Source organism: Neobacillus niacini (genome assembly GCF_031457145.1).
GTDB lineage: Bacteria > Bacillota > Bacilli > Bacillales > Cytobacillaceae > Neobacillus > Neobacillus niacini_J.
Genome location: NZ_JAVDVZ010000002.1, coordinates 403,700 through 461,132, shown reverse-complemented (window position 1 = coordinate 461,132; position 57,433 = coordinate 403,700). Strand labels below are relative to the sequence as shown.

General features: G+C 37.0%; 66 protein-coding genes and 1 other annotated feature (2 of these 67 cut by a window edge). Of the genes, 59 read left to right on the top strand and 7 right to left on the bottom strand.

All coding sequences use genetic code 11. From position 1 onward, the window contains the following. The 5 genes from J2Y03_RS07045 to J2Y03_RS07025 all read left to right on the top strand — a co-directional run. On the top strand, positions 1-555 hold the 3' portion of the coding sequence (locus J2Y03_RS07045; protein ID WP_310192275.1) for a cytochrome (ubi)quinol oxidase subunit III. The gene continues 75 nt to the left of window position 1, outside the view; 555 of the gene's 630 nt are visible here — the last part of the coding sequence; its start codon lies off the left edge, out of view; it ends in the stop codon at positions 553-555. A gap of 4 nt (positions 556-559) precedes the next feature. Next, positions 560-892, top strand: coding sequence for a cytochrome c oxidase subunit IVB (gene ctaF, locus J2Y03_RS07040; protein ID WP_310192272.1), 333 nt, complete (start codon positions 560-562; stop codon positions 890-892). Between the two features lie 123 nt (positions 893-1,015). Further along, positions 1,016-1,921, top strand: coding sequence for a cytochrome c oxidase assembly factor CtaG (ctaG, locus tag J2Y03_RS07035; protein ID WP_310192270.1), 906 nt, complete (start codon positions 1,016-1,018; stop codon positions 1,919-1,921). Between the two features lie 94 nt (positions 1,922-2,015). Next, positions 2,016-2,480, top strand: a complete 465-nt coding sequence (locus J2Y03_RS07030; RefSeq protein WP_310192268.1) for a DUF420 domain-containing protein — start codon at positions 2,016-2,018, stop codon at positions 2,478-2,480. A gap of 82 nt (positions 2,481-2,562) precedes the next feature. Next, entirely contained in the window at positions 2,563-3,735 is a 1,173-nt protein-coding gene (locus J2Y03_RS07025; RefSeq protein WP_310192265.1) for a GNAT family N-acetyltransferase, read from the top strand. Positions 3,736-3,777: 42 nt separating this feature from the next. Here J2Y03_RS07025 and J2Y03_RS07020 read toward each other — a convergent pair whose 3' ends face one another. After that, the gene (locus J2Y03_RS07020) at positions 3,778-4,137 is read right to left on the bottom strand and encodes a YugN family protein (protein WP_132085861.1); all 360 of its coding nucleotides are present in this window, start codon (positions 4,135-4,137) and stop codon (positions 3,778-3,780) included. A gap of 189 nt (positions 4,138-4,326) precedes the next feature. Here J2Y03_RS07020 and J2Y03_RS07015 point away from each other — a divergent pair, with 189 nt between their 5' ends. Beyond that, the gene (locus J2Y03_RS07015) at positions 4,327-4,761 is read left to right on the top strand and encodes a CBS domain-containing protein (protein ID WP_310192262.1); all 435 of its coding nucleotides are present in this window, start codon (positions 4,327-4,329) and stop codon (positions 4,759-4,761) included. A 471-nt stretch (positions 4,762-5,232) separates the two neighbouring features. Beyond that, complete coding sequence (locus J2Y03_RS07010) at positions 5,233-6,186, top strand: CAP domain-containing protein (protein WP_310192260.1); 954 nt, start codon at positions 5,233-5,235, stop codon at positions 6,184-6,186. Between the two features lie 13 nt (positions 6,187-6,199). Here J2Y03_RS07010 and J2Y03_RS07005 read toward each other — a convergent pair whose 3' ends face one another. Beyond that, positions 6,200-6,592 (bottom strand): hypothetical protein, encoded by a 393-nt coding sequence (locus J2Y03_RS07005; protein ID WP_310192258.1) that lies wholly within the window; start codon positions 6,590-6,592, stop codon positions 6,200-6,202. A gap of 12 nt (positions 6,593-6,604) precedes the next feature. Further along, positions 6,605-7,093 carry a PaaI family thioesterase gene (locus J2Y03_RS07000; RefSeq protein ID WP_132085869.1) on the bottom strand — a complete coding sequence of 163 codons (489 nt, stop codon included), beginning with the start codon at positions 7,091-7,093 and terminating at the stop codon, positions 6,605-6,607. Positions 7,094-7,231: 138 nt separating this feature from the next. On the opposite strand from J2Y03_RS07000, the gene J2Y03_RS06995 reads away from it, so the two are divergent. The 5 genes from J2Y03_RS06995 to J2Y03_RS06975 all read left to right on the top strand — a co-directional run bounded on the left by J2Y03_RS06995 (position 7,232) and on the right by J2Y03_RS06975 (position 9,310). Next, entirely contained in the window at positions 7,232-7,633 is a 402-nt protein-coding gene (locus tag J2Y03_RS06995; protein WP_132085871.1) for a YlbD family protein, read from the top strand. A 17-nt stretch (positions 7,634-7,650) separates the two neighbouring features. Beyond that, the gene (locus J2Y03_RS06990; RefSeq protein ID WP_310192254.1) at positions 7,651-7,890 is read left to right on the top strand and encodes a YlbE-like family protein; all 240 of its coding nucleotides are present in this window, start codon (positions 7,651-7,653) and stop codon (positions 7,888-7,890) included. Between the two features lie 120 nt (positions 7,891-8,010). After that, on the top strand, positions 8,011-8,370 hold the full coding sequence (locus J2Y03_RS06985) for a hypothetical protein (RefSeq protein ID WP_310192253.1): 360 nt from the start codon (positions 8,011-8,013) through the stop codon (positions 8,368-8,370). Between the two features lie 55 nt (positions 8,371-8,425). Then, positions 8,426-8,869: a YlbF/YmcA family competence regulator gene (locus J2Y03_RS06980; RefSeq protein ID WP_310192251.1), complete on the top strand. Its 444-nt coding sequence runs from the start codon at positions 8,426-8,428 to the stop codon at positions 8,867-8,869. A 165-nt stretch (positions 8,870-9,034) separates the two neighbouring features. Beyond that, positions 9,035-9,310 carry a YlbG family protein gene (locus J2Y03_RS06975; RefSeq protein WP_132085879.1) on the top strand — a complete coding sequence of 92 codons (276 nt, stop codon included), beginning with the start codon at positions 9,035-9,037 and terminating at the stop codon, positions 9,308-9,310. Between the two features lie 33 nt (positions 9,311-9,343). On the opposite strand, the gene J2Y03_RS06970 is transcribed toward J2Y03_RS06975, so the two are convergent. Then, on the bottom strand, positions 9,344-9,733 hold the full coding sequence (locus J2Y03_RS06970) for a DUF7147 family protein (protein ID WP_310192249.1): 390 nt from the start codon (positions 9,731-9,733) through the stop codon (positions 9,344-9,346). A gap of 366 nt (positions 9,734-10,099) precedes the next feature. On the opposite strand from J2Y03_RS06970, the gene rsmD reads away from it, so the two are divergent. Together rsmD and coaD are read left to right on the top strand one after the other, a co-directional pair. Next, positions 10,100-10,660 carry a 16S rRNA (guanine(966)-N(2))-methyltransferase RsmD gene (gene rsmD, locus J2Y03_RS06965; protein ID WP_310192246.1) on the top strand — a complete coding sequence of 187 codons (561 nt, stop codon included), beginning with the start codon at positions 10,100-10,102 and terminating at the stop codon, positions 10,658-10,660. A gap of 13 nt (positions 10,661-10,673) precedes the next feature. Then, complete coding sequence (gene coaD / locus J2Y03_RS06960; RefSeq protein WP_132085886.1) at positions 10,674-11,156, top strand: pantetheine-phosphate adenylyltransferase; 483 nt, start codon at positions 10,674-10,676, stop codon at positions 11,154-11,156. Between the two features lie 39 nt (positions 11,157-11,195). On the opposite strand, the gene ylbJ is transcribed toward coaD, so the two are convergent. Further along, on the bottom strand, positions 11,196-12,413 hold the full coding sequence (gene ylbJ, locus J2Y03_RS06955; protein WP_310192243.1) for a sporulation integral membrane protein YlbJ: 1,218 nt from the start codon (positions 12,411-12,413) through the stop codon (positions 11,196-11,198). A 214-nt stretch (positions 12,414-12,627) separates the two neighbouring features. Between ylbJ and J2Y03_RS06950 the strand changes: the two genes are divergently transcribed. Both J2Y03_RS06950 and J2Y03_RS06945 read left to right on the top strand, forming a co-directional pair. Then, a complete protein-coding gene (locus J2Y03_RS06950; protein WP_310192240.1) occupies positions 12,628-13,407 on the top strand; it encodes a patatin-like phospholipase family protein in 780 nt (259 codons plus the stop codon). A gap of 7 nt (positions 13,408-13,414) precedes the next feature. Continuing rightward, complete coding sequence (locus tag J2Y03_RS06945) at positions 13,415-14,434, top strand: SepM family pheromone-processing serine protease (protein ID WP_132085892.1); 1,020 nt, start codon at positions 13,415-13,417, stop codon at positions 14,432-14,434. 29 nt (positions 14,435-14,463) lie between these two features. Here the strand turns inward: J2Y03_RS06945 and J2Y03_RS06940 are convergent, their stop codons facing one another. Next, positions 14,464-15,678 carry a nucleotidyltransferase gene (locus J2Y03_RS06940; RefSeq protein ID WP_310192236.1) on the bottom strand — a complete coding sequence of 405 codons (1,215 nt, stop codon included), beginning with the start codon at positions 15,676-15,678 and terminating at the stop codon, positions 14,464-14,466. 260 nt (positions 15,679-15,938) lie between these two features. Here J2Y03_RS06940 and J2Y03_RS06935 point away from each other — a divergent pair, with 260 nt between their 5' ends. From J2Y03_RS06935 to J2Y03_RS06920, 4 genes are all read left to right on the top strand, one after another. Next, on the top strand, positions 15,939-16,466 hold the full coding sequence (locus tag J2Y03_RS06935) for a YceD family protein (protein ID WP_310192235.1): 528 nt from the start codon (positions 15,939-15,941) through the stop codon (positions 16,464-16,466). Positions 16,467-16,548: 82 nt separating this feature from the next. Next, the gene (gene rpmF / locus J2Y03_RS06930) at positions 16,549-16,722 is read left to right on the top strand and encodes a 50S ribosomal protein L32 (protein ID WP_132085898.1); all 174 of its coding nucleotides are present in this window, start codon (positions 16,549-16,551) and stop codon (positions 16,720-16,722) included. Positions 16,723-16,827: 105 nt separating this feature from the next. Beyond that, the gene (locus J2Y03_RS06925) at positions 16,828-17,592 is read left to right on the top strand and encodes an enoyl-CoA hydratase/isomerase family protein (protein WP_310192232.1); all 765 of its coding nucleotides are present in this window, start codon (positions 16,828-16,830) and stop codon (positions 17,590-17,592) included. A gap of 81 nt (positions 17,593-17,673) precedes the next feature. After that, positions 17,674-18,297 (top strand): RsfA family transcriptional regulator, encoded by a 624-nt coding sequence (locus J2Y03_RS06920; protein WP_132085900.1) that lies wholly within the window; start codon positions 17,674-17,676, stop codon positions 18,295-18,297. A 34-nt stretch (positions 18,298-18,331) separates the two neighbouring features. On the opposite strand, the gene J2Y03_RS06915 is transcribed toward J2Y03_RS06920, so the two are convergent. After that, complete coding sequence (locus J2Y03_RS06915) at positions 18,332-18,805, bottom strand: N-acetyltransferase (RefSeq protein WP_310192228.1); 474 nt, start codon at positions 18,803-18,805, stop codon at positions 18,332-18,334. Positions 18,806-19,126: 321 nt separating this feature from the next. Here J2Y03_RS06915 and J2Y03_RS06910 point away from each other — a divergent pair, with 321 nt between their 5' ends. The 39 genes from J2Y03_RS06910 to J2Y03_RS06720 all read left to right on the top strand — a co-directional run. Further along, complete coding sequence (locus J2Y03_RS06910; RefSeq protein WP_310192226.1) at positions 19,127-20,029, top strand: 2-dehydropantoate 2-reductase; 903 nt, start codon at positions 19,127-19,129, stop codon at positions 20,027-20,029. After that, the gene (locus J2Y03_RS06905) at positions 20,030-20,422 is read left to right on the top strand and encodes a DUF3397 domain-containing protein (RefSeq protein WP_310192225.1); all 393 of its coding nucleotides are present in this window, start codon (positions 20,030-20,032) and stop codon (positions 20,420-20,422) included. A gap of 79 nt (positions 20,423-20,501) precedes the next feature. Beyond that, positions 20,502-22,136 carry a bacillithiol biosynthesis cysteine-adding enzyme BshC gene (gene bshC, locus J2Y03_RS06900; protein ID WP_310192222.1) on the top strand — a complete coding sequence of 545 codons (1,635 nt, stop codon included), beginning with the start codon at positions 20,502-20,504 and terminating at the stop codon, positions 22,134-22,136. 152 nt (positions 22,137-22,288) lie between these two features. Continuing rightward, positions 22,289-22,720: a division/cell wall cluster transcriptional repressor MraZ gene (gene mraZ, locus J2Y03_RS06895; protein WP_132085910.1), complete on the top strand. Its 432-nt coding sequence runs from the start codon at positions 22,289-22,291 to the stop codon at positions 22,718-22,720. Positions 22,721-22,780: 60 nt separating this feature from the next. After that, positions 22,781-23,713: a 16S rRNA (cytosine(1402)-N(4))-methyltransferase RsmH gene (gene rsmH / locus J2Y03_RS06890; RefSeq protein ID WP_132085912.1), complete on the top strand. Its 933-nt coding sequence runs from the start codon at positions 22,781-22,783 to the stop codon at positions 23,711-23,713. Positions 23,714-23,751: 38 nt separating this feature from the next. Then, the gene (gene ftsL / locus J2Y03_RS06885; protein WP_310192219.1) at positions 23,752-24,111 is read left to right on the top strand and encodes a cell division protein FtsL; all 360 of its coding nucleotides are present in this window, start codon (positions 23,752-23,754) and stop codon (positions 24,109-24,111) included. Continuing rightward, positions 24,108-26,345 carry a penicillin-binding protein gene (locus J2Y03_RS06880; protein ID WP_310192216.1) on the top strand — a complete coding sequence of 746 codons (2,238 nt, stop codon included), beginning with the start codon at positions 24,108-24,110 and terminating at the stop codon, positions 26,343-26,345. The genes ftsL and J2Y03_RS06880 overlap by 4 nt, the downstream gene beginning before the upstream one ends. A 94-nt stretch (positions 26,346-26,439) precedes the next feature. After that, a complete protein-coding gene (locus J2Y03_RS06875) occupies positions 26,440-28,359 on the top strand; it encodes a stage V sporulation protein D (RefSeq protein ID WP_132085918.1) in 1,920 nt (639 codons plus the stop codon). Between the two features lie 192 nt (positions 28,360-28,551). After that, positions 28,552-30,012, top strand: a complete 1,461-nt coding sequence (locus J2Y03_RS06870) for a UDP-N-acetylmuramoyl-L-alanyl-D-glutamate--2,6-diaminopimelate ligase (protein ID WP_132085920.1) — start codon at positions 28,552-28,554, stop codon at positions 30,010-30,012. A gap of 2 nt (positions 30,013-30,014) precedes the next feature. After that, entirely contained in the window at positions 30,015-30,470 is a 456-nt protein-coding gene (locus J2Y03_RS06865; RefSeq protein ID WP_310192212.1) for a hypothetical protein, read from the top strand. A 1-nt stretch (position 30,471) separates the two neighbouring features. After that, positions 30,472-31,446 (top strand): phospho-N-acetylmuramoyl-pentapeptide-transferase, encoded by a 975-nt coding sequence (gene mraY, locus J2Y03_RS06860; protein WP_132085925.1) that lies wholly within the window; start codon positions 30,472-30,474, stop codon positions 31,444-31,446. Then, positions 31,447-32,799: a UDP-N-acetylmuramoyl-L-alanine--D-glutamate ligase gene (gene murD / locus J2Y03_RS06855; protein ID WP_132085927.1), complete on the top strand. Its 1,353-nt coding sequence runs from the start codon at positions 31,447-31,449 to the stop codon at positions 32,797-32,799. It begins immediately after the preceding gene. Positions 32,800-32,852: 53 nt separating this feature from the next. After that, positions 32,853-33,953, top strand: a complete 1,101-nt coding sequence (gene spoVE / locus J2Y03_RS06850; protein WP_310193018.1) for a stage V sporulation protein E — start codon at positions 32,853-32,855, stop codon at positions 33,951-33,953. A 155-nt stretch (positions 33,954-34,108) separates the two neighbouring features. Beyond that, positions 34,109-35,212, top strand: a complete 1,104-nt coding sequence (murG, locus tag J2Y03_RS06845) for an undecaprenyldiphospho-muramoylpentapeptide beta-N-acetylglucosaminyltransferase (protein WP_310192210.1) — start codon at positions 34,109-34,111, stop codon at positions 35,210-35,212. Positions 35,213-35,275: 63 nt separating this feature from the next. Then, positions 35,276-36,184 carry a UDP-N-acetylmuramate dehydrogenase gene (murB, locus tag J2Y03_RS06840; protein ID WP_132085931.1) on the top strand — a complete coding sequence of 303 codons (909 nt, stop codon included), beginning with the start codon at positions 35,276-35,278 and terminating at the stop codon, positions 36,182-36,184. Between the two features lie 190 nt (positions 36,185-36,374). Next, entirely contained in the window at positions 36,375-37,166 is a 792-nt protein-coding gene (locus tag J2Y03_RS06835) for a cell division protein FtsQ/DivIB (RefSeq protein WP_310192206.1), read from the top strand. After that, positions 37,147-37,854, top strand: a complete 708-nt coding sequence (locus J2Y03_RS06830) for a DUF881 domain-containing protein (protein WP_310193016.1) — start codon at positions 37,147-37,149, stop codon at positions 37,852-37,854. Before J2Y03_RS06835 ends, J2Y03_RS06830 begins: the two co-directional genes overlap by 20 nt. A 51-nt stretch (positions 37,855-37,905) precedes the next feature. Next, a complete protein-coding gene (locus tag J2Y03_RS06825) occupies positions 37,906-38,643 on the top strand; it encodes a DUF881 domain-containing protein (RefSeq protein ID WP_132085937.1) in 738 nt (245 codons plus the stop codon). After that, positions 38,643-39,005 carry a small basic family protein gene (locus J2Y03_RS06820; protein WP_132085939.1) on the top strand — a complete coding sequence of 121 codons (363 nt, stop codon included), beginning with the start codon at positions 38,643-38,645 and terminating at the stop codon, positions 39,003-39,005. The genes J2Y03_RS06825 and J2Y03_RS06820 overlap by 1 nt, the downstream gene beginning before the upstream one ends. Before the next feature lie 129 nt (positions 39,006-39,134). Then, positions 39,135-40,430, top strand: coding sequence for a cell division protein FtsA (gene ftsA, locus J2Y03_RS06815; protein WP_310192202.1), 1,296 nt, complete (start codon positions 39,135-39,137; stop codon positions 40,428-40,430). A gap of 42 nt (positions 40,431-40,472) precedes the next feature. Then, on the top strand, positions 40,473-41,609 hold the full coding sequence (ftsZ, locus tag J2Y03_RS06810; RefSeq protein WP_310192199.1) for a cell division protein FtsZ: 1,137 nt from the start codon (positions 40,473-40,475) through the stop codon (positions 41,607-41,609). A 235-nt stretch (positions 41,610-41,844) separates the two neighbouring features. Then, a complete protein-coding gene (gene spoIIGA, locus J2Y03_RS06805; RefSeq protein WP_132085945.1) occupies positions 41,845-42,783 on the top strand; it encodes a sigma-E processing peptidase SpoIIGA in 939 nt (312 codons plus the stop codon). 45 nt (positions 42,784-42,828) lie between these two features. Then, on the top strand, positions 42,829-43,548 hold the full coding sequence (gene sigE / locus J2Y03_RS06800; protein WP_045515369.1) for an RNA polymerase sporulation sigma factor SigE: 720 nt from the start codon (positions 42,829-42,831) through the stop codon (positions 43,546-43,548). A 172-nt stretch (positions 43,549-43,720) separates the two neighbouring features. Continuing rightward, positions 43,721-44,500 carry an RNA polymerase sporulation sigma factor SigG gene (sigG, locus tag J2Y03_RS06795; protein WP_132085947.1) on the top strand — a complete coding sequence of 260 codons (780 nt, stop codon included), beginning with the start codon at positions 43,721-43,723 and terminating at the stop codon, positions 44,498-44,500. 99 nt (positions 44,501-44,599) lie between these two features. Then, on the top strand, positions 44,600-44,869 hold the full coding sequence (locus tag J2Y03_RS06790; RefSeq protein ID WP_132085949.1) for a YlmC/YmxH family sporulation protein: 270 nt from the start codon (positions 44,600-44,602) through the stop codon (positions 44,867-44,869). 70 nt (positions 44,870-44,939) lie between these two features. Further along, entirely contained in the window at positions 44,940-45,764 is an 825-nt protein-coding gene (gene pgeF / locus J2Y03_RS06785; RefSeq protein ID WP_310192194.1) for a peptidoglycan editing factor PgeF, read from the top strand. Continuing rightward, positions 45,761-46,453 carry a YggS family pyridoxal phosphate-dependent enzyme gene (locus J2Y03_RS06780; protein WP_132085953.1) on the top strand — a complete coding sequence of 231 codons (693 nt, stop codon included), beginning with the start codon at positions 45,761-45,763 and terminating at the stop codon, positions 46,451-46,453. Before pgeF ends, J2Y03_RS06780 begins: the two co-directional genes overlap by 4 nt. Beyond that, positions 46,450-46,884 carry a cell division protein SepF gene (locus J2Y03_RS06775; protein WP_310192190.1) on the top strand — a complete coding sequence of 145 codons (435 nt, stop codon included), beginning with the start codon at positions 46,450-46,452 and terminating at the stop codon, positions 46,882-46,884. Before J2Y03_RS06780 ends, J2Y03_RS06775 begins: the two co-directional genes overlap by 4 nt. 6 nt (positions 46,885-46,890) lie before the next feature. Further along, positions 46,891-47,154 (top strand): YggT family protein, encoded by a 264-nt coding sequence (locus tag J2Y03_RS06770; RefSeq protein ID WP_132085957.1) that lies wholly within the window; start codon positions 46,891-46,893, stop codon positions 47,152-47,154. A 29-nt stretch (positions 47,155-47,183) separates the two neighbouring features. Beyond that, positions 47,184-47,957 carry a YlmH family RNA-binding protein gene (locus J2Y03_RS06765; RefSeq protein WP_310192186.1) on the top strand — a complete coding sequence of 258 codons (774 nt, stop codon included), beginning with the start codon at positions 47,184-47,186 and terminating at the stop codon, positions 47,955-47,957. A 274-nt stretch (positions 47,958-48,231) separates the two neighbouring features. Continuing rightward, entirely contained in the window at positions 48,232-48,747 is a 516-nt protein-coding gene (locus J2Y03_RS06760; protein ID WP_132085961.1) for a DivIVA domain-containing protein, read from the top strand. A 50-nt stretch (positions 48,748-48,797) separates the two neighbouring features. After that, positions 48,798-49,038, top strand: a binding site (T-box leader). 71 nt (positions 49,039-49,109) lie between these two features. Continuing rightward, positions 49,110-51,881 carry an isoleucine--tRNA ligase gene (ileS, locus tag J2Y03_RS06755; protein ID WP_310192180.1) on the top strand — a complete coding sequence of 924 codons (2,772 nt, stop codon included), beginning with the start codon at positions 49,110-49,112 and terminating at the stop codon, positions 51,879-51,881. Positions 51,882-52,026: 145 nt separating this feature from the next. After that, complete coding sequence (locus J2Y03_RS06750) at positions 52,027-52,323, top strand: hypothetical protein (protein ID WP_132085965.1); 297 nt, start codon at positions 52,027-52,029, stop codon at positions 52,321-52,323. Positions 52,324-52,401: 78 nt separating this feature from the next. Further along, entirely contained in the window at positions 52,402-52,893 is a 492-nt protein-coding gene (gene lspA, locus J2Y03_RS06745; protein WP_310192176.1) for a signal peptidase II, read from the top strand. Next, positions 52,865-53,776 (top strand): RluA family pseudouridine synthase, encoded by a 912-nt coding sequence (locus J2Y03_RS06740; RefSeq protein WP_310192173.1) that lies wholly within the window; start codon positions 52,865-52,867, stop codon positions 53,774-53,776. The genes lspA and J2Y03_RS06740 overlap by 29 nt, the downstream gene beginning before the upstream one ends. Before the next feature lie 179 nt (positions 53,777-53,955). Next, positions 53,956-54,498: a bifunctional pyr operon transcriptional regulator/uracil phosphoribosyltransferase PyrR gene (pyrR, locus tag J2Y03_RS06735; RefSeq protein ID WP_132085971.1), complete on the top strand. Its 543-nt coding sequence runs from the start codon at positions 53,956-53,958 to the stop codon at positions 54,496-54,498. A 170-nt stretch (positions 54,499-54,668) separates the two neighbouring features. Next, positions 54,669-55,979 carry a solute carrier family 23 protein gene (locus J2Y03_RS06730; RefSeq protein ID WP_396954177.1) on the top strand — a complete coding sequence of 437 codons (1,311 nt, stop codon included), beginning with the start codon at positions 54,669-54,671 and terminating at the stop codon, positions 55,977-55,979. Between the two features lie 158 nt (positions 55,980-56,137). Next, entirely contained in the window at positions 56,138-57,082 is a 945-nt protein-coding gene (locus tag J2Y03_RS06725; protein ID WP_310192167.1) for an aspartate carbamoyltransferase catalytic subunit, read from the top strand. After that, a protein-coding gene (locus J2Y03_RS06720; protein WP_310192164.1) for a dihydroorotase crosses the window boundary here: on the top strand, positions 57,042-57,433 show its 5' portion. The gene runs 895 nt beyond the window's last position; 392 of the gene's 1,287 nt are visible here — the first part of the coding sequence; its start codon is at positions 57,042-57,044; its stop codon lies off the right edge, out of view. Before J2Y03_RS06725 ends, J2Y03_RS06720 begins: the two co-directional genes overlap by 41 nt.

Here is a 57,433-nt window from a genome sequence, read left to right as displayed (position 1 = left end):
AAATTTTTAGGCTTCTGGTTCTTCTTAGGTGGAGAGACTGTCCTTTTTGCCTCTCTTTTTGCTACTTATCTTGCTTTAAAGGATAAAGTACCAGATTCAACACATACATTGGCAAAGGATCTATACGATTTGCCGCTTACATTTGTTGCAACCATGTTGTTATTAACAAGTTCTTTAACAAGTGTTTATGCGATTTATCACATGAAGAACTTTAATGCAAAAAAAATGAACCTTTGGTTAATCATAACTGTATTATTAGGTGCTGCATTCCTTGCATTAGAGGTTTATGAGTTTTCACATTATGTTCATGAGTACAATCATACTTTTACAAGCAGTGCTTTTGGATCTGCATTTTACACTTTGACTGGGTTCCATGGAGCGCACGTTGCTTTTGGTTTAATGTGGTTTCTTACATTAATCATTCGCAATTCAAAACGCGGATTAGACCTTTACAATGCGCCTAAATTCTACATTGCAAGTTTATATTGGCATTTTATTGATGTAGTTTGGGTATTCATCTTTACAGTAGTATATTTAATGGGGATGGTGGGATAAACTGATGGCAAATTCACAAGTAAATTCAGGTAACCCAAGAGTGGACATTGAATATCGTAGGAAAAAAAGCGCTGAAGAAATGAAACAGCAAGTGGTTTCATTTGCCTTGATGATTTTCTTAACGCTAATTGCTTTTGCTGCTGTAGCTATGAAAGCTTCTGCATGGTTTATCATTCCGTTTATAATCTTATTAGCTGTTGTTCAAGTTATTTTCCAGCTGTACTATTTTATGCATATGAAGCATAAGGGACATGAAGCTCCTTCAATGTTTCTATATTCAGGATTACTTATTGCCTTAATTACAGTATTAGCTTTTACAACTATTATTTGGTGGTAACTTTTAAAGAAATCGGCGTTATGCCGATTTTCTTTTTATAAGGAAGAGTCATTGCTTTGCTCATTATTTTGTAAGGTATATAATAAAACTATGATTTAAGAATTTATTAAGAGGTGATATGCGGTGCTTACATTAGATATCTTTGGCTTTAAAGCACTTTGGAGCCCGTACTTCCTATTGGGTTTACTAGCAATTACAGCAATATACTTTTTAATTACAATAAAATTCCGCAGCAAGTTTGCAGATAGTGAGCCGTTAACAAAAAAACAGGCTGGCTTATTTTTGCTTTCGATGGCATTGATTTATGCAATTAAAGGTTCTCCACTGGATTTGATGGCTCATTTAATGTTTTATGTCCATATGATTTCTATGGCGCTATTAGTTCTCGTGATTCCACCAATCTTTATCTTTGGTATTCCCGTTTGGATATGGAGAAAGCTTTTCAATATAAAAGTGATTCATTCTTTATTTTATTTTTTCACCAAACCGCTCATTGCCTTATTTGTTTTTAATGGATTGTTTTCCATGTATCATCTTCCTGATGTTTTTGATCAAGTGATGCAAAGCTTCTGGTTACATGCTGGGTACTCAACTCTTTTGTTTATTGTCGCAATTTTTATGTGGTGGCCGCTTATTAATCCTGTACCAGAACAACAAAGATTAAGCGGGCTTAAGAAGGTAGGGTATGTTTTTGCAGACGGAATATTAATCACACCTGCATGTGCATTAATCATTTTTGCTCCTGGTTCAATTTATGCAACGTATTCTGATCCAGAGGTTTGGGCGCAAGTAATGAGTCTTTGTGTTGGACCGGCAACATTTGCAGGTTTAAGTATTAGTGGTCCTGAATTGTTTAGTTCAATGTCATTATTACATGATCAACAGCTCGGTGGTGTACTAATGAAGATTATACAAGAAATAGTTTACGCAGTTATTTTAGGACATGTTTTCTTTGAATGGTATCGAAAGGACCAGGCAGATTCTGAAAGGGAATTACAGCAAACATTAAAGCCTTCACTGATAGAATAAAACTTCCATAGTAATGGGAGTTTTTCTTTTTAATTGAAAAAATGCATGAACTAATCTAAAATTATTTTAGAATATATAAAAAGTGAGGCTAATTATGAATTCCCTACCGATTTTACCGACTATTAGTACGACCTTTATCGTTTTAAGTGCTGTAATGGTTGCAATAGGCTGGTGGCTGATTACACAAAGGAAAATAGAAGCACATAAAAAGGCGATGTTTACTGCTGCAATATTTGCACTTATTTTCTTTATTATCTATGCGTCAAGAACAATTTTTATCGGAAATACTGCTTTTGGTGGACCAGATCATCTAAAAGTATATTACACTGTGTTTTTAGTTTTTCATATCACCCTAGCCACCACTGGCGCAATTTTTGGAATTGTGACGCTATATACTGGATATAAGAATAATTTAACCAAACATAGGAAACTTGGTCCGATTACGAGTATTATTTGGTTTTTTACCGCTATCACAGGTGTCGCTGTATATTTATTATTGTACGTGTTTTTTAGTGGCGGAGAAACTACCTCTGTTATTAAAGCTATTTTAGGTTTTTAAAGTGTCTTAATAGGCACTTTTTTGTTTTTTTAAAAGGAATTTATGTTGTTTGGTAGAAATACATTAAAGGGGGAGTGATGGTGTGAAGATAAAAGAGCTTAATGAAAAGGATTATTTAGAATCATTGAAGCTTTCAATGTACGCTTTTCAATATAAAATACCCGAAGAAAGCATAGCTTCTAAAGTTGAAATTTTAAAAAGTCATAGAGTAATAGGGGCTTGGGAGGAGAATAATCTTGCAGCAAAGCTACATATTATTCCTTTCCATATCTATGTCAATGGACAAGAGTGGAAAATGGGTGGTGTGGCAGGTGTAGCGACCTATCCTGAATATAGAAGAAATGGTTACGTAAAAAAGTTAATTATTCATGCACTAGAAAGTATGCGAAATGAGGAACAAATAGTTTCATTATTACATCCTTTTAATATTGGGTTTTACCGAAAATTTGGTTGGGAAGTATTTACAGAAAACAAAAAGCTTTTTATAGAGAAAAAAGATCTAAAATTTTTAGAGGCACAGCCTGGTACTATTAAAAGGTTTACAAAAGAAAGTCATCATCCTGATATTGAAAAAGTCTATTCTGAGTTTGGTCATAATTATACGGGAATGCTAGTCAGGGACTTGAAGTGGTGGAAGAACAGCATTTATGGTGATGGACAGATTGCTGTTTATTACAGTGATAATAATGAAGCGTTAGGTTATGTATTATATGAGGTAAAAGACGGAAATATGGATGTTCAAGAGTTTGTAACGGTTTCTAAAGAAGCAAGGTATGGATTGTGGAATTTTATTTGTCAGCATGACTCTATGGTGGAAAATGTTAGTATTTTGACTTCTAACCACGAACTATTACCATTTATTTTGCATCAGCCTAAAGTCAAAATGGAGGTAACCCCATATTTTATGGCACGAATTGTTGATGCAGAGCAATGTTTAGAAAAATATCAGTTTAATGATATTTCTAAAAAAATATTCCTACATCTCGAGGATGAATATGCACCATGGAACAATGGAAGTTATTTAATTGGGAATGGAGAAGTGAAGGTTTATAAAGAAAAGCCAGGGAGCACTTGCGTACAGCCTCCTCAAAGAGGATTTAGGTTAGATATAAATACATTGACTGCGTTGGTATTTGGCTACAAACGACCCTCAGAATTGTATGAATTAGGTTATATCAAGGGTCAAAAATCAGAAATTTCAGTTTTAGAAGAATTATTCCCACAATCCAAGCCATATTTTTATGATTTCTTTTAGAATAAAAACGACACATGATTGTTCCATGCGTCGTTTTTTGTTTTATAATGCGAATTTTTCTACTTCTGATTTTACTTCATCGATAATTTTCTTACATTGGTTTACTAGAGAAGTTGGGAAGTTCTCCCCTTCGCCATATTCTACTCCATGAGGGTAATAATGCTTCCCTAACAAAGGTGTCAATAACTGAATGACTGCTTTATTAGAATCAACATTCCCTTCAATTGCGTGGCCGCGAAGACGTAAGTAAAATACCCCTTCTTTCAATTCAAACTTACGGTCATATGTAACGCGCTCATAATCCCATTGACCTTCTCGCACTAAACCGTACTCAAGCATAACATCATCTAGACGGTTTAAATCAGCTTTCATCTTTTCTAAGCCAGTATTCTCGAATTTCATAAATAGTCCCTCCTAGAAACAATGCCTTTCCCCTTTGTTTGTAACTTGACAGGATAGCAAATTAATTCAATTTAATAATAGTTGAAAATGTTTAAACTTGCAATGAATACCTCAACGAATATATGATTCCTTTTTGGTAACCATAAGTAAATGTTAAGAAATATCTTATGCACAATTGGGGGCGAAAAGGTGGAAAAGATTAGGGATATTATGACAGATAATGTTGAGTGTTGTTCTTTGTTGGATAATGTTTTTGAAGTTGCGGTAAAAATGAAAGAGTTAAATGTAGGAGCCATACCAATTGTCGACCAGGATAAACTTGTTGGTATGATCACTGACCGTGATATTGTTGTAAGAGGTGTTGCTGAAAAACATCCGGGCTCTACAAAAGTGGAAGACATCATGAGCAGTAAACTTGTTACCATTTCTGCTGACGCAACGACTAAAGAAGCAGCTAATTTAATGGCTGAACAACAAATCCGCCGGCTTCCTGTAGTAGAGGGAGATAAATTAATTGGAATTGTTTCTCTTGGAGACTTTGCGATAAGAAAATTGACGGATGATCAGGCAAAAGAAGCACTCACTGAAATTTCTGAGCAAAATTACAATGGGGTACAACATTAATATAGGCTCCTTTCTTAAACTTTGTTGCTTTTTGGAATAAAATTTAATGATTGTGCTAAGTTTCCGAAAAAAATGAATAATTTAATAAGAAAAGAGCCAGCAATCCAAATTAGTAAGAGCCAAAATAACTATTTCCACGTTAAAATCGGCTTTAGGATTTTAACAATAATCATTTAGAAAACAGCCTTAATAAATCAAAATGGATACATCATATGGTGTATCTGTTTTTTTGCATAAATTTTATTTTTCTGACAAACTAGATTAATCTCTATTACTATCAAAGATAATGGTGATATAATTATTAATGCATGACATATACTGAAATAAAAGTAATAGAGAGGGTGAATACATCTGCGTACTCTCTTCAGAATCCTCATCCTAGCGTCTATTTTCGTGACAATTGGTTTTTATGTTAGCATAAATGAAAATGGAGATAATGAAGTTTTATTAACTGACGAACCTACATTAGAAATGAATAAATTATTATATCAAAATCAGGGAAATGGTTTACAGGAGGAACCATCCACTGAACCACCAAACAGCGGTATCGGATTATTAATTGGTAAAGATCTCGCTTATTTAAAAGGGACACTAGGTGAACCACAAAGAATTGATGAATCCTTATATGGCTATCAATGGTATATATATAATACTGACTACGCTCGTTATGTTCAGGTTGGGGTAGAGAACAACAAAATCGTGACAGTATATGCAATAGGTGAAAATGTTGATGTCTCGCCTTTTAAACTTGGACAGCCAATTGAGGAAATCTTTAATTCACATCTAATTGCTACAAATATAGATATTGAATTTAAGGGGAATACTTATCGGTTTGAATTAAATGATACAGATTTAAATATTCGTCCATTAATTAAATTGGGAGATGTTTATGTCCAATTACATATTGATAAGTTTACCGGAAGTTTATCAAGCGTCCGCTTTTTGAATGATGAAATTTTAATTAAGCAGCGCCCCTATGAACTAGTCTATAGCGGGGAATTAATTGGACCTGCTGAACCAAGTGAAGAGATGTGGAACTTGATTGAAGAAGGGACAGCGAAGGAAATACTGGATATTACCAACATTATGCGACTAAGGCATAATGTAAAGACACTAATATGGGACGAGGGGACTTCAGAGGTTGCATATGGTCATAGTAAGGATATGTCTGATAGCGATGACTTTTCTCATACTTCAAAGAAATTTGGCAGTCTTTCTGATAGACTAGAAGCCGCAAATGTGGACTATAAGTCTGCCAGTGAGAATATTGCGGCTAATTATACCGATGGCCCAGCGGTGGCAGAGGGATGGTTAAATAGTAAAGGGCATCGAGAGTCACTTTTAAATGAGGAATTCACCCACTTAGGGGTAGGTGTATATCAAAAGTATTATACACAAAACTTTATTCGTAAATCTGACGACTAAAAAAGGTGACAAATTAGTCACCTTTTTCATTTTTTTTATTCTTTTGTATTACTTCATACTCAGTAAAATGAAAATGTTTACCTTCCCAACACCCAAATATACGAATAATCTCTCCAATCGAAAAGGTATCTATCTTCGTATTATTTCGAATTGGGCTTATTTTTTTCGCACTTATTACTTTTGATTTTGTTTGAAGCTTAAGTTCATTTACAAGGATATATCGATGATAATAATAACGCTGTTTCTCGTGGTGGATACTTTTAATTTCACCTGTTAGTACGGCTTCTTTTTTGACTTCTGCTGTTGCCAGCCATTTGCTATCATTTAGTTTCATTTCTTTTCTAGTTATCCAATAGAAGTATAGGCAAATAATAGGTATAACAACTGCGGTAACCATTTTGGTCATTCTCCTCTAGACCTATTTTTGAATGATGAAAAATGTCCCTGTTGCATAAGCTATTTTTTTTCCATCTGAACGGTAAGCTTCTCCTGATATTACAACCGTCTTACTGCCATGATGAATGATTTCTGCCTTACAACGAAGGCTGTCACCTATACCTGGAGCTATGTAATGTATATTTAATTGATTTGTTACTGCTCCATATCCTTCAGGAAGAATGGCATTTATTGCTGTTCCCATTGTTGTATCAAGAATAGTGGCAGTAATCCCGCCATGAACAATAGCCAAAGAATTATTCCATACATCATTTAGTGGAACAGTGATTTCACAGGTCTTCTTATCCCTATCGATTTTTCTCTCCATATGGAGTAATCCATCAATATATTGGGTATACTCTTTATCGATTTTCTTCTGAAATCCTTCTAATACATGTACAAGGGCAGTTAAATCTACTTCGGACCCTTTCTCAATACAATTATCTAATAATTGATGTAGTCTGTCTTTCATCCTTATCCCTCTCTCATTTCTAATCTGAAGACATCTTACCATTAAAAAAATAATTTTTACAGCAACTAGGATTTTCACAATTTTTAATTTTGCACATATCGTATAATAGGCATTTGAGTTAGGCAGGGGTGAAGTGTTATGCAAAAAAATTTACATCCTTCCGTGATTAAGTTTAAAGAGTTTGTGAAAAATAACCCGGCGCTAATTAAGGAAGTACGAAATGGAAATTCAACCTGGCAGGAATTATATGAGGATTGGTACCTGCTCGGTGAAGAGGATAATCGTTGGAATACAATCGGTGTAACAACTACAAGTTCTAGTACAGAACCAGAAGAAGAGAAAAAAGGAGATTGGGTATCAACCATCCTTGGAACCGTCCAAAAGATGGATCCGAATCAGATTCATCACTATATAAATAATTTGAGTCAGGCGCTAGGGGCTATTCAGGGGGTCATTTCCCAATTTCAAGGAGGTCAACCTAAACAGGGAACACGATTAAAAATCGAACATAAACATCCGTTTTCATTTCGTAAAGATTAACAGAAGGGAACTTTTTCATGAGAAGAGATGTACTGGAGTATATAAATAGCCATAAAGAATTAAAAAAATTTATCCGAGAACAGCCGCTTTGGTATCGAAAGCTATCGAGGAACCCTTATGATTTGCAGACATTAGAAATTGAATCGCTGCACTATTTTAAGAAAACAATTCCACACAGGGTGGAGAAATTTACAAATAATATCCAAATGGCCTCCACGATGTTTTACATGCTGCAATCATTGAAAGACCAAAATTAACAGAGGCTCTTTTCTTAAACTAAAAAGCCTTAACGAACGACCACATTGAATGTGGTCGTTTTCCGTTTAGAGTAAAAAAATTAAACAAGGCAAACAATACAATTAAAAGGAGTGATAGTATTGAAAAAGTTAATCAGAGTCATCCTCTTATCTATCTTCATAGTGGGAATCATGTCTGGATTTAATCAATATACAAACCAAAACCCTACATTATTTGTACAATCTAAAGTAAAATCCAATAATGTATTTGTAGAATGTATATTAACTGGAATCAGCTTTCGGGAATCCGACCAAAAGGTTCAGAAAGTAGGGAAGGTTATTATTTGGTTGGATGGGAAAAGAACCCAAGAAGTTAATACAGCAGCATTTATCATTAAAAATCTCCCACCTGGTAGACATGAGGTAAAGCTTGAAGTGGTAGACTTAAAAAACGTATCATACGGCTTAACAAATGAGTTCTTGGTAAATATCCCTAAGTAAGGTTATTTCACATTCAGTATCATTCATGTTAAAATGTGAATGGAGGTGGGCGTGAATGATTGCTACATCAGAGAGAGTTGAACTAGTAGAATACGCAGAAAGCTTAGCACAAATGGTATTAGAATCGGATATTGTGGAACAATATCAGATTTGTCTATATAAAATGCAGAATAACAAGGAAACGCAAGCGAAAATTAGCCGTTTTGTAAAACTCAAAGAGCTTTACGAAGAGGTACAGCGTTTTGGTAAGTACCACCCTGACTATAAAAAGGTAATGAGTCAAATCCGGGAATACAAACGTGCTATGGATTTAGATCCACACGTTGCTGAATTCAAACTAGCAGAAACTGACCTGCAATATTTGCTGGATGAAATTAGCATGTATGTCGGTGGAGCAGTTTCAAAAAACATTAAGGTTCCTTCGGGAAACCCATTTTTTGATAATGGATCTCACGGTTCAGGCTGTGGCGGCGGAGGAAGCTGCGGGTGCTCTGCTTAAAAGATTGGCTTAATTAAACATTAAGCCTTTTTTTCTTACCTTTTTAGCACATACATTAAATTTTGTTCCAAGAAGCAACAAAGTATAGGCAAAGAGCCATTGATAAAGAGTGTTTTTATATGCTAGACTGATTAAAATGATGGTTTATTGAAGGGGAAAAAAAGTATGTTCGTTCAAAGGCAAGGTTTGGTTGTTTGGCTCTATTCCTTAAAGCAAGCAAAAATGTTAAGACGGTTTGGAAATGTTCATTATGTTTCAAAAAAATTAAAATATGTTGTACTGTATTGTAATCAAGATGAACTTGAAGTGGTAATGGAAAAAATAAATTCCTTCTCTTTTGTTAAGAAAGTGGAACCGTCATATAAACCTTTCTTAAAGATGGAATTTGAAAATTCAGCACCAGATAAAGCAAAAGAATATGATTATAAGATGGGAATATAAAAAGCCTCAGCGCCGGATGGCACTGAAGCTTTTTTAATGCAATGGTTTAATATAATGATTTAGTCTTAAGATAGCTATCAAATGTTGAAAGTATAATTCTTTTTCATGAAAGATTATTGATGGTTTAACAGATAGTTGAATAATTTCCTTGCCAAGCACATCTGCTGTCTGCTGGAATAAATCATATCTTTTATTTGGAGTAAAGTTTGGATTCGGAATCCCTTCACGGCAGATATAAAGTGCTTGAAATTTTCCAGGATCGGTAAGCTGTAAAACTACTGCTAGTGATGTCACTTGCTTTTCATTCAATACCGTATGAAAGGCCATCATATGAAGAAGCCTGTGTTGATTGGCTTTTGTTAATTCAACTAACTCATATATATCCGAATATCCTTCACCTAGTTCGATAAAGCGCTGTATCAAATATAACTCTCCTTTGCCTAATCATTCATTCCATACTTTATCATACTTTAGGACTTCTTGCTTCACAAAAAAGAAAAAAACCCTGCAGACATAATCTGCAGGGTCCTTCTACATCCTTATTAAGGATAGAAGGCAAAGGGAGAGGAGAAACCGGAGGAAGAACTTATGGGGAAACGTAAGTCTTCTCCGCGGTTGGCAACAACATCCTCGAATTGATGTTGTTAGTTATATTATCTCCACAACTAGAGAGCTTATACGTATCTAAATTATTTTTTTGCAAAATAAACAGGCGAGTTGGCTAGTTTACTCAATTATGATAGGATAATGTTGTTAAAAAGATTTTTTGAAAAATTGTGGTGATAAATAGTGAGAGTTGTTTCAGGTGTTTGTAAAGGACGTGCGTTAAAAGCGGTTCCAGGAAATACAACCAGACCAACAACTGATAAAGTAAAGGAAGCTTTATTCAATATGATTGGACCCTATTTTGACGGTGGAGCGGGACTCGACCTTTTCGCTGGCAGTGGTGGGTTAGGACTGGAAGCGTTAAGCAGGGGTTTAGATAAAGTGATTTTTGTCGACCGGGATGTAAAAGCAATTCAAACGATTCATGAGAATATTCAAGCTTGTAAAATGGAGCAAAAGGCCGAAGTATATCGAAACGATGCAGACAGAGCATTAAAAGCGCTAATCAAAAGGGAAATTTGTTTTGACTACATATTTTTAGACCCGCCGTATAAAAAGCAGCAGTTAATAAGCCTTATGCAAAAAATATCAGAGAACAGGTTATTAAATAATGACGGATATGTTATCTGCGAACACGGACATGATGTTGAATTACCAGAAACAGCAGGGGAATTTTCACAATATAAACATGAAAAGTATGGAATCATTGCGATAACGATTTATTCGCGTGTTAGTGAGGAATAAGGGGGAGTCTTTCATGGCTAGTATTGCCGTTTGTCCAGGGAGTTTTGATCCAATCACATATGGTCATTTAGATATCATCACAAGAGGCGCAAAGGTATTTGATATGTTGTATGTAAGCGTTATGAATAATTCATCAAAAAATCCACTCTTTAGTGTGGAGGAGCGAATAAATCTAATAAAAGAAGTAACTAAGAATCTTCCAAATGTTAAAGTGGATGAACATTCTGGACTCCTTGTTGATTATGCCAAGTCTGTTAATGCGAATGCCATTATTCGTGGCTTACGTGCAGTTTCAGACTTTGAATATGAAATGCAAATTACCTCTATGAATAGAGTTCTAAATGATGAAATTGAAACCTTCTTTATCATGACAAACAGCCAATATTCATTCTTAAGCTCTAGTATTGTTAAGGAAGTATCCAAGTACAATGGCAAAATATCATCACTTGTACCGCCAATAGTCGAAGTAGCATTAAATAAAAAATTTAATCGGTAACAACGAAAAAAGCCTTGGTCTGCAAGGCTTTTTTTGAACCTAATGACTCTTCCGTAATCGGCTATAAAGTAAGAGCGCATAAATGCTAAGAGAAAAAATCGTAAACAGTGGACCCCATTCCAATAATTTATAAAAGTAAACATGGAGAAGTGTACCTTCTTCAAAGAAACTGACAGGGATTGCATTGGATGGCTGCTCTGTTTGATAAAACCGGATGTAGATTGGTTTCCATAAAATGAACGCAAAAAGGCTCGCGAATAAGCCTTGCATAATTCTTGCAAAAAAGAAAGGTTTAAAACGAATATCAGTCTGGGCTAGAATACTAGCAACCTGTGCTTGAACACTAAAACCGCTAAAACCTAGGATAAAACTGGTAATAATCGCTTGCTGAAGGAGAGTAGCATCCTGAACCCCGCTAGTTAAATCGCTCCCAAGTGTTATTTCGAATAAACCAGAGATAAATGGGATGCTAAGCATATCAGGGAATGAAAGTGATGAAAGAAGAATATCAAAAACTTTTGCGAGTGCAGCTGTAATATGTAGATGAAAAAGAAGCTTGTTAATCACTGAAAACAAAATAATAAATCCGCCAACCATTAGCAAAGTTTGAATGGAAGAATTTACAGCATCACCAAGAAGTTTGCCAATCGGGCGTTTGTCTTTTATTCTTGTTTGGTGCAAGGCAGATAAGGCTGTCCTTAGAATAAATGTACCGTGCTTGTCCTTCTTTTTATCAGGGGTTTCCTTACCATAAAACCGCATTATAATACCCACACAAATATTTCCTAAATAATGGGCTAAGGCTAATATTACGCCTAAATGCGGGTTATGGAAAAACCCAACGGATACAGCACCGAAGATAAACAACGGATTGGAGGAGTTCGTAAAGGAAACGAGTCTTTCTGCTTCGATTTGAGTCAACTGACCTTCCTGGCGAAGTCTTGCTGTCAGTTTGGCACCAGCTGGAAACCCAGAGGCCATTCCCATTGCCCAAACAAATCCCCCGACACCAGGAACTTTAAATAGGGGTCTCATGAATGGCTCCAATAACACACCAATAAATTTGACAACGCCAAAACCAATTAACATTTCAGATACGATAAAAAAGGGTAACAAGGAAGGGAAAACAATTTCCCACCACATATTTAGCCCGCGGATAGAGGCATCAAATGACTCCTTAGGAAAAGAAATCAAGGAACCAGCTAAAATAATCGCACACATAGATAAAAATATTGTTTTAAATTTGGATCGGACCAATGCATAGCCTCCTTCTCGAGGGTTTTGTTATACTGTATAAAAAAATAATGTTAAAATAAGGATATTCATTCTCGATTTTTGATTTGACTTGTACCCATATAACACAAATATACTCATAGAACGCTAATTTAGACCATAAGATTGAACGAGATTTCTCCTAACATATATTGCTTATCATCATAATGCTTATAGCTTATGAAAAGGAGGGGACGGTATGGAGAAGCCTAAAATAGGATTAGCGCTTGGCTCTGGTGGTGCAAGGGGGTTTGCCCATTTAGGGGTAATTAAGGTTTTAAAAGAAGCGGGAATTCCCATAGATATCATCGCCGGCAGCAGTATGGGAGCACTTGTAGGCAGCTTCTATGGAGCGGGTATTGAAATGGAGCGTTTATATAAATTATCAACTGCCTTTAAAAGGAAATATTTTTTGGATTTTACGGTTCCTAAAATGGGGTTTATTGCTGGGAAACGAGTGAAGGATTTCATTAGGGTATTTACACATGGTAAAAATATCGAAGAACTATCGATTCCATTAGGAATAGTCGCAACTGACTTACTTACAGGCGAAAAGGTTGTTTTCAAACATGGTCCTGTTGCAGAGGCTGTTAGAGCAAGCATTGCTATTCCAGGAATTTTTGTCCCTGAAAAATATAATGGGAGAGTCTTAGTGGATGGTGGAGTGTCAGATAGAGTACCAGTATCCGTTGCAAAAGAAATGGGAGCAGATATTGTAATCGCTGTTGACGTATCCAGAGTAAAACGAAATGCAGAAATTACCTCCATATACGATGTCATTATGCAAAGTATTGATATCATGCAAACAGAAATTATTAATAATCGGGAGATTGCTTCAGATATCATGATTCGTCCGCCTGTTGAGGTATATAGCTCCCGTGCATTTACAAATATTCAAGAAATTATCTCACTTGGAGAAGATGAAACTAAGAAACAAATAGAACAAATTAAAAATGTTATAGAGGGATGGAAGGGGTAAAGGTTCGATGAGGAGAAAATTATTTGTAGGTACTTCCATTGTTATAACATTGATGATGATCGCGGGAGTATTTTTTTCATTACCTTATTATGTTTCAAAGCCGGGTATAGCGAAAGAATTAGCCCCCATCATTCAGGTTAATGGTGGCAGTGAAGGTAAGGGCAGTTTTATGTTGACAACTGTTAGAATGGGAAGAGCCAATATCTATTCTTATGTGGAGGCTAAGCTGTTTGATTATGTTGAACTCTACCCTTTAGAGGCAATCCTGCACGAAACAGAAACACAGGAAGAATATAATGCTAGGCAGCTTCATATGATGGCAGGCTCGAAGCTGAATGCTATTGAAGTAGCATATAAAAATGCTGGGTATCCAGTTGAATACGAATACAAAGGGGTCTACGTTGTTCAGGTAGTACCTGATATGCCAGCAGAAGGAAAACTTCAGTCTGGTGACCGGATTATTAAAGTTGATGGACAAAAATTTGCCTCCTCAGAAAATTTTATTGATTATGTTGGCAAGAAAAAGGCTGGCGATCAAATTGAGTTATCGGTTATTAGAAAAGATAAAACCAAAACAGAAAAAATAACGGTTCAGCCTTTTAAAGAGGATCCAAAAAAGGTTGGGATTGGGATTTCTTTGGTGGATGATAAGGAAATCATTGTGAATCCAAAAGTTACTGTTAAAACCGACGAAATTGGAGGACCTTCTGCTGGATTGATGTTCTCATTAGAAATCTATGATCAGTTAATGGAAGAGGATTTTACGAAGGGCTACAAAATTGCAGGAACTGGGACGATTGATTCAGAAGGAACAGTTGGACCCATCGGGGGAATAGACCAAAAAATTGTTGCTGCCGACAAGGCGGGAGCAGAAATCTTTTTTGCCCCTAATGAAAAAGGGAGCAAAGATTCCAATTACAACCTTGCCGTGAAGACAGCCCGCGATATTGATTCAAAAATAAAGATTGTTCCAGTTGATGTAATCGATGATGCAATTAATTATTTACAGAAATTACCGATGAAATAAAAAGATGGTGCCGATAGGCATCATCTTTTTTACTTTATAAAAATAGGTGGTTGTTTAAATTCTTGATTTAAAAGTCTATCCCTGGCCTGATTTCTTAATCCAAAGGAATATATCCGTGAAGCCTTAATATCCAGATAAATACCGTTTTCCTTATATGCTGATAATTTAGAAATGAGCGGAAGAGTAAATTGGGATTTATATTTATTTAAGTACTCTTTTCCATTCCCTGTCATCCCTAACAGTCGTAAATAAGAAGCCCTTTCGATTGTACTTTTCATCTCTGCTTTTTTTGTATTGGTTAAGATATGTAGACATATCCTTTGCAGCCTCGTCCAAGTATAGCGTTTTGTTTTAATTTTTTGCATAAATTCGTTAAAGTTAGCGGCGTCTAGTGCAGCAGCGATTAATCGGTGCTCAATTCCTTCTTCTACCTCGTAAATTTCTCTTAGCTCTTCTACACTGCAATGAAGCAGGCGAAAGCGTAGATAACTCCAATAATTTTCCCATTCATGAAAATTCCCATAGTCATCTAGATACTCTCTAAGGAGTCGGTCTGTGGCGTCTGGGACATATTGTTTAATGGAGCTATTATTTTCCTTCGAAGCGAAGAGTGCTTTCCTTATGCTTGTCGCACTGGCAATCGTTTCTGTCGCAAAATGTTCATCATGATAATCAGCATTTTTTCTTTTTACCGTTAACGGAATCATTGTGCTTTTTTGATGTTTTATAGCTTTTACATAATGAAACCCAAGGATATTATTTGGTTTATCTAAACTTACAAGATTTTCGGGACTTGACAATGACTGAAAAGACAACGATAATGCTTTAGGGAAACTAACACCTGTTTTGATATTCATTTTAATATTTTCATCAAACTGATCTTTATGCTTATCCAAATAGTCAACTGTTTGTGAGAAGGATGATATATCACCGCTTTCGCTGCCGAAGCAAAGTGAGTGACACCCAATTGCATCTAGAATAGAGACAGCACCATTAGCGAAAGTCTCTGCCTTTTGTGTAGCAAATTGATAGGGTAGTTCAAGAACAATATCCACACCATTAAGGAGTGCCATCTTAGTTCGATACCATTTAGAAACAAGTGCAGGTTCGCCGCGTTGAAGGAAATTTCCGCTCATAACGGCAACAACTAAATCAGCTTCAGCTGTTCCTTTTGCTACTTGTAGATGATAGGCGTGTCCATTATGGAAAGGGTTGTATTCGACAATTACACCAACAGCTCTCATTAAAAATATCTCCTTAATTGTTAGAATCTCAAGTTAATTTAACAGTAATCGTATTATAGCAAAAATTTCCATAATAAGATAATTGTTCACGATATATTTTTGCTGCGATTGTAATCTGATTTAACTGGGTAAACTAATGTGAAGATGTTTTTTGGGGAAAATAGTAAAATGCAAAATCACCTTTTTAGGTGTAAAGAAAAAACATTGACAAAAATATAATCGAAGGCTATAATTACCTTTGTTGCCTTGGGGTGATTCAATTGAAATGGACATTAAGCCAATTAACAAAATATCGAAACAAGGATTTTCTGATAGATGATACCATTCGAGTTGATGAAATAAAAGAAACGGATCCGTCGATTCGTGAAGTATCACCGATACATATTACTGGTCGGGGAGATATTGATTCAACAAAAGTGACATTTCATTTGAAAATAGAAGGTCATTTAATCCTGCCTTGTTCTCGTACTTTAGTGGATGTAAAACTTCCGATTAATGTCGAAACAACTGAAACTTTCCTCTTACAAGGATCAGAATATGAAACTGTAGAGGAAGTTTACCAAGTAAAAGGGGATGTAGTTGATTTAATGCCAGTCATTAAAGAAATCCTTTTACTAGAAGTTCCAATGCAGGTGTTCTGTGATGATGTTAATCATGAAGATGCTGCTCCACAATCCGGTAAGGACTGGGAAGTTGTTCATGATCAAAATCAATCCAAGAAGATTGATCCAAGACTAGCAGGTCTTGCAAAGTTTTTTGATAAAAACAATTCTTCTTCCGAATCATAATCAGCAAAACAAGAAGCAAAGTGAAGAACCAGCATTCCTGGACTTCATTACTTTCTTAATACTCTTTAAGGAGGTGGGAAGAATGGCTGTACCTTTTAGAAGGACTTCTAAAACTGTAAAAAGAAAACGTCGTACACATTTTAAATTAAACGTACCTGGTATGGTAAGTTGCCCAAACTGTGGTGAAATGAAACTTAGCCACCGTGTTTGTAAAGCTTGCGGTACTTACAAAGGAAAAGAAGTTGTTAACGACTAATTTTCATTAGGATAAAAAGCACAAGGAGCAGTATGCCCTTGTGCTTTTGTCTTTTTCAGGTATTTAATATACATAGTAACGTTTAGAAGAAGGGGGAGAAACTGTTTGTCATATTCAATTGTGAAACGTGATATGGGTTATTTGTTATTTACAATTAACAGAAGCGAAAAAAGAAATGCCATTAATTATGATGTCATGAATGGATTAACAGAGGCGGTTTCTTTGGCTAAGGATCCCGCTATAAAGGCACTTGTCATTACAGGGGAAGGGGACCGTGCTTTTTGTTCAGGAGGGGACTTATCAGTTTTTCACCAACTTGAGACAAAAGAAGAGGCATATACAATGCTTTCAAAAATGTCCCAAATCCTTTATTCGCTGTTAACATTGTCTAAACCAACAATTGCCCTAATAAATGGTACAGCCATCGGTGGCGGATGTGAACTGGCTGCTGCTTGTGATTTCCGATTGGCGAGAGAGGGGATTAAAGCTGGCTTTGTTCAAGGGAAACAAGCCATAACCACTGGTTGGGGCGGCGGGTCTATTTTGCTTGAAAAACTACCTTCTGGACGCAGCATGAAGCTTTTAATGGAAGCTGAAATTCAAACTGCTGATTATTTAAGAGAAATGGGCTTTATCGATCATATTTATTCACACAACCCTATTGCTGCTTGTGAAGCTTATTTGGAGAAGCTTTTAGCTGTTGAATTAAGCGTTTTGGAATCATATAAAATGATGTGGATTAAAAGGTGGGAAGAAAGCAAGCTTCGAGAAAGAATAGATAATGAGGTAAGGAATTGCAGCGTCCTATGGGAAAGTGAGTCACATCATAAATATGTTCAAAACTTTATTAGTAAAAAAACGAAGAATTAAAGAATAAAGACAATCTGTTATCAGTCTATCTTTTCTAGTAGATGCATATGTATGAATAAAAACACTAGGAGGGATTTTCTGATGTCACCAACTCGCCAAGATGCATGGTCCCAAGATGAAGATTTATTGCTTGCTGAAGTTGTGTTAAGACATATTCGAGAAGGTGGGACACAGCTTCAAGCATTTGAGGAAGTTGGAAAACAACTTTCGCGAACTTCTGCTGCCTGCGGATTCCGTTGGAACTCTTTTGTAAGGAAGCAATATAAATCTGGAATCGAACTGGCCAAAAAACAGCGTAAAGAATTAAAAAAACAAACTATACCTTCTGAAAGAGATTATCCTAAAGAGATAGTAAATGAAGAAACGATTTCGCCGCTTCCAGGTAAGAGCGAGGAAGTAACCTTTCAAACCGTACTTCACTTCCTAGAAAACCTTCATAAGAGAGCTTCTGCAGCATCAACCATCGAGGAGGTCAAGGAGAAATCCATTCAAAAAATAAAAGAACTTGAAAAGAAATCATACTCTCTTGCAGCAGAAAATGAAAGATTAGCAAAAAATTTAAAAGCAATTGAAGAGGACTACCGTTCTTTAATTGAAATTATGGAAAGAGCCAGAAAAATGGTTGTCTTGCAAGAAGAAGATAGACAGCAAAAAGTAAAATTTCAAATGGATAAAAATGGTAACCTAGAAAGAGTGGAGAAATAGTAAAAAGCGGACATTTTGTCCGCTTTTTACTTACTTAATTATGCTGTGCTTCTACACCTTCAGGATACCAAACAAGTGGGTTCTCGCCTCGGTCGCGCTCCATGTCGTATTCAACATTTGCAAAGTCCATTTTCTCCCAAAAGCTTCTTGATTGTACTCTTGGGTTCGTTTTAATTGGAAGACTTAAGCTTTTAGCATATTCTACAAGAGCTTTTCCGTACCCTTTGCCTTGGTATTCTGGTAATACCTCAAGCTTCCATATTTCTAAATAATTTTGTGGAGGATAGAAATAACGATCAAACTTAGCATCTGTTTGATATAAACTCATACGTGCTACTAGTTTGTCTCCGAAATAAATTCCGTAAAATGGTGAGTCACTATCATTTTCAACCATATTTGCTTCTAAATCCTCAATCATAGAAAGTTCTTGGATTCCATATTCTTTAAATTTTTTAAATTCCTCTAAAGTTTTAAAATTTAATTTTAATTTTTCAACTTTCATCATCATTTAATAGCCTCCCCTAGAAATGATTCTCTTATCATCTGTATATATTCATTTATTACTGAATAATATGGTTTAGGATGTAAATTAATTAAATTATTCAAAATGAATTAATAACATTATATAACAAAAAAACAAAAAATTCTTTATATATTCAAGAAAACGCTTTATATTTTTGTGCCCGGTATATCCAGTTTAGGTTTAAAGGCCCGTTTCGGTCACTTTTCGAAACGGGTTTCTTTTTATGTTAAGACTAACAAACTAGGCTCTCATCTGCTAAAATATTAATTAATAAAAAAATAAATAGACAATAAATGGGTGGATGGCATGAAAATTGGCATTATTGGTGCAGGTTCTATTGGATTATTATTTGCTGCATACTTAAGCAAGGCTTTTCCTATTACACTCTATACTAGAACGAGTGTACAAGCAGAAGAGATTAATCAAAATGGTATATATCTTCAGGAAGGCACTGAGATACAGAAAATCAGCGTAAGGGCACTGCCAATTTCTGAATGGGAGGGGGAAGAAGAACTAAGCATTATTGCTGTAAAACAATATCAACTTCCCTCTTTAATGAATAAGTTACATAATTTAGATTCTGTCCCTCAAAACCTATTATTTCTACAAAACGGAATGAGTCATTTAAAGTTACTAGAAGTCATTTTTGATGCTAATATTTTTGTCGGTTCCGTTGAGCACGGGGCCAGTAAGGTGAATACATATACTGTTCGTCACAATGGTGAAGGAGCTATCAATCTAGCCTTATTTAAAGGTGATTCTTTAAGAATAAAGGAGTTTACAGAAGTTAGTGCTGCAATAAATTTTCCAATAACGATAAAAGAGAATTACTATAAAATGTTAGTTAATAAATTAGTAGTTAATGCAGTCATTAATCCTTTAACCGCAATCCTACATGTCCAAAATGGTGAACTAATTAAGAATCCTTATTATTTTGCGGCTGTAAAGAAACTATTTCGTGAAATCTCTTATGTACTAAACTTAGAAGATCCAATTCGAAAGTTTAGGGATATGGTTAGAATTTGTATCAAAACAGCTGGTAATCGTTCTTCAATGCTAAAGGATATCGAGGCTGGAAGAAAGACTGAAATTGAAGCGATACTCGGTTTTTTATTAGATGAAGCTGCAAAACAACAAAAGAAAGCTATAATTATTGAAAGTTATTATCATTTAATAAAAGGGAAAGAAAAAGGACAGGGGGAGAATTAATTGAATTCATTTATTTCATCCATTATCACTATATTCTTAACAATGCCTCTGCTTGGGTTTTTTATGATTTATATATTAAATAAATTAATTACAAAAAACACACGAAAGTCTTTTCATAAAGCCCTCGACTACTCAACTATTTTATTTATACTAGCTGTTCATTTCCTATTCATAACAATTTGGGAAAAATCGTTTTTTTGGTGGATCTTTTTAGTGTTAATTTTAATTGCAATGGTTTTCGTAGTTATAAATTGGAAAGTAAAAGGTGAAATTGTATTTACTAAGGTTTTTAAAGGGTTTTGGAGATTTAATTTTCTTGTCTTTTTTTTGGCTTATATTTCCCTGACCATTTTTGGTATTCTGCAGAGTGCATTAACTTTTACATTTTCCTAAGCAAAGATTTTTTTTATTAAGACGGTTAATGCTATACTCATATGGAATGAATATGGTTGAGTAGAAAGGAAGTACATAAATGGAGATTTTAAATCTCTCTTTATCAGCAACGAATCGATTTGCTTCAAATTATTTAGAGCAGTCTCCAGATATTTTGCCTTTTTTCCATTATCGGTTTAATGATTTGGCAGAAGATCAAAAAAGGTTAGATGAATTAAGCAATCGACATTTTCCGCGTGAAAAAGTAGCTGATCACATTGAGAAATTTATGGAACGTTTTCCATCATCAGAGGCAGTAAATAAATCAATAACTAAACTAAAGCAATTAAATAGTGTTGTGGTCATTGGCGGTCAACAAGCAGGAATTCTTACCGGACCTCTTTATTCAATACATAAAATCATCTCCATTATTAAATTAGCTGAGGAAAAGGAAAGGCAGCTGGGTGTTCCGGTTATTCCTGTATTTTGGATAGCAGGAGAAGACCATGACTATGATGAAGTTAATCATGTATTTATACCGATTGAACAAAGAGTAGACAAGTGGTCTTATCCGGAAAAAGTAAGACAAAAGAAAATGGTCTCGGATATTCACCTGAATAAAGAAGTTTGCCTAACATGGGTAAATAATTTGATTGAAAATTTGGGGGAGACCAATCATACAAAAGAGCTACTAAACTTTGCAGAAGAAGCATTAATGAAATCAGCTACGTTTGTTGATTTTTTTGTTCAAATTGTGATGGAACTATTTAAAGATTATGGCTTATTAATCGTTGATTCGGGTGATCGTAATTTCCGTCTTTTGCAAAAAGACAATTTTTCTCAACAAATTGAACATCATAGGGAAATTACAAATTATTTACTCGAGCAGCAAAGTATCATTGGCAAGAATGGATTTCCGATTACAATCGATTCAAATGAGAAAGCAGCTAATTTGTTTTATTATCATCCAAAATCAAAGGAACGAATATTGCTTGAATTTGAATTAGAAAGTAATCGTTTTGTGGGGAAAAGTGGAGTGGTTTCCTTCACAATGGAGGAACTAATCGAAATTTCCTTCCAGGATCCTGCTAAACTTAGTAATAATGTGGTGACTCGACCCTTAATGCAAGAGTGGCTTTTCCCTACCCTTGCGTTTATTGCTGGTCCCGGTGAAATTTCTTATTGGGCAGAATTAAAGCTTGTTTTTGAACATTTTAATATAAAATTGCCGCCAATTGTACCTAGATTAAACATAACCTTGTTGGAAAGAGCCATTGAAAGTGATCTGAATGAGTTGAAATTAGAACTATCAGAGGTTCTGAGCAGGGGAACGATTGAGGAAAAAGATCAATATCTAGAGACTATTAAGGATAGAGAAGTTTCTGAGCTTTTCTCTACACTAAAGTCACAATTACTAAAGCAATATGAGCTTATTGAAGCGAAAACAAATCAGCTTGATAAAAGCTTGGTGCCGTTACTAAAGAAAAATGAAAACTACCTGCTAAAGGAAATTAGATTCATGGAAACAAAGCTAGAGGAATCAGTTAAATTTAAGTTCGATGTGATTCTTAGTAAGTTTAACCGTATTGATTTATCACTACGTCCGGATGGTTTCCCACAAGAGCGAGTTTGGAACATTTTCTATTATTTAAATCAGTACGGAACTAATTTTATTAAAGAATTAATGGAACTTGATTTTGAATTTGATGGTCGACATAAGGTAATAAAACTTTAAGGAACTTTACACTCCGTGTGAAGTTTCTTTTTTTTTTAAGAAAATTACTGGATAAAAAAGGATTTAGGGGCGTTATCAAGAATAATTAAAAAATAGGTGGAGGAAAGTGGGGGAATGTGGTACATTTTATATAGAAAGTGGGGGTACCGGGTATGTTTATGGGTGAATACCATCATAGCATTGATAATAAAGGCCGGATGATCGTGCCATCCAAATTCCGTGATGATCTTGGAGAGATGTTTATCATCACACGTGGTTTGGATCAATGTCTATTTGGTTACCCATTATCAGAGTGGGCGCTGATTGAAGAAAAGCTTAAAGGTCTGCCTCTGACAAAAAAAGATGCTCGTGCATTTACCCGATTCTTCTTCTCTGGTGCAACAGAAAGCGAACTAGATAAACAAGGAAGAATCAATATCCCTGCACCATTACTTCAGTATGCAAAACTAGAAAAAGAATGTGTAGTTTTAGGAGTATCCAATCGAATTGAAATTTGGAGCAAACAGATTTGGGAAGACTATTTCTCAGAGTCCGAAGATTCTTTTGCTGAAATTGCAGAAAATATGATTGGTTTTGATATATAATGGACAAGTTATTCTATTATAGCTCCGTTTTATATCGTTCGATTGGAAAAGGTGATAATGATGTTTGAACATACAACTGTGTTACTAGATGAAGCTGTTAACGGATTAAATATTAAACCGGACGGCATATATGTTGATTGTACATTAGGTGGTGCTGGTCACAGTTCCCTAATACTTTCAAAACTTACTGATAACGGAAAATTGTTTGCCTTCGATCAAGACGAAATAGCTATTGCCAACGCAAAAGAGAAATTGTCACTCTATGGTGAGCAACTAACAATAATCAAAAGCAATTTCTTATACCTTAAGGAAGAACTTGAAAAACTAGGAATTGAAAAAGTGGATGGGGTTTTATATGACCTAGGTGTTTCCTCTCCTCAATTAGATACACCTGAAAGAGGCTTCAGCTATCATCATGACGCACCACTTGACATGAGAATGGACAACGAAGCAGATATTTCTGCTTACGATGTCATTAATCACTGGTCCTATGAGGATCTAGTTCGAATCTTTTTTCGCTACGGTGAGGAAAAATTCTCTAAGCAAATAGTTAGGAAAATTGAGGCTAGACGAGAAATCAAGCCAATTGAAACCACATTTGAGCTGGTTGAGCTTATTAAAGAAGGGATTCCTGCACCAGCGCGCAGAAAAGGTGGACATCCTGCAAAACGGGTATTTCAAGCGGTAAGAATTGCGGTTAATGATGAATTAGCTGTTTTCGAAAAATCCTTACAGCAGGCAATTGATATCCTTAACCCAGAAGGAAGAATAAGTGTTATTACCTTTCACTCATTGGAAGACCGGATTTGCAAGGCTGCATTTAAAAAGGAAAGTGAAACACCCAATTTACCTAGAGGATTACCTATAATCCCGGACGAGTATAAACCCAATTTAAAGTTAATTACAAGGAAACCTATTCTTCCATCTGAAGAAGAACTAGAACATAATAATCGTGCCCGATCTGCAAAGCTAAGGATTGCGGAAAAATTATAAATGTGAATAATAAAAAATAATTATGTGGAGGGGAAAGAATGAGTAATCTTGCCAGGAAATTTCAGCAACAACAGCAGGTAGAACGGACAGTACAGGAACAAAGTATTGTAAAAACAAAAAAACACTGGCTTACACCTGGGGAGAAAATAATCGGAGTAGTATTTACAGGATTGATTTGTTTTGGTTCCGTCCACATCATCTCAAATCAAGCAGAAATTTACCAGGTAAATAAGGATATTCAGGAGGTTCAAACCTCGATTAATGAAATAGAAAAGGTAAACAATGACCTGCAGGTACAAGTAAGCGAGCTTAGTACGTATGAGCGAATTTGGGAAAAAGCAAAACAAATGGGGCTTGTTTTAAACGAAAATAACGTCAAGGTTGTGCACGAGAAATGAACAAGAAACAGCCAAATATGAATTTCGGAGCAGCCGGATTATTTGTTGTATTCTGCCTGCTCTTTTTTATATTGCTTTTTAGATATTTTTCCATACAATTTACCGGTGAAGTTGGTTCGCAGCCACTGGCAGTAAAAGCCCAGCAGAAGTATAGCAGAACCGGGAGTTTGGATGCCGCAAGAGGTGTGATTTATGATCAAAAAGGAGAAGTCATCTCTGAGGATACTACCTCATATAACTTAATCGCTATCCTAGATAAAAAGATGACTACAAATCCCAAAAAGCCAAATCATGTAATGAACCCTAAAAACACAGCAAAAGAATTAGCGAACTTTATAGAAATGGAAGAATCCGAGATTTATAGTATTTTGACTAAAGATCAATTTCAGGTTGAATTTGGGAAAGCGGGTAGAGATATATCTCACCAAACGAAGAAAGAAATAGAGGCCCTGAAGCTGCCGGGAATTACATTTAAACGTGATTCGAAAAGGTTCTATCCAAATGGAATCTTTGCCTCCCATTTAGTTGGCTATGCTGACAGAGTTGATGAGGAGGATGGAACCTACAAGTATGTCGGAAAAATGGGGATTGAAAGTATATTAAACAAAGAGTTAACGGGTAAAGATGGAAAAATTAATTACGAAAGTGATTTATGGGGATACTTGCTTCCAGATGGAGAACAGAAGATTACCCCTGCTCAGAACGGAAATGATGTCTATCTAACCCTCGACAAAAAAATCCAAACATTTTTAGAAGACGCCATGAACAAAGTTGTAGAGGAATATAAACCTAAAAAAATCATAGCCATTGTTGCTGATCCCAAAACTGGTAATATCTTAGCCATGGGTCAGAGACCTTCTTTTCACCCTAAAACAAAAGAAGGGATTGATAACAGCTGGCACAATGAAGCGATAGAAATTTCTTTCGAGCCAGGTTCGACAATGAAAATCTTTACGCTTGCAGCGGCTATTGAAGAAAATAAATTTAATCCCAATGAGTTATTCCAGTCTGGCTCTTATAGAGTCACATCGAAAGATAAGGCGATCCATGACCATAATCGTTCTGGTTGGGGAACCATCTCCTACCTTGAAGGAGTTCAGCGCTCATCAAATGTTGCATTTGCGAAACTTGCAAATGAAAAAATAGGGTTTGAAAAATTCCGTGAGTACTTGACTAAATTTGGATTCGATCAACCTACAGGTATCGACCTTCCAAATGAAACCTCTGGGAAAATCCAATATACCTGGCCAATTGAAAAAGCAACAACTTCATATGGACAAGGTACAGCTATAACACCAATTCAGCAAATTCAGGCGGCGACGGCGATTGCAAATAATGGGAAAATGATGAAGCCTCAAGTAATCGATAAAATCGTCAATCACGACACTGGAGAGGTAATACGTGATGTTACACCAGAGGTTGTCTCCTCGCCGATTTCTGCTGAAACGGCAAAAGAAGTCCTTGATATTCTTGAAACGGTTGTAGCAAACGAAGAAACGGGTACAGGTAATCGATATCAAATAGATGGGTATAGTGTTGCTGGAAAAACAGGAACTGCAAGTATTCCTGATCCAAAGGGCGGCTATTTAGTTGGACAAGAGGATTATATATTTTCATTCTTAGGAATGGCACCTAAAGAAAATCCCAAGTTAATTGTATACGTTGCTGTTCAGCAGCCAGAAATAGACCACTATTCTATGGGTTCCATCCCCGTTTCTATGGTGTTTAATCCTGTAATGAAAAATAGTTTACAATATTTAAATATTCAGCCATCACAGCAAGAAAAAGCCTCTACAACAAAACTACCCGATTTAGATGGTCAAGGTGTCAGCAATACAGTTAAACAACTTGAAGAATCGGGTCTAGAAGTAGTTGTATTAGGAAAAGGCGCAAAAGTGACGGGGCAGTTTCCAGCAACGGATACAGATGTCCTTGAAGGTGAAAAAGTAATTATCCAAACAGATGGAGATTTGATTGCACCTGATATGACAGGCTGGTCACTCAGAGACGTGATGAAGGTGGCGAAAATAGCAGGGGTAAAACTAAATTCCACAGGCAGTGGTTATGTGGATAAACAAAATATTAAAGAGGGTACGTTATTACGCAAGGGAGAGTTTTTAATCGTTGATTTAAAAACCCCAGAAGAAAAATTAAAATTAGAATCTCAAAACAAAGAAGCCGATGAAAATAGTGAGTTACCGGATGAAGAAGGAGAAAAGCTCCCACAAGATTAATAATAGGTTCTTTGAATAGTAGTAGTAATCGTTCTAATCAAATAAGTACAAGCATATAAATGAACGAGAAGGATAAAGGAGGCTCGTTCATTTTATGCGTGTTTCAAATGTAACTGTCCGTAAAAGGTTAATGATTGCATTGTTCGCTGGAATTCTAATCTTTCTAATTATTGATGTCCGACTTGGTTATGTACAGTTTGTACTAGGCGATAAGTTGACTGGCCAAGCTAAGGGTTCATGGAGTAGAAATATCCCCTTCGAACCTGAACGTGGCGAGATTATTGACCGGAATGGTGTACCGTTAGCAACTAATATAAGTGCTCCAACTGTATATGTTGTTCCTAGACAGGTTAAAGACCCTGCGACAACATCTGAGAAACTTGCACCAGTGCTGAATACTTCAAAGGAAAACACCTATCGACAAATTACACAGGGTGTTTCCATTGTAAGGATAAAAGAGGGTAGAAAGATTTCTCATGAAAAAGCTAAAGAAATTAGAGCTTTAGGGCTTGAAGGGGTATATATAGGAGAAGACTCAAAAAGGCATTATCCATTTGGAAGCTATCTTTCCCATGTTCTGGGATTTTCTGGGGTGGACAACCAGGGGTTAATGGGCTTAGAGCTATACTATGATAAAGAGTTGAGCGGCGAAAGAGGCTCTGTAAAGTTCTATGCAAATGCTAAAGGGGAAAGAATGAATGATATGGCTGACGATTATGAGCAGCCAGTAGATGGACTTGATTTAAAGCTTACAATTGATACGAAAATTCAAACGATTATCGAAAGAGAACTTGATATTGCTGAGGCAACATATAATCCCGATGGAATTATAGCGATCGCAATGGATCCGAATAATGGTAAAATTTTAGGAATGTCGAGCCGGCCGACCTTTGATCCAGCTGAATTTCAAAACGTTCCACAAGAGGTCTACAACAGAAACCTGCCTGTGTGGTCAAGCTATGAGCCTGGTTCAACCTTTAAAATAATCACGCTTGCTGCAGCATTAGAAGAAGGTAAGGTAGATTTAGAAAAAGAACATTTTCATGATCCAGGTTCGGTAGAAGTTGCCGGTGCAAGACTGAAATGCTGGAAAAGAGGCGGTCATGGTAGTCAAACCTTCCTTGAGGTCGTGCAAAATTCATGTAACCCAGGTTTTGTTGAATTGGGGCAAAGATTAGGTAAAGATACTTTGTTTAAATATATAAAAGATTTTGGCTTTGGACAGAAAACAGGGATAGATTTAGCGGGTGAAGGCACAGGAATTTTATTTAAATTAAATCGAGTTGGTCCAGTTGAATTAGCGACCACTGCGTTTGGTCAAGGGGTATCAGTGACTCCAATTCAACAGGTTGCCGCAGTTGCGGCAGCAGTTAACGGCGGGACTCTTTATAAGCCGTATATTGCACAAGAGTTAATAGACCCTGTAACGAATGAAGTAGTCATGAGAAATACTCCTGTTGCGAAAAGAAAAGTAATTTCTGAAGAAACTTCCAAAGAAATCCGTCATGCCCTAGAGAGTGTAGTTGCTCAAGGTACAGGTTTCAGGGCCTTTGTTGACTCGTATCGAATTGGCGGCAAAACAGGAACGGCTCAAAAGGCACAAAATGGAAGGTACTTAGAAAACAACTTTATCGTTTCCTTTATGGGTTTTGCCCCAGCAGACGATCCGCAAATTGTGGTTTATGTTGCTGTCGATAATCCAAAAGGAGGGCTAATCTTTGGAGGAACCGTAACAGCTCCAATGGTTGGCAGTATTATGAAGGATGGACTTATGGCAATGGGTGTCGAACCTCGAAAAGATCAAATTGAAAAAGAAATAAAATGGCCTGATAGACCATTAATTACACTACCGGACTTAACGGGTTTAACGAAACTAGAGATTACAGAACAGCTGCTGAATCTTAAAATTGACGCAAAAGGTGAAGGGGATGTGGTCGTAAGGCAATCTCCAGATCCAGGAACGAAAGTAAAAGAAGGTTCGACTATTTGGCTTTATTTTGATGATAAGGAATAAATTTTATCCTAGCAGAGAGCAGGGCGGCCGGAATAATTTCCGCCGCCTGTTCTTTTGAAAAAATAAGCTTGTAATCTTAAGGATAAATAGCAATCTACATTGTTTTGCTGTAAAATAAGGTGAATCTTTTATAAGTGAATTTTTTGTGTAAATAATGGTATTTTCTGAAAAGGCAAGAGAGGATTTGAAGACATGAAATTACAAGACTTAGTTCAACCATTGCACCTTCTCGTTCCCTATGAAGGGACTAATCCTGAAATCACATCGATTGAAAACGACAATCGTAAGGTACAAAATGGGAGCTTATTTATTTGTATTAAAGGCTATACGGTCGATGGGCATGATTTTGCTGAATCAGCAGTGAAAAACGGAGCTGCCGCAGTACTTTCGGAAAAGGCGCTTCCACTTTCAGTACCTGTCATAATCGTTAATGATACAACTAGAGCAATGGCAGTACTTGCTGATGCTTTTTATAATCATCCAACAAAGAAGCTGCATTTAATTGGTATTACAGGGACGAATGGAAAGACCACTACTAGTCATCTAATCGAAAAAATATTTTCTGATCTGAACCATAGTACAGGGTTAATTGGAACCATGTATACAAAAATAGGTGATCAGAAGATTGAAACGAAAAATACAACTCCTGAGAGCCTGGTCCTCCAAAAAGGTTTCCAACAAATGCTGGATGCAGGTGTAGATACAGCTATCATGGAGGTTTCATCGCATGCCCTACATATGGGGAGAGTCCATGGTTGTGACTACGATATAGCGGTTTTTACGAACCTCACCCAAGACCATTTAGACTATCATAAAACAATGGAAGACTATATGCATGCAAAGAGTTTATTGTTCTCCCAGCTTGGGAATACATTTGACAAGGGTAAACCTAAGTTTGCTGTTTTAAATGCAGATGATACGGCTTCCGAATTGTATCGAAAATCAACTGCCGCACATGTTGTTACATATGGAATTGACAATGAAGCAGATTTCCATGCTAGAAATATTCAAATGTCTTCTGCGGGTACTACTTTTGAAATAGTAATAAAAGAGAAGAGTTATCCCATTGATATTCAGCTAATAGGAAAGTTTAGTGTTTATAATGTTTTGGCCAGCGTTGCAACTGCATTTGTCTCTAAGATTCCGATCGAGGCTATTATTGAATCTATCGAAGGTGTTAAAGGAGTAGATGGAAGATTTGAGTTAGTAAATGCTGGTCAAGAATTTACCGTAATCGTTGATTATGCCCACACGCCAGATAGTTTAGAAAATGTCTTGAAAACCATACAGAGTTTCGCTAAAAAAAGGATTTTTGTAATAGTAGGATGCGGAGGAGACCGGGATAAAACAAAGCGCCCTTTAATGGCGGAAATTTCTTGTCGGTATGCAACTGTTCCGATATTTACCTCGGATAATCCTAGAAGCGAAGAACCATTAGCGATTCTAAAAGATATGGAAGATGGTGTATCAGGCAAAGACTATATTACAATTCCAGATAGACGAGAGGCCATTATAGCGGCAATAAACCAAGCAACTGCAGGTGATGTAATCTTAATTGCAGGTAAAGGACACGAAACCTACCAGATTATTGGAAGTAATGTTTATGATTTTGATGACAGAGTGGTTGCTCGGGAAGCTATCGAGGGGAGATAGAAATGTATTTAGTGTTTAATGATTTAGTAACATTATACTCTGATTTTAAGGGAGTAAGAGAGGCTGATCATTTATATTTAACGGTTACTGACAGTGCAGCTGTAGCGCAGCCACGAGGCCTGTTTATGCCGTTAAATGATGATTCAGGAGAACTTTTAGACGCGATTGCTAACGGAGCTATTGCAGCTATTTGGGAGAGAGGGAAACCAGTACCCAAGTATACACCTAATCATTTTCCTATCTTTTTTACAGATTATCCCATCGAAGCTGTCAGAGATTTATTACGATTTTATTATAAAAAAATAGACGGAGATCAAGCTGAGAAAATGAATGTGACTAAATTCGTATTTTTAAATAAAAAACTTCTCAAAGAAAATAAAGAAACATATGATATAGCTGTAATGTTGGATAATGTGTCAATGAAAAACACGAATAATGATGTTGAGAGGAGGGGATAAAATGCTGGAGCAAGTTATTTTTTTCACAATATTAATGGGATTTCTGATCACAGTCCTACTTTCTCCGATTTTTATTCCCTTCTTACGAAGGTTGAAATTTGGACAAAGCATTCGGGAGGAAGGCCCCAAATCCCATCAAGTAAAAACAGGTACACCAACGATGGGTGGAGTGATGATTTTATTTTCAATTATTATTACTACTCTAGTCATGACAGGGAAGTTTTCTGAACCAACTGTTAAAACTTATTTACTTATTCTAGTGACTTTTGGCTTTGGATTACTTGGATTTTTAGATGACTTTATTAAGGTTGCCTTGAAGCGTAATTTAGGATTAACCTCAAAGCAAAAGTTGTTAGGGCAAATTATTATTTCAGTAATTTTCTATCTTATTTATAAACAAAATGGATTTCCCACGGAAATCTCAGTACCTGGTACTGATTTCTCCCTTGAATTAGGCTGGTTTTTTGTGTTTTTCATTGTATTTTGGCTGGTAGGATTCTCAAATGCAGTCAATTTGACAGATGGTCTGGACGGTTTAGTTTCGGGGACAGCTGCCATTGCTTTTGGCGCGTATGCAGTCCTAGCGTGGAATCAATCGCAGATGGAAGTGGCTATCTTTTCAGTTGCAGTAGCTGGTGCAGTCTTAGGCTTCCTCGTTTTTAACGCCCATCCTGCAAAAGTATTTATGGGTGATACCGGATCACTAGCTCTTGGCGGAGCGATTGCGACCATTGCTATCCTAACCAAGTTAGAGTTATTGTTAGTTATTATTGGCGGCGTATTTGTTATTGAAACACTATCGGTTATTCTACAGGTTATCTCGTTTAAAACTACTGGTAAACGAATATTCCGAATGAGTCCGCTTCATCACCATTATGAGCTGCTAGGCTGGTCGGAATGGAAGGTTGTTGTAACTTTTTGGAGTGTTGGTTTACTATTAGCAATTCTAGGTATCTATATTGAGGTGTGGTTATAAATGAAGCAGATTGAAACGTATCTTCATAAGAAAATTCTAGTCCTTGGTCTGGCAAAAAGCGGGGTTACAGCTGCAGCGCTTTTACATAAGCTTGGTGCGTTTGTGACGGTAAATGATAAAAAACCATTATCAGAAAATCCAGAGGCTCGAGGGTTATTAGAGCAGGGGATAAAGGTCATTTGTGGTGAACATCCTGTAGAACTTCTGGATGAAGGTTTCGAACTTATTGTTAAAAATCCAGGAATTCCTTACCAAAATCCAATTGTTGAGGGTGCTCTTGAGAAGGGAATCCCTGTATTAACAGAGGTGGAGCTTGCCTATCAAATTTCCGAAGCACCTTTCATAGGGATAACAGGAACAAATGGGAAAACGACCACGACTACACTTATCTTTGAAATGTTGAATGAAGGCAAGAAGAATCCATTAATTGCTGGTAATATTGGAACAGTGGCATCAGGAGTTGCTCAGGAGGCAACTGCAGAAAATAATATTGTTATCGAATTATCATCCTTTCAATTAATGGGTATAGACACCTTTAACCCTAAGATAGCAATTATTACAAATCTATATGATGCCCATTTGGATTATCATGGAACCAGAGATGAGTATTTTAAAGCAAAAGCAAATATCACCAAAAATCAATCTAAAGGGGATTACTTTATTTTCAATGCAGACCAGGAGGAAGTCCTTGAAATTGCTAAACATTCTCAAGCTGCGACTATTCCTTTTTCAACAAAACGTGTCCTTAATGAAGGGGCTTATATTAGCGAAGGGTATATTTGTTTTAACGGCGAGAGAGTAATGTTAGTAGACGAAATTGCCCTTCCTGGGGTCCATAATCTTGAAAATATCTTATCCGCCATGGCTGCGGCAAAGCTAACAGGTGTTAGTAATGAAGCCATTCAGACAGTTCTTAGAACGTTTACCGGAGTAAAACACCGGCTTCAATATGTTGCAGAAATAGCTGAAAGAAAGTTTTATAATGATTCAAAGGCAACAAATATTCTAGCAACCATTAATGCATTACAGGCTTTTAAGACTCCCATCATCCTGATGGCAGGGGGGCTTGACCGTGGAAATGAGTTTGATGAATTACTACCATATTTGAAAAATGTGAAAGCATTAATTACCTTTGGTCAAACTTCCTCTAAAATTGAGCGGGTCGGTGTAGAAGCAGGAATAAAACAAATTAACACTGTCGATAATGTTGAAAAGGCCGTGCCTGTTGCTTTTGGATATTCAGAACCAGGCGATGTGATTTTGTTATCTCCTGCATGTGCAAGCTGGGATCAATATAAAACTTTTGAAGTCAGGGGAGACATTTTTATCGAAGCGGTGCATAAGCTTAAGTAAGGGTTGTCCAAGGAAAAGCGGAGGCCCTAAACTTGCTACTCGAGGTGTTTGGTGTGCCGACAAAGAGAACTACTCCTGATTTTATATTATTAATTGTAACATTTACTCTATTGGCAGTAGGGCTAATTATGGTTTATAGTGCTAGTGCAGTATGGGCAGAATTTAAATTTGATGACTCCTTCTTCTTTGCAAAAAGACAAACGCTTTTTGCTGGTGTAGGAATCGCGGCTATGTTTTTTATTATGAATATTAATTATTGGACATGGAGAGAGTGGTCAAAGGTTATATTAATTGTCTGCTTTGTATTATTAATCCTTGTACTCATCCCTGGGGTCGGTAATGTTCGAAATGGCTCTCGAAGCTGGATTGGAGTTGGTGCTTTTTCCGTTCAGCCGTCAGAGTTTATGAAGCTCGCAATGATCGCCTTTTTAGCCAAGTTTCTTTCTGAAAGGCAGAAATTGATAACCTCCTTTAGACAAGGACTAATTCCATCATTAGGTCTTGCTTTTGTAGCTTTTGCTTTAATTATGCTCCAACCTGATTTAGGGACCGGTACAGTAATGATTGGAACCTGTGTCGTTATGATATTTATTGCTGGTGCAAGGGTTGGACATTTTGCTTTTTTAGGATTATTAGGCATAGCTGGATTTGTGGGCTTAGTTGCTTCAGCACCGTATAGGATGAAAAGAATAACTTCTTTTTTAGACCCATGGCAAGACCCATTAAACAGTGGATTTCAAATTATCCAATCACTTTATGCGATTGGTCCTGGTGGTCTCTTCGGACTGGGTCTCGGTGAAAGCAGGCAGAAGTTTTTTTACTTGCCTGAACCACAAACAGACTTTATATTTGCAATTTTGTCTGAAGAACTAGGATTTATTGGCGGCTCCTTCATATTACTTTTATTTGCTCTGCTATTATGGAGGGGAATACGCATTGCCTTAGGGGCACCGGATTTATATGGAAGCTTTCTGGCAGTAGGCATAATTTCTATGGTTGCCATTCAAGTTATGATTAACGTCGGTGTTGTAACTGGTTTAATGCCTGTTACCGGAATCACCCTTCCGTTCCTAAGCTATGGTGGATCTTCACTAACATTAATGTTGATGGCTATAGGTGTCCTTTTAAATATAAGCCGTTATTCTAGATATTAAATTACCCTGTTGAGAGGCAGGGTTCTTTTTATTTATATGCTTTGTTTGTTTACAATTAGATAACATTCTTTTATCAATCATTAACTTCTGTTAATTTTATAGTAAGATAGGATAGGAAATTAACTTAAAGCAATCTTTTAATTTGGGGTGGACATATGAAGATAGTAGTAAGTGGCGGAGGGACTGGCGGCCATATTTATCCAGCTCTTGCCCTAATAAGGGAAATACAAAAAGAAAACAAAGACGCGCAAGTTTTATACATAGGGACAAAGAATGGTTTGGAAAGTACTCTTGTACCAAGAGAGGAGATTCCATTTAAAGCAATCCATATTACTGGGTTTAAAAGAAAATTATCCTTGGATAATATCAAAACGGTGTTAAGATTTTTAAAAGGTGTTAGGGACAGCAAAAGAATGTTAAAAGAATTCCAGCCTGATATTGTTATTGGCACAGGTGGTTATGTCTGTGGACCTGTTGTCTATGCAGCGTCAAAATTAAATATCCCAACGATTGTTCACGAGCAGAATAGCGTTCCAGGGTTAACTAACAAATTCTTAAGTAGATATGTGAACAAGGTTGCTATATGTTTTGAAGAAGCTAGAGAACATTTTCCAAATGAGAAGGTGGAGTTTACCGGAAATCCACGGGCTTCTGAAGTAATGGGTAAAGATGGAATCAGAGGAAGACTATCTGCAGGATTAAGTACTACCATGCCGGCGGTACTAATTTTCGGTGGAAGCCGCGGTGCTAGACCGATAAATGACGCAGTTGTTAAAGCACTTTCTGAATTTGCCGATAAGCCATATCAGGTACTATACATCACTGGTGATGTACATTTTAAGGATGTGCAAAACGAAGTGGAATTAATCGGGAATCCGAAAAACGTAGTGATTAAGCCCTTTATTCATAACATGCCAGAGATTTTGGCGGGCATAGATTTAGTTGTCTCAAGAGCTGGTGCAACTACATTGGCTGAAATTACCTCATTGGGAATTCCGAGTATTCTCATTCCAAGCCCGTATGTTACAAATAATCATCAAGAAAAAAATGCTAGGTCACTTAGTGACCACGGTGCTGCAGAATTACTCCTCGAAAAAGATTTGAATAGCAAAAGTCTTATTCAGCATATAGACAAAATTATTTTAGATGATGAAAACCTAAGGATGATGAAAATAAAAGCAAAAAAGTTAGGGGTACCTGACTCCGCACATCGACTTTATAAACTTATGAAACAGCTAATAAAAGGAAAACAAAAGTAGCCCAAAAAGGATTTTAGCATAAACTAAAACTATACGTTTGTTTTGAAAGATAGGGTGATAGGAATGGACGGATTATTAACTGAAATTCAAGAATTAAATGTTGGCAAAGTGAAACGGAATGAACTGTTATCACAGCATACGACAATGAAAATTGGAGGTCCTGCTGACCTTTTGATTGAACCATCATCTTTGGAAAACATTCAAAGGGTAATGAACTTTATTAAAGACCGCCAACTCCCATGGAGGGCTATTGGCAGGGGGTCAAATCTTCTCGTCTCTGATAAGGGGATTGAAGGAGTAGTCATTAAATTAGGCTCTGGGTTAGACCATTTATCCATAAATGAATCTACTATTACGGTTGGAGGTGGTCATTCCTTAGTAAGCTTATCTACCTTGATATCGAAGAAAGGGTTGTCCGGCCTTGAATTTGCAAGTGGTATCCCCGGTTCAGTTGGCGGCGCAGTCTATATGAATGCAGGGGCACATGGGTCTGATATTAGTAAGATTTTAACAAAGGCTCACATCCTGTTTGAAAATGGGGAGATTGAATGGTTGTCTAGGGATGAAATGGAGTTCACCTATAGAACCTCTGTCCTTCAAAAGAAACGCCCTGGGATCGTTTTAGAAGCAGAATTCATATTAACAAAGGGTGATAGGGCTGCCATTGTTTCCCAAATGCAAAAAAACAAGGATTACCGCAAAGAAACACAACCTTGGAATTTTCCATGTGCAGGAAGTATCTTTCGGAACCCGCTGCCTCATTATGCCGGTAAATTGATAGAAGACGCTGGATTAAAAGGGTACCAAATTGGCGGAGCAAAAATATCGGAAATGCACGGGAATTTCATTGTAAATGCTGGTAATGCAAAAGCTAAGGATGTGCTTGATTTAATTCAATATATAAAAGATACGATTCAGAATCTGTATGGAATCAAAATGGAAACCGAGGTAGAAATTGTTGGGCGACAGTAAATAAATTGTCGTACTAATTACAAATTTTGTGTTATAATTACACATTATAAATATGGAAAAAAACTGAGAAAATGAATGACGGCATGACTTTTCGTGCCGTTGTTTTCGCTTTTTAGGCAGGAGAAGCGGGTAGTAGTTCATAGGTTTTCTTTAGGACATGCTAAGCGTTATTCTTAATGGAGGGAAGTGTATGGATAAAGGTAAGATTGTTGCACTTGAGGATCGAATTCCGAAGCTGAAAGAGCAAAGAAGGCGTAAAGCTAACAGAAGGCTGATATTTCTACTGTTCTTGTTCTTTACCATGATTGCCGTTGTCGCTTATGTACAGTCACCATTAAGTCATGTGAAAAAGGTTACCGTTAATGGAAATGAATTACTGTCAACAAATGAAGTGATTAAAACCTCTACTATCTCCACGAAAACAAACATTTGGAGTGTAAGGAAAAATATCGCTGCTAAAAACCTAGAAAAGATGAATGTGATAAAGAAAGCGGAAGTAAAAATTAAATGGCCCAATACGGTAATGATTGAAATTGAAGAACGAAATAAAATTGCATATATTAAATCAGATAAATCCTATTATCCAGTTCTGGAAAACGGAAAGGTCCTAAAGGATAGAGAAGTGGCAGAAATACCAGTAAATGCACCTATTCTTTTTAAATTTAAAGAAGGTACGGTCCTTAAAGAAATGGTCTCTGCACTAGAAGAACTTCCTGATGAAGTCCGAAATGCTATTTCGGAAGTACACCATACACCAAAAAAAGCGGACGAATTTCATATTTCGTTATTCATGAATGATGGTTTTGAAGTAAGCGCCACATTACGAAGCTTTTCTGAAAAAATGATTCATTATCCTTCGATCATAAGCCAATTAGATCCTAACATAAAGGGAATTATTGATTTAGAGGTAGGCTCGTTTTTTAAGGCCTATGAATTGGAAGCGGAGGAAACGAAAATTGAGAATGATAAAGGTGAAGGGTAAGCATGTTATTTTATCCCTAGTCTGCCTTGTTCTGGGGTTTATGATAGCTTTTTCCTATCATTTTACTCAAAAAGAATTAAATCAAAATAACACAAACCTAACAAGTAAACAATGGGAAAAAACCATAGACCTTAGAAATCAGCTGATTGAAACGGAGGAATTAAATCGAAAGCTGCAGAAGGAATTAAATCAGAAGCAAGATAAGGTATTTGAAAACGAAAAAGACCTATCAAAAGTAGCAGAGGTTTATTCTACCTTAGCTGAAGATGCGGAAAAATACCGAATGTTTTTAGGAAAAGTTAAAGTAAAGGGTCAAGGTGTAATGGTCCAGCTCTCAGATGGTGACTACGATCCAGAAGAAGAAAATATTAATAACTATCTCGTCCATGAATACCATGTATTTAAAGTTATTAATGAGCTTTACATCTCTGGTGCAGCTGCTATCGCAATTAATGGTCAAAGATTAACAAGCCAGTCTTATATTATATGTAACGGACCCGTAATTACTGTTGATGGCATTCAACATCCAGCACCTTTTGTTATTACAGCTATTGGTGACCCTGAAGTATTAACTTCTGCCCTAAACCTAACCGGTGGTGTGAAAGATCAACTCGTTAATGACAATATTGTCTTTACCCTAGAAAAAAAGAACGAAATCATTCTAAATCCAATTTTAGGAAAATCATAAGGTAAGTGAATATGTCCACGTAAAATGATAATAAAAGGTAAGGTGAAAAAAGTGGACAAGCATAAAAAAAATATTAGTTTTATTGCTGTCTCTGTCGTAATTGGTTTTATGATTGCTATCCAATTTCAAACAGTAAAAGAACCTGTTGAACGTGATACGCGTGATTTATGGCAACTACGGGAGGCGTTGCTTCAAGAGAAAGAATTACAGTCTGAGTTATTGAGTGAAATTCGTTCCATTGAAGAAACTTTACAAGCCTATGAATCAAAACAGAAACAGAGTAAGGAACAGGCATTACTTGACACCATTCAAGAATTGAAGATTGAGGCGGGAATGACAGAAATACAAGGTCCTGGTTTAACTTTGAGGATTGAGCCTATACTTGAGGAAATCCAAATTGGCTTACCGATAGCAAGTAGTCTATCACCTGAACTCCTAAAAAGATTATTGAATGAGTTGAATATGTATAACGCCAAATACGTATCTGTTGATAAACAGCGTATCATCAACACTACTGTAATTAGAGATATCAACAATGAAACAAAAATTGATGGTCACGCGTTGACGAATTTACCAATTGAGGTAAAGGTTGCTGTTGATAATATAGAAACCGCAGAGAAGTTATATAATCAGATGAAAGCTTCGAAGGCAACGGAAGAATTTTTCATCGAAAATCTCAAGCTAACTATTTCGGATCCAAATCCAGAAATAACGATTCCCGCTTATGATAATTCAATCCAGGTTCGGTATTTAGAGTCATTGAAGGCGAATGAAGGAGGGAATACATAATGTGGCTTCCGTTGTTAGGGTTGATTGTGGGTATATTTCTTGGTCTTTTAACTGATATTAGGATTCCTGAAGAGTATTCTAATTATCTATCAATTGCAGTTTTGGCAGCTCTTGATACATTATTTGGCGGAATCAGGGCCCATCTGCAAAATATATATGATGAAAAAGTATTTGTTTCTGGATTCTTTTTTAATATTTTGCTCGCTGCAAGTTTAGCTTTTCTAGGCGTTCATCTTGGTGTAGACTTGTATTTAGCAGCTGTTTTTGCCTTTGGTGTTCGCTTATTTCAAAATATTGCCGTAATAAGACGAATATTATTGACAAAATGGTCAACAAACAAAGAAAAATTAGAAAAAAATTGATTTTATTTAAAGGGAATTATTTAGTTGTGACGAATAATTTTATAAGATATAGGTATTTACTTTTTATCAATATATCTTGTGATGAATAATTGTTGTTCGACTGAAGGAATGCTAAGGAGGTGCCAAAGAATGAACAGCAATGAAATATATGTAAGTCTTGACATCGGTACATCCAGTGTAAAGGTAATCATTGGTGAAATTGTCAACGACTCGATTAATATTATTGGTGTTGGAAACGTTAAGTCTGAAGGATTACGTAAAGGTTCTATCATTGACATCAATGATACCGTTCATTCTATTAAACGGGCAATTGAAGAAGCTGAGAGAATGATTGGAATGGAAATACGACAAGTGATTGTTGGAATATCTGGCAATCAGGTTGCTCTGGAACCTTGTCGTGGAATTGTAGGAGTTTCCAGTCAGAATCGTGAAATTACTAATGAAGATGTTAGACGTGTTATAGAAGAGGCCCAAGTGGTATCTATCTCTCAAGATAGAGAAATTATTGGCGTTATACGAAAACAATTTATCCTTGATGGTAAGGATGAAATTAATAACCCATGTGGGATGATAGGTGTCCGTTTGGAAGTGGAAGGTACACTTATTACAGGTTCTAATGCTATTATTACGAATACATTGCGATGTGTCGAACGTGCTGGTTTAGAAATTACCGACATTATTCTACAGCCGCTTGCAGCAGGAGAATATGCCCTGTCAAAGGATGAAAAAAACTTAGGGGTTGCGTTAATCGACTTAGGCGGTGGATCAACAACCATTGCTTATTTTGAACAAGGATTCTTGGAAGCAACTAGTGTGATACCAGTAGGCGGAGATCTTATTACAAATGACCTTTCCAAGGTATTACACACTTCTACCGAGGATGCTGAAAAAATAAAAGTAAAATATGGACATGCTTATTATGATGATGCTTCTGAAGATGAATTCTTCAGTGTTCCAATTATCGGAAGTGATCAGCATCAACAATTTAATCAACTATATGTGTCCGAAATAATAGAAGCTCGAATGGAAGAAATCTTTGAATTGATTGCTCATGAATTGAAACGCTTAGGTATAGATGATTTACCTGGAGGATTTGTCTTTACAGGTGGTACTGCAAATATGCAGGGGGTATTAGAATTAGCTCAATCGATTTTCCAAAGTCCAGTTCGCAAAGCCGTTCCTAATTATATTGGAGTAAGAGAACCTCAATATACAACTGCGGTTGGTTTAATTAAATATGCTTACAAGAATGCTAGATTACCAGGTGGGACCTTCGTCGCTTCAGCACCTGTATCTGAACCAATCGAGAAGAAAGTTCAAAAACAACAACAACAACAACAACAACCAAAGGCAAAAGTAGAAAAACATCCGGAAGATAAGATGTCATCAAAAGTAAAAAAATTCCTTGGTCTCTTTTTCGAATAGGCAAATACGAAAAAGAATATCGACGAATTAGGAGGATTTGTCATGTTAGAGTTTGATACAAATTTAGATTCTCTTGCAACAATAAAAGTAATTGGGGTTGGCGGCGGAGGAAACAACGCAGTAAATCGAATGATCGAACATGGTGTTCAAGGGGTAGAATTTATAGCGGTAAATACCGATGCACAAGCACTAAATCTTTCAAAGGCAGAAGTGAAAATGCAAATTGGTTCAAAATTGACGAGAGGTCTCGGAGCCGGTGCTAATCCTGAAGTTGGTAAGAAAGCTGCAGAAGAGAGTAAAGAGCAATTAGAAGATGCTTTACGCGGAGCGGATATGGTGTTTGTAACGGCAGGTATGGGCGGCGGAACAGGTACAGGTGCTGCACCTGTTATTGCTCAAATTGCCAGGGACTTAGGTGCCTTAACGGTTGGGGTAGTAACTCGTCCATTTACTTTTGAAGGTAAAAAGCGTTCAAACCAAGCTGCTGGTGGAATTGGTGCTATGAAAGAAGCAGTCGATACGCTCATTGTTATTCCGAATGATCGCCTACTTGAAATTGTAGATAAAAGTACTCCAATGCTCGAAGCATTCCGTGAGGCGGACAATGTACTTCGCCAAGGTGTTCAGGGTATTTCAGACTTGATTGCAGTTCCTGGTCTCATCAACTTAGACTTTGCTGATGTGAAAACCATTATGTCAAACAAAGGATCTGCACTAATGGGAATTGGTATGGCAACGGGTGAAAATCGTGCTACCGAGGCTGCTAAGAAAGCAATTAGCTCTCCATTGTTAGAGACTTCTATTGATGGTGCACAAGGGGTTCTAATGAATATCACAGGCGGCAGTAACTTGAGCTTATATGAGGTACAAGAAGCTGCTGATATTGTGGCAACAGCATCTGATCAAGAAGTAAACATGATTTTTGGATCTGTCATTAATGAAAATCATAAGGATGAAATTATTGTTACCGTTATTGCAACTGGCTTTAATGAAGAAGTCGTTCAACCTAAGGCTACTCGTCCAACATTTGGTCAAGCAAAGCCACAATTGAATACGGTTAAGAGAGAGTCAAAACGCGAAGAAGTTCCACAAGAACCTGTTCGTAATACCAGCAATGGTTCACAAGAGGAAACACTAGATATTCCTACTTTCTTACGAAACAGAAATCGTAGAAAATAACTCTGTAAAAGGCATGGTCCAAAAGGATCATGCCTTTTTTGTTTAAAAGAAATTAGACAAAATACGTTGTTTATAGTGAAAATTTCTGTCTTTTTGATTACATAAAGTGACAGACTTCAGCCCATCAAGTAGGTTATACTTTTCCCTAAACAGAATAATAGAAATGATTGGTACACCCTTATGTACAGTCCATAAAGCTACTAATTTGCTGGAGACATTAAAAGGGGGAAGATGGTTGTCTGTTTATTTAGATGTTATTTGGGCTCTTAATCTGTTATTTGATAGCCTTCTCCTGTATCTATCAGCCATATTTCTAAAAAGACGAATTCGGATATGGAGGTTATTAGCGGGCGGTTTTATTGGTTCATTAATCATATTATTTTCGTTTACACCATTACATACCTATTCCAATCATCCGATATCAAAGCTTCTTTTTTCGGTCGTAATGGTTTTGACTGTATTTGGTTTTAAACGATTCTCTTTTTTCATAAAGGCATTAATGACCCTTTATGTAACAACATTTCTTATTGGAGGAGCATTAATTGGAGTCCATTATTTTGTTCAATTTGATGCTGAAATGTCAACAAAAGTATTGATTGCAAACGTTACTGGATTTGGTGACCCGATTAGCTGGCTTTTTGTATTGCTAGGTTTTCCAATTGCTTGGCATTTCTCAAAAAGCAATATTGAAAGTATGGAAATGACCAAAATTCAATTTGATCAGATAGTTAATGTTACTCTAAAAATAAATGGTGAATCATTGACATTTAAAGGTCTTATTGACAGTGGAAATCAGCTTTATGACCCATTATCCAAACTTCCAGTTATGTTTGTCTCAATTAAGAATATGGTAGAAGGTATGAGCGAACCGATTCAAAAAATGGCGACTGATCCAGAAGCTCTGATTCTTGGAAATGAAGAGTTTCCGCTTGAATGGCAGAATAGACTAAGGATTGTTCCTTGTCGGGTGGTAGGACAAGAGCATCAGCTCATCGTGGCTGTTAAGCCTGACTCCATTGTGTTTGATAGAAAGGGAGAGAGGTACTTATGCGAAAAGGGTCTTGTATCGTTTACTATGCAGCAATTATCAGCAGATGATACCTTTCAATGCATTGTTCATCCAAAGATGCTCACTGGACCAAAACAGCATGACGATTCGGTGAAAGTAAGCTAATTATACTATACTCGCAAAAATCATATTTTAGAAGGAGGTACTTGCATGAAAAAATGGAGACTTCGCCTATCCTACTACTGGTATAAGATCCTAATAAAATTAGGAATTAAAAGCGATGAAGTTTATTATATTGGCGGCAGCGAAGCCTTGCCGCCTCCTTTAAGTAAGGATGAGGAAGAGCTGTTATTAAATAAGCTTCCTGGTGGTGATAAGGCAGCAAGATCGATTTTAATCGAACGTAATCTAAGACTTGTTGTCTACATCGCGAGAAAATTTGAAAATACCGGGATTAATATTGAGGATTTAATCAGTATTGGAACCATTGGCTTGATAAAAGCAGTCAATACTTTTAATCCTGAGAAAAAAATTAAGCTGGCTACATATGCATCTAGGTGCATTGAAAATGAAATCCTTATGTATTTGCGAAGAAACAATAAAATACGGTCTGAAGTTTCGTTTGATGAGCCATTAAATATTGATTGGGATGGAAACGAATTATTATTGTCAGATGTTTTAGGAACAGATGATGATATTATAACGAAGGATTTAGAAGCGAATGTCGATAGAAAGCTATTGACTAAGGCATTGCACCAATTAACAGATAGAGAAAAACAAATCATGGAACTACGCTTTGGTTTGACAAATGGAGAAGAAAAAACCCAGAAAGATGTAGCTGATATGCTTGGAATATCACAATCATACATTTCTCGACTAGAAAAAAGAATAATTAAAAGATTACGAAAAGAATTTAATAAAATGGTGTAATGTTTTTTTAAAAAAAGAAATTTTTTACACCGTAAAGACCTTAGGGAGTAAAGATTTATAAGCAATTTCTGACAATTTTGTGTCAATTCCTGCATAAGTACAAGTGCATATTTTTCCTGCTCAAGGAAATACTGTTTTTTGTACAGCAACTCCTATGAGGAGGGAAAAGGGATTGACTCGAAATAAAGTTGAAATTTGTGGCGTAGATACATCAAAACTTCCTGTATTAAAAAATGAAGAAATGAGATTACTCTTCAGGCAAATGCAAGAGGGCGATATTACAGCACGAGAAAAACTCGTCAACGGAAATTTACGACTTGTACTAAGTGTCATTCAGCGGTTTAACAATCGCGGCGAGTTTGTTGATGATTTGTTTCAGGTTGGCTGTATTGGGCTTATGAAATCGATTGATAACTTTGATTTAGGTCAAAACGTAAAGTTTTCCACTTATGCCGTACCAATGATTATTGGCGAAATACGCAGGTACTTGCGCGATAACAATCCTATTCGCGTTTCGAGGTCCTTAAGAGATATCGCTTATAAGGCACTTCAAGTAAGGGAACGATTAATGAGTGAAACTTCACGGGAACCAACTGCTGAAGAGATTGCAAAAGTATTAGAAGTCCCTCATGAAGAAATAGTATTTGCATTAGATGCTATCCAAGACCCAGTGTCATTGTTTGAACCTATTTATAATGATGGCGGGGACCCTATTTATGTGGTGGACCAATTAAGCGATGAACGAAGCAAAGATATCCATTGGATTGAAGAAATCGCCTTAAAAGAAGGTATGCGGAGATTAAATGAACGTGAAAAATTAATTCTAAGAAAACGATTCTTCCAAGGTAAAACGCAAATGGAAGTAGCCGATGAAATTGGAATTTCCCAAGCACAGGTATCACGTTTAGAAAAAGCAGCCATCAAACAAATGAATAAAAATATTCAAAGCTAAAGCTGTCCCTTATGGGCAGCTTTATTTTTATTATTTACAGATAAAATGGTGAAACAAATCATATAGTTTCATTAGGATAAAATAGTAGGAGTGAGATAAATGGTGAAAATTTCTGAATTTCAGATTAAAGATGTTGTAAATGTGTCCGATGGTAAAAAGCTCGGAAATATTGGTGATATTGAAATCAACCTCACTACAGGTAAAATTGAAGCTGTTATTGTTACCGGTAATGGGAAAGTTTTGGGCTTTTTTGGGCGGGAAGAGGACATTGTTATACCATGGAAAAATATAATAAAAATTGGTCAAGATGTAATCTTGGTAAGATTCAAAGCATTGGAGGGAAAAACAACGGAAGAAATGGAAGTATAGAAAGCTTTATATCAACGGTGACCATTTAAAGGATTCATGGTAAACTAGAAAAAAACAAATGAGGTTAAATATGGAGCCCTTTGTATATGATAATCAATCGTATTTTTCAATTAAAAATTGGATGAAGCAGCATCCTGGGCTGGTTGCTGGCATTACAACAAAAAAAGGCGGCAGCAGCACAGGAGTTTATGAAAACCTAAACCTCGGCTTTCATGTTGGAGATCAATTTGATGCTGTTTGTTCGAATAGGAACCAGGTCGCGAGTCTTCTTCAATTTCCAGTTCAGCACTGGGTAGGTGCAGAACAGACCCATGATACGCTAATTAGAAGAATTTCCAGGACTGACCGCGGTAAAGGGGCAGATTCCTATGATCATGCCTTTAAGGAGACAGATGGCTTTTATACAAATGAAGAGGGGGTTTTACTAACTCTTTGCTACGCAGATTGTGTCCCTCTTTTTTTTATTTCTCCTAAACACAAGATGATTGGTACTGCGCATGCTGGCTGGAAGGGAACTGTAAATGAAATTGCGCGTAAAATGATTGAGCAATGGCAAAGGGAAGGAATCGCTCCTAATCAAATTTTTGCAGCAATAGGCCCTTCTATTTGTGAAAAATGTTATATTGTTAATGATTATGTAATTAACTTTGTAGAAAATATACTAGTAGATGTCGAAGAAAAACCATATAATTTAATTAGTGTCGGTCAATATACATTAGACTTGAAAAAAATGAATCAATTGATTCTTCTTAAGGCTGGGGTGCCTGAAAAGAATATACATATTTCGAAGCTATGCTCTAGTTGTGACGAATCTGAATTTTTTTCTCACCGCCGGGACCAAGGACAAACAGGCAGAATGTTAAGTTATATAGGCTGGAAGGAGACCTCCGAATGAAGGTAGCAGATAATCTCATACATATTAAACAGCATATTAGTCAAGCGTGCCAGAAGGTTAATCGGTCTCCTGATGAAGTGAAACTGATTGCCGTTACCAAATATGTCAGTACAGAAAGAGCCAAGGAGGCGCTTACAGCTGGTATAGTAAATTTAGGTGAAAATCGAGATGAAGGGCTTTTAGCTAAGTGGGAAGAACTAGGGGACAAGCCACTATGGCATTTTATCGGAACACTGCAAACTCGTAAAGTTAAAAATATTATTGATAAGGTAGAGTATATACACTCCTTGGATCGAATTTCGCTTGCCGAGGAAATTAATAAACGTGCAGGGAAAAAAATAAAGTGCCTCGTCCAAGTGAATGTCTCACAGGAAGAGTCGAAACATGGTTTAGCTCCTGAATATGTAGTAGACTTTATCAAAGATTTACGCCCTTATGAGAATATTAGTATTGAAGGATTAATGACTATGGCTCCATTAACGGATGATGAAGAGCAGCTTAGAAATTGTTTTCGGACATTAAATGAGCTCCGCCAACAAATAAGGAATTTTAACCTAGATTATGCCCCTTGTACTGAGCTTTCTATGGGGATGTCTAACGATTTCGAGATTGCCATTGAAGAGGGCGCAACCATGATAAGAATTGGGACTGCACTTGTCGGTGAGGCTGGTGAGGAGGAAAAGAGATGACGATTAAATCCAAATTAAAAACATTTTTCTTTTTAGATGATGACTATGATGATAATAATCAGGATGAATATGAAAAGGTTGAACCCATAAAGCCTCAAAAACAGCCGTCAAAACCTCAAAATATTGTAAGTTTGCAGAGCGTACAAAAAGCAGCTAAGGTAATTTTAGTAGAACCTAGAGTATATGCTGAAGCCCAGGATATTACCGACCATTTAAAAAACCGACGTGCGGTTGTCGTAAATCTTCAACGTATTGGTCACGAAGAAGGCAAGCAAATTGTAGATTTTTTAAGTGGAGCAGTATATGCATTAAACGGAGACATTCAAAAAATAGGCTCAAGCATCTTTTTATGTACTCCTGATAACGTTGAGATTTCTGGCAATATTTCAGAATTAGTTAAGGAACAAGAATATCAAGACACGAGGTGGTAAATAGAAATGGATATGATTTTTAACGTTTTGGTCCAATTACTTGGAATCTATAAGTGGATGCTTATCATTTACATCCTTTTATCATGGTTCCCGAATATGAGAGACTCACAAATCGGAGTGATTCTTGGTAAGTTATGTGAACCATTTCTAGAACCTTTTAGAAAAATCATTCCACCAATAGGTATGATGGATCTTTCTCCATTAGCAGCATTCTTGGTTTTATCTTTTGCCCCTAATGGGTTAAGAGTTTTAGAGAACTTAATTTCTTAATTTTGCCTGTTGGTCCTAAGGAGTTAAACATGAATATTTATCAGCATTTTCGCCCAGAGGAACGGGAGTTTATTGACCAAGTAGTATCTTGGAAGGATTATGTGGAATCGAGTTATTCACCTAAATTAACCGATTTCCTTGACCCAAGAGAGCAGCATATTTTAAAGGTTTTAATTGGTGAGCATGGGAGTGTAAAGTATCAGCTTTTTGGTGGAATTTCTGAAAGTGAAAGAAAAAGGGCATTAATCATGCCTGATTATTTTGTACCTACTGAGAACGAATTTCAAATTAATCTTTTTGAAATCGATTATCCTATTAAATTTCTTTCTATCGAACATCCCCAAGTGTTAGGTTCACTTATGTCATTAGGATTAAAACGTGGAAAATTTGGTGACATCCTGATGAAAGATGGACGAGTTCAATTTATCACTGCAACAGAAATCAGTGACTACATTAAAATTAATTTGGAATCGATTGGCAGGGCGTCAATACGCTTAAAAGAGTTAGCACTTGAAGAGGCAATTAAAACGGATGAATTATGGATGGAACAAGACATCACCGTTTCTTCCTTACGGCTTGATACGATTATTTCTGGTATTCATCATATATCCAGGCAAAAATCTCAGCTTTATATTCAACAAGGACTGGTAAAGGTGAATTGGACTTCAATTGAAAATCATTCATTTGAATGTGCAGAAGGTGACTTGTTGTCAGTAAGAGGCTTTGGCAGAGTGAAGATTTTGTCAATTGAAGGAAGAACAAAAAAGGATAAATGGCGAATAGTTGCCGGAAAGCAAAAATAAATTTATTAGTTTAGCAGGAATTTCAAAAACTTTGTCGAATTTTTGCTTATACATAGGCTCTTTTCTTATACTTTGTTGCTTTTAGAACAAAATTTAATGATTGTGCTAAGTTTCCGCAGAAAATAGAATAAATTTAATAAGAAAAGAGCTGCAAACTAAATTCTAAAGCGCAAAATAACTATTTCCACGTTAAAATCGGCTTTCGGATTTTAACAACAATCATTACGAAAACAGCTATACATACATTAGAAGAAAGATACTTGGAGGTGGCATCATGCCGTTAACGCCGTTAGATATTCACAATAAAGAATTTAATAAAGGTTTTCGTGGTTACGATGAAGACGAGGTAAATGAATTTTTAGACCAAGTCATTAAGGATTATGAATTAGTCCTTCGTGAAAAGAAGGAAATGGAAGAGCGTTTAAATGAGATGAAGGACCGTCTTGGTCATTTTGTGAATATTGAAGAAACGCTAAACAAGTCAATTATTATCGCACAAGAAGCTGGTGAAGATGTAAAACGAAATGCACAAAAGGAAGCTAAGCTTATTATAAAGGAAGCAGAAAAGAATGCTGACCGGATTGTAAATGAGTCCCTTTCAAAAGCTAGAAAAATTGCTCTTGAAATCGAAGATCTGAAGAAACAATCAAAAGTATTCCGTACTCGTTTCAAAATGTTGATCGAAGCTCAGCTTGATATGTTAAATACAGATGATTGGGATCATCTATTAGAGTATGAAGTTGACGCAACTGAACTAAAGATTCACGAAGAAGAGGATTCTTTAGCTTGACGAATTGGCATTATTTCGCATATAATTTCTTAATAGATTATAAAGAATGTTAAATGACAATGACAGGGACAGTACAATTTTTCAAAACTTTTGTTAGCGAGCCGGGGGATGGTGGAAGCCTGGTAAAGGAGAGGAATTGGAAGATCACCCTTGAGTCCCAGACTGAAACTCTTTTCTGAAGAAGAGTAAGTTGTGGCGGGTTATTCACGTTACGAATCTTCAAGAGGATAGTACCTATTTGTACTATCTATCAGGGTGGTACCGCGGGAATAAAACCTTCTCGTCCCTTTTATGGGATGAGAGGGTTTTTTTATTTGTCTATTGGCTATTCTGTTTATGATGAGTGTACAGGAGGAATAAAAATGGAGTATAAAGATACGTTATTAATGCCAAAAACTGAATTTCCTATGCGTGGCAATCTTCCACAAAGAGAGCCTGAAATGCAGGCTAAGTGGGAAGAAATGAATATTTACAAAAAGGTTCAGGAGCGTACTGCTGGGCGTCCAATATTTGTGCTTCATGATGGCCCTCCATATGCCAATGGAGATATTCATATGGGTCACGCCCTCAACAAAGTATTAAAAGACATGATTGTTCGCTTTAAATCAATGAGCGGCTTTAATGCACCATATGTTCCAGGCTGGGATACACATGGTTTGCCAATTGAGCAGGCGTTAACGAATAAGGGAGTAAAACGGAAAGAGATGACGGTAGCAGAATTCCGTCAGCTTTGTACAAAATATGCCCTTGAACAAGTAAGCAATCAGCGTGAACAATTTAAACGCATTGGTGTTCGTGGTGATTGGGAAAATCCGTATATTACACTAAAGCCAGAATATGAGGCGCAGCAGATTAAAGTCTTTGGGGAAATGGCGAAAAAAGGCTATATCTATAAAGGTCTTAAGCCTGTATATTGGTCCCCTTCAAGTGAATCAGCTCTTGCTGAAGCTGAAATTGAATATCAAGATAAAAAATCACCTTCTATTTATGTGGGCTTTAAAGTTAAGGATGGAAAAGGTGTTCTTGATACAGATGTCCAAATTGTCATCTGGACGACAACACCTTGGACAATTCCAGCTAACTTAGGAATTTCCGTTCACCCAGACCTAACCTATGTAGTGGTTGAAGCGAATAGCAATAAATATTTAGTGGCGGAAGCTCTTCTAGAAGCAGTAACGAAGGAAATAGGCTGGGAAGATGCTGCTGTTGTTCAAAAGGTAAAAGGAAATGAATTAGAGAATATCCTTGCCGCACACCCATTATATGATCGTGACTCCTTAGTAATGCTAGGTGAACATGTCACAACGGACGCTGGAACAGGCTGCGTTCATACAGCTCCGGGACACGGGGAGGATGACTTCCATGTTGGTCAAAAGTATGGACTTGAAGTACTTTGCCCTGTGGATGATAAAGGTGTAATGACAAGTGAAGCTCCAGGTTTCGAAGGATTATTTTACGAAACTGCAAACAAGCCAATTGGAGAAGCATTAGAAGAGGCAGGAGCTCTCTTAAAGCTATCGTTTATCACTCACTCCTATCCGCATGATTGGAGAACAAAAAAGCCTGTAATCTTCCGAGCTACAGCACAATGGTTCGCATCGATTAAAGACTTCCGTGATGACCTGCTCGAAGCTGTAAAAGAAACAAAGTGGGTACCAGCATGGGGTGAAACACGACTATTTAATATGGTTCGTGATCGCGGCGATTGGTGTATTTCCCGCCAGCGTGTATGGGGAGTTCCAATCCCAGTGTTCTATGCTGAAAATGGTGAGGAAATCATTACGGATGAAACGATTGAACATGTTTCAGGTTTATTCCGTGAATACGGTTCAAATATCTGGTTTGAGCGTGAAGCGAAGGATCTTTTACCAGAAGGCTTCACACATCCAGGCAGTCCGAATGGATTATTTACAAAAGAAACAGATATCATGGATGTTTGGTTCGATTCTGGTTCTTCACATCAAGCGGTTCTCTTAGAAAGAGAAGACTTAGTTCGACCAGCAGATCTTTATCTAGAAGGTTCAGACCAATATCGCGGCTGGTTTAACTCTTCGTTATCGACTGCGGTAGCTGTGACTGGGAAAGCGCCTTACAAAGGAGTATTAAGTCATGGATTTGCCTTAGATGGTGATGGCAGAAAGATGAGTAAATCATTAGGAAATGTTGTTGTTCCTGAGAAAGTCATGAAACAATTAGGAGCAGATATTCTAAGGCTTTGGGTTGCTTCGGTTGATTATCAGGCAGATGTTCGTGTTTCTGATGCTATTTTGAAACAGGTTGCAGAGGTGTATCGAAAAATCCGTAACACCTTCCGTTTCTTACTTGGTAACTTATCCGACTTCAATCCTGCCAGTGATAGGGTTTCATATGAAAACCTTCGTGAAGTGGATCAATTTATGCTTGTAAAATTAAATAAGCTAATCAAATATTCTTTAAATGCCTATGAAAATTACGAGTTCGCTGGAATTTACCATGCGGTTAATAATTTCTGTACCCTTGATTTAAGTGCGTTCTATCTTGATTTTGCTAAGGATGTTCTTTATATCGAGTCAGTTAATGACCATGAACGACGTGCCATCCAAACAGTTCTTTACGATTCATTAGTTGCATTAACAAAGTTAGTTACTCCAATTCTTCCTCATACTGCAGACGAGGTTTGGAAATTCATTCCTGCTGTTACAGAAGAAAGCGCACAACTTACCGATATGCCTGAATATCAGGAGCTTGATAATGCAAAAGCTTTGGAAGAAAAATGGACTGCATTCATGAAGCTGCGCGATGATGTATTAAAGGCACTTGAAGAAGCTAGAAATCAAAAGGTTATTGGTAAATCTTTAACGGCTAAGGTTTCTTTATATGTGAATGAAAATACGAAAGACTTGTTAAACTCCATTCACGAGAATGTGCAACAGCTATTTATCATCTCAGCATTTGAAGTTGCAGGAAGTTATCATCAAGCACCTGAAAATGCAATGAAGTTAGATACGGCTGCTATTGTTGTTACCAAAGCGGAAGGCGAAACCTGTGAACGCTGCTGGGTAGTGACTCCTGAAGTCGGTCAAGACAGTGAGCACCCAACACTTTGCCCACGCTGTGCAGAAGTAGTTAAAGGAAACTATTCACACTTAGCATAAAAGTAAAGCCCCATGATTCATTCATGGGGTTTTTCATTTTTTATCCTATTCCGTTAATTGTTGTAGTTGATGTCAAATGTTTTTCCGTGTCAGTCTATGATTACGCGGAGATAATATAAGAAATGACTTTAACGGAGGTTACACTATGAATGCAATGCAGCAACAGCTTTTTTTGGAACTCCGTAAAACACAATTAGAGATTTTAAAATCATTAAAAAATAAGCAGGATAACGAGTGGATGGTCCCCATATTAAAGGATGAACTTGCAGATATAACATCTGCTATTCAAAAGCTAGAGGATGGGAATTTCGGACATTGTGAAACGTCAGGTGAACCTTTACCCGAAGATCTGTTGAAGATGATGCCAACGATAAAATCCTCAAAGGATTCCGAAAATTTGGAGCACTATTATCGAAAACCAATTATTTCCGACCTTTTTTAACCTTCCATTGTTGTTTCTTTCAAGATTATGCTAAAATGCTAAGGGTAAAGTCAACGCGTGAGATGGGGGTATTCCTTAGTGTTTTATTATTTAATCGCAATTTTTATTATTTTATTAGACCAAGTGACGAAGTGGCTGATTGTTACTAAAATGCACTTAGGTGAGAGTATTCCGATTGTTGAGGATTTTTTGTATATTACCTCACACCGAAATCGTGGGGCTGCATGGGGTATCCTGCAAGGACAGATGTGGTTCTTTTATGTGATTACCGCTATAGTAATTATTGCGATCATTTATTACATTCAAAAAGAAGCAAAGGGTAAATTGCTGTTAGGTGTATCCCTGGCATTTATGCTTGGCGGAGCAATAGGTAATTTTATTGACCGGCTGATACGAAAAGAAGTTGTTGATTTTATTCACACGTATATTTTCAATTATAACTTCCCAGTATTTAATGTTGCGGATTCGGCTTTAGTCATTGGCGTAATATTATTGATGATTCAAATGCTGCGTGATGAGCGAGAAACAAAGGAGAAATCATATGGAGAAAATGGAACACACCATTCTTGAGCAACAAAAAGGTGATCGAATTGATAAGGTTATTTCAACTTTAGATGAAGAATGGTCACGCACTCAAGTTCAGCAATGGATAAAAGAGGGCAATGTCCTTGTAAATGGACAAACGATAAAGACAAATTACAAGTGCAGTGTAAATGATTTGATTGAGATAACCATTCCAGATCCAGAGTTACTAGATGTAATTCCAGAAGAGATGGACCTAGAAATTTATTTCGAAGATAAAGATGTTCTAGTCGTTAATAAACCAAGCGGCATGGTCGTTCATCCCGCACCTGGTCATTTAACAGGTACACTTGTAAATGGCTTAATGGCTCATTGTAAGGATTTATCCGGTATCAATGGTGTATTAAGACCTGGAATCGTTCACCGCATTGATAAAGACACTTCTGGGCTTCTGATGGTGGCTAAGAATGATATGGCACATGAAAAGCTTGTTAACCAATTAGTGGAAAAAACAGTTACTCGAAAGTATCGAGCAATTGTGCATGGGGTGATTCCGCACGACTTTGGAACGATTGACGCTCCGCTGGGCCGAGATACGAGGGATCGGCAAAGTATGACGGTTGTGGATAATGGCAAGCATGCTGTTACTCATTTCCATGTGATCGAGCGGTTTAAGGATTTTACGTTTGTTGAGTGTCAATTGGAGACAGGAAGAACACACCAAATTCGTGTCCATATGAAATATATTGGCTATCCACTTGCAGGGGACCCAAAGTATGGTCCGAAAAAAACGCTTGATATTAATGGACAGGCCTTGCATGCTGGAATTCTTGGATTTAACCATCCAAGAACGAATGAATACTTAGAATTCGAAGCAGCTTTACCTGAAGAATTTGAAGAGGTATTAGAACAGCTCCGAAAAAGTCGTTGACATATTTGTCGAATTAAAGTACGATAACAACAGTTGAATATGCCTTTAAATCAGTCCTGTGAGGCTGAGAAGGAACGGATAAGTTGGTTGGGATAACTCTATGCCCTTACCTAACAAACTCTTGTACCTCTCACCTCCCAATGTGAGAGGTTTTTTTATTATAGTAGGCGGGTGTAAAAATGAACCAAAAAGCAGTAGTACTAGATGAACAAGCAATTGGAAGGGCGTTAACAAGAATTGCACATCAAATTATTGAAAAAAATAAAGGGATTGAAGATTGTGTGCTGGTAGGTATTCGGACTAGGGGAATATTCATAGCCGAGAGACTTGCAGTCAAAATCGAAGAAATTGAAGGAAAACCTATACCAGTTGGAGAATTAGATATAACACTTTATCGTGATGATTTAACTAAAAAAACAGAGGATCAAGAACCGCTTGTTAAGGGGTCAGATATTCCGGTTGAAATGAAAGATAAGAAAGTTATTCTCGTTGACGATGTCTTATATACTGGCAGAACAGTTAGAGCAGGGCTAGACGCGATTATGGATCTTGGACGTCCCTCAACCATTCAACTTGCTGTTCTGGTTGACCGCGGCCACCGAGAGCTTCCAATCCGTGCGGATTATGTTGGTAAGAACATACCTACATCGAGTAGTGAAAAAGTAGTTGTTGAATTACTTGAAGCCGATCAGATAGACCAAGTAAGTATCTTTGAAAAGTAAATAGTTACCCTTTTAAATACAGTCCTGTGAGGCTGGAAAAGGGGGGAAGCGGCCGTAAATATTTCTTTTCGGCATGGAAAAAACCCTCCTAATCCTGTCATGGACGAAGAGGTTTTTTTTATTTAAAAAACACACACTATAGAAATAGAAAGTTTTTGGAGGAGAAGAAATTGAACAGTAAACCTATCTTAGACGTACAAGACATTCCAAAACCAATCCAATGGCTTACTTTAAGTTTACAACATTTATTCGCCATGTTTGGCGCGACCATTCTTGTTCCTTATCTTGTCGGACTAAGTCCGGCAATCGCCTTAATTTCAAGCGGCTTAGGAACCTTAGCTTTCTTATTGATAACAAAATGGCAAGTACCGGCATATCTTGGTTCTTCCTTTGCATTTATTGCGCCAGTCATCGCGGCGAAAGCAACAGCTGGTCCAGGCGGTGCCATGATTGGTTCCTTCCTTGCAGGTCTAGTTTACGGAATTGTTGCTCTAGTGATTAGTAAAGCTGGTCATCGCTGGATTATGAATTTACTGCCTCCGATAGTTGTTGGACCAGTGATTATCGTAATCGGTTTAGCTCTAGCTGGTACAGCGGTTGGTATGGCGATGAACAACCCGGCAGGTGAGTATAGCTTGCTTCACTTCTCTGCAGCACTGGTAACGTTAGCAGCAACCATTATTTTTACGATTTACATGCGAGGAATGTTAAGTATAATCCCAATCTTGGCAGGAATAGTTATCGGTTATCTCTACTCTTTTGCCATCGGTATTGTTGATTTTAAGCCAGTATTAGAAGCATCTTGGTTTGAAATGCCTGAATTTATTATCCCGTTTGTAAGCTACGAGGTTAAAATTACGTGGGACTTAGCGCTTCTAATGGTACCAGTCGCTGTCGTCACGCTTTCAGAACATATTGGTCACCAGCTTGTCCTTAGTAAAGTCGTTGGGCGTGACTACATTAAAGAACCTGGATTACACCGCTCAATATTGGGGGACGGGACAGCAACGATTATTTCAGCATTGATTGGCGGACCTCCCAAAACTACTTATGGAGAGAACATTGGTGTTCTTGCAATAACAAAAGTCTACAGTGTGTATGTAGTTGCAGGTGCTGCTGTTCTCGCTACAATCTTTGGTTTTATCGGTAAAATAACAGCCTTAATCAGTACGATCCCAACACCTGTAATGGGTGGGGTTTCGATTTTGCTCTTTGGAATTATTGCTTCATCGGGTTTGCGAATGCTTGTTGACAGTAAGATTGACTTTGGAAACAATCGTAACTTGGTAATTTCATCTGTCATACTTGTCATCGGAATTGGCGGTGCCTTTATTAAAGTATCCGAATCCTTCCAAATTCAAGGAATGGCCTTTGCAGCAATAGCAGGTGTCCTTTTACACTTAATCCTTCCTGGTAGAGAACCAGTAAGTGAAGATATGTTTGAACAATCAGCAGAAAAGAAAAATGAAAAAACTGCATAAGAATAATCAACCTTTTAAAAGTAGTCCAGTGAGGCTATAAGGGTGTATTGCTAAGTGCCATAATCATTGTGTGGAACAATGATGGACTTGGTTAGATTTTTGCACCCTGATCGAAGAGGATCAGGGTTTTTTTTATCAAAATTGGAGGTGGGAAAAGCATGCTAAATCACTTACTAACGACAAATGAGTTAAAAGTAGAGGAGATTTATCAAATTTTATCTGACGCGCAGAAATTTGCTGATGGAATGAAATGGCGGCCGGAAGAACAATTATTTGCAGCAAACCTATTTTTTGAGAATAGTACAAGAACAAAATCAAGTTTTGAAATCGCTGAGAGAAGATTAGGCTTAGATGTCATTCCATTTGAAGTTCAAACCTCGAGTGTACAAAAAGGTGAGACATTGTACGATACAGTAAAAACCCTCGAATCGATTGGCGTAAATGCTATTGTTATCCGCCACGGGCAAGATCGTTACTTTGATGAACTTGTTGGAAAAGTAACGATTCCGGTTATTAATGGAGGAGATGGCTGCGGTCATCATCCCACACAATCACTTTTAGACCTTTTAACCATTTATCAGGAGTTTGGTCGGTTTTCAGGATTGAAAATCGCTGTAATAGGTGACATTAGGCATAGCAGAGTAGCACGGTCCAATGCAGATACACTTACAAGATTAGGAGCGGAAGTTATTTTCTCTGGTCCAATTGAATGGTTTGATCATCACAGTCTAAGTGCTTCTAGATTTAGACCAATTGATGAAGCAATAGCTGAAGCTGATGTTGTCATGCTCCTTCGTGTTCAACATGAACGCCATCAAAAGAAGGGTAGCTATACAGCAGCAGATTACCATAAACAGTTTGGTCTTACCTTGGAAAGAGAGCAAAACATGAAACCAAATAGTATCATTATGCACCCCGCTCCCGTAAATCGAAATGTTGAAATATCAGATAAGCTAGTCGAATGCAAACGTTCAAGAATCTTTAAGCAGATGGAAAATGGAGTTTATGTAAGAATGGCTGTCTTAAAGAGATCATTAGAAAGTATAAAAGGAGTGTATGGGAATGAAAATACTTATCCAGAACGCCAGTTACACAGCATCTAACGGGGAAACAAATCAGGCTGATATTTTAATAGAAGATGGAATGATTGCGAAAATCGAACAGAAGATAGAGGAAACAGTAGACAAAATAGTGAATGCAGCCGGTAAGTTGGTATCACCAGGATTTATCGATTTACATGTCCACCTCCGCGAGCCTGGCGGTGAGAAAAAAGAAACGATTGCAACAGGTACACTCGCAGCGGCTAGAGGTGGTTACACTACCTTAGCAGCAATGCCAAATACAAGACCTGTTCCGGATTCTAAAGAACAAATGGAATGGGTACAGAAAAGAATCGAAGAGACTGCAAACGTAAGGGTTTTACCTTATGCGTCAATCACAATAAGACAACTTGG

Excerpts from the sequence above, each read along its gene's own strand:
- J2Y03_RS06875 (WP_132085918.1), top strand. The coding sequence starts at position 26,440 with ATGCGTGTTTCAAATGTAACTGTCCGTAAAAGGTTAATGATTGCATTG.
- J2Y03_RS06945 (WP_132085892.1), top strand. The coding sequence starts at position 13,415 with ATGAGGAGAAAATTATTTGTAGGTACTTCCATTGTTATAACATTGATG.
- murB (WP_132085931.1), top strand. The coding sequence starts at position 35,276 with ATGGACGGATTATTAACTGAAATTCAAGAATTAAATGTTGGCAAAGTG.
- J2Y03_RS06770 (WP_132085957.1), top strand. The coding sequence starts at position 46,891 with ATGGATATGATTTTTAACGTTTTGGTCCAATTACTTGGAATCTATAAG.
- J2Y03_RS06975 (WP_132085879.1), top strand. The coding sequence starts at position 9,035 with ATGTTCGTTCAAAGGCAAGGTTTGGTTGTTTGGCTCTATTCCTTAAAG.
- J2Y03_RS06790 (WP_132085949.1), top strand. The coding sequence starts at position 44,600 with ATGGTGAAAATTTCTGAATTTCAGATTAAAGATGTTGTAAATGTGTCC.
- bshC (WP_310192222.1), top strand. The coding sequence starts at position 20,502 with ATGGAGATTTTAAATCTCTCTTTATCAGCAACGAATCGATTTGCTTCA.
- rpmF (WP_132085898.1), top strand. The coding sequence starts at position 16,549 with ATGGCTGTACCTTTTAGAAGGACTTCTAAAACTGTAAAAAGAAAACGT.
- J2Y03_RS06880 (WP_310192216.1), top strand. The coding sequence starts at position 24,108 with ATGAACAAGAAACAGCCAAATATGAATTTCGGAGCAGCCGGATTATTT.
- ftsL (WP_310192219.1), top strand. The coding sequence starts at position 23,752 with ATGAGTAATCTTGCCAGGAAATTTCAGCAACAACAGCAGGTAGAACGG.
- J2Y03_RS07000 (WP_132085869.1), bottom strand. The coding sequence starts at position 7,093 with ATGAAAGACAGACTACATCAATTATTAGATAATTGTATTGAGAAAGGG.
- J2Y03_RS06775 (WP_310192190.1), top strand. The coding sequence starts at position 46,450 with ATGACGATTAAATCCAAATTAAAAACATTTTTCTTTTTAGATGATGAC.
- sigE (WP_045515369.1), top strand. The coding sequence starts at position 42,829 with ATGAAAAAATGGAGACTTCGCCTATCCTACTACTGGTATAAGATCCTA.
- mraZ (WP_132085910.1), top strand. The coding sequence starts at position 22,289 with ATGTTTATGGGTGAATACCATCATAGCATTGATAATAAAGGCCGGATG.
- J2Y03_RS07020 (WP_132085861.1), bottom strand. The coding sequence starts at position 4,137 with ATGAAATTCGAGAATACTGGCTTAGAAAAGATGAAAGCTGATTTAAAC.
- J2Y03_RS06830 (WP_310193016.1), top strand. The coding sequence starts at position 37,147 with ATGATAAAGGTGAAGGGTAAGCATGTTATTTTATCCCTAGTCTGCCTT.
- ftsZ (WP_310192199.1), top strand. The coding sequence starts at position 40,473 with ATGTTAGAGTTTGATACAAATTTAGATTCTCTTGCAACAATAAAAGTA.
- J2Y03_RS06820 (WP_132085939.1), top strand. The coding sequence starts at position 38,643 with ATGTGGCTTCCGTTGTTAGGGTTGATTGTGGGTATATTTCTTGGTCTT.
- rsmH (WP_132085912.1), top strand. The coding sequence starts at position 22,781 with ATGTTTGAACATACAACTGTGTTACTAGATGAAGCTGTTAACGGATTA.
- J2Y03_RS07030 (WP_310192268.1), top strand. The coding sequence starts at position 2,016 with ATGAATTCCCTACCGATTTTACCGACTATTAGTACGACCTTTATCGTT.
- mraY (WP_132085925.1), top strand. The coding sequence starts at position 30,472 with ATGCTGGAGCAAGTTATTTTTTTCACAATATTAATGGGATTTCTGATC.
- J2Y03_RS06980 (WP_310192251.1), top strand. The coding sequence starts at position 8,426 with ATGATTGCTACATCAGAGAGAGTTGAACTAGTAGAATACGCAGAAAGC.
- J2Y03_RS06950 (WP_310192240.1), top strand. The coding sequence starts at position 12,628 with ATGGAGAAGCCTAAAATAGGATTAGCGCTTGGCTCTGGTGGTGCAAGG.
- J2Y03_RS06865 (WP_310192212.1), top strand. The coding sequence starts at position 30,015 with ATGTATTTAGTGTTTAATGATTTAGTAACATTATACTCTGATTTTAAG.
- J2Y03_RS06835 (WP_310192206.1), top strand. The coding sequence starts at position 36,375 with ATGGATAAAGGTAAGATTGTTGCACTTGAGGATCGAATTCCGAAGCTG.
- J2Y03_RS07005 (WP_310192258.1), bottom strand. The coding sequence starts at position 6,592 with ATGACCAAAATGGTTACCGCAGTTGTTATACCTATTATTTGCCTATAC.
- ctaF (WP_310192272.1), top strand. The coding sequence starts at position 560 with ATGGCAAATTCACAAGTAAATTCAGGTAACCCAAGAGTGGACATTGAA.
- J2Y03_RS06910 (WP_310192226.1), top strand. The coding sequence starts at position 19,127 with ATGAAAATTGGCATTATTGGTGCAGGTTCTATTGGATTATTATTTGCT.
- J2Y03_RS06870 (WP_132085920.1), top strand. The coding sequence starts at position 28,552 with ATGAAATTACAAGACTTAGTTCAACCATTGCACCTTCTCGTTCCCTAT.
- J2Y03_RS06750 (WP_132085965.1), top strand. The coding sequence starts at position 52,027 with ATGAATGCAATGCAGCAACAGCTTTTTTTGGAACTCCGTAAAACACAA.
- coaD (WP_132085886.1), top strand. The coding sequence starts at position 10,674 with ATGGCTAGTATTGCCGTTTGTCCAGGGAGTTTTGATCCAATCACATAT.
- J2Y03_RS06740 (WP_310192173.1), top strand. The coding sequence starts at position 52,865 with ATGGAGAAAATGGAACACACCATTCTTGAGCAACAAAAAGGTGATCGA.
- ileS (WP_310192180.1), top strand. The coding sequence starts at position 49,110 with ATGGAGTATAAAGATACGTTATTAATGCCAAAAACTGAATTTCCTATG.
- J2Y03_RS06725 (WP_310192167.1), top strand. The coding sequence starts at position 56,138 with ATGCTAAATCACTTACTAACGACAAATGAGTTAAAAGTAGAGGAGATT.
- J2Y03_RS06940 (WP_310192236.1), bottom strand. The coding sequence starts at position 15,678 with ATGAGAGCTGTTGGTGTAATTGTCGAATACAACCCTTTCCATAATGGA.
- J2Y03_RS06920 (WP_132085900.1), top strand. The coding sequence starts at position 17,674 with ATGTCACCAACTCGCCAAGATGCATGGTCCCAAGATGAAGATTTATTG.
- pyrR (WP_132085971.1), top strand. The coding sequence starts at position 53,956 with ATGAACCAAAAAGCAGTAGTACTAGATGAACAAGCAATTGGAAGGGCG.
- J2Y03_RS07010 (WP_310192260.1), top strand. The coding sequence starts at position 5,233 with ATGAATAAATTATTATATCAAAATCAGGGAAATGGTTTACAGGAGGAA.
- J2Y03_RS06780 (WP_132085953.1), top strand. The coding sequence starts at position 45,761 with ATGAAGGTAGCAGATAATCTCATACATATTAAACAGCATATTAGTCAA.
- J2Y03_RS06765 (WP_310192186.1), top strand. The coding sequence starts at position 47,184 with ATGAATATTTATCAGCATTTTCGCCCAGAGGAACGGGAGTTTATTGAC.
- ftsA (WP_310192202.1), top strand. The coding sequence starts at position 39,135 with ATGAACAGCAATGAAATATATGTAAGTCTTGACATCGGTACATCCAGT.
- J2Y03_RS06990 (WP_310192254.1), top strand. The coding sequence starts at position 7,651 with ATGAGAAGAGATGTACTGGAGTATATAAATAGCCATAAAGAATTAAAA.
- murD (WP_132085927.1), top strand. The coding sequence starts at position 31,447 with ATGAAGCAGATTGAAACGTATCTTCATAAGAAAATTCTAGTCCTTGGT.
- pgeF (WP_310192194.1), top strand. The coding sequence starts at position 44,940 with ATGGAGCCCTTTGTATATGATAATCAATCGTATTTTTCAATTAAAAAT.
- J2Y03_RS06915 (WP_310192228.1), bottom strand. The coding sequence starts at position 18,805 with ATGATGATGAAAGTTGAAAAATTAAAATTAAATTTTAAAACTTTAGAG.
- murG (WP_310192210.1), top strand. The coding sequence starts at position 34,109 with ATGAAGATAGTAGTAAGTGGCGGAGGGACTGGCGGCCATATTTATCCA.
- J2Y03_RS06995 (WP_132085871.1), top strand. The coding sequence starts at position 7,232 with ATGCAAAAAAATTTACATCCTTCCGTGATTAAGTTTAAAGAGTTTGTG.
- J2Y03_RS06760 (WP_132085961.1), top strand. The coding sequence starts at position 48,232 with ATGCCGTTAACGCCGTTAGATATTCACAATAAAGAATTTAATAAAGGT.